Origin of the sequence: Burkholderia sp. 22PA0099 (genome assembly GCF_047497165.1) — a bacterium.
Taxonomy (GTDB): domain Bacteria; phylum Pseudomonadota; class Gammaproteobacteria; order Burkholderiales; family Burkholderiaceae; genus Burkholderia.
The window spans coordinates 1376175-1431263 of record NZ_CP163164.1 but is presented as its reverse complement, the minus strand read 5'-3'; the positions used below and the strand labels follow the sequence as shown (position 1 = coordinate 1431263).

At 66.4% G+C, this 55089-nt stretch carries 57 protein-coding genes and 1 pseudogene (2 of these 58 running past the window's edge); 26 read left to right on the top strand and 32 right to left on the bottom strand.

Annotation, left to right across the window (positions count from 1 at the left end; all coding sequences use genetic code 11):
- Positions 1–566, top strand: the 3' portion of a protein-coding gene (locus AB4851_RS06260) for a succinylglutamate desuccinylase/aspartoacylase family protein (RefSeq protein ID WP_414448891.1). 550 nt of this gene lie to the left of the window's left edge; 566 of the gene's 1116 nt are visible here — the last part of the coding sequence; its start codon lies off the left edge, out of view; it ends in the stop codon at positions 564–566.
- 99 nt (positions 567–665) lie between these two features.
- On the opposite strand, the gene AB4851_RS06255 is transcribed toward AB4851_RS06260, so the two are convergent.
- Entirely contained in the window at positions 666–1427 is a 762-nt protein-coding gene (locus AB4851_RS06255) for a MetQ/NlpA family ABC transporter substrate-binding protein (RefSeq protein WP_414449143.1), read from the bottom strand.
- Positions 1428–1807: 380 nt separating this feature from the next.
- Here AB4851_RS06255 and AB4851_RS06250 point away from each other — a divergent pair, with 380 nt between their 5' ends.
- From AB4851_RS06250 to AB4851_RS06225, 6 genes are all read left to right on the top strand, one after another.
- Positions 1808–2950 (top strand): porin, encoded by a 1143-nt coding sequence (locus AB4851_RS06250; RefSeq protein WP_414448890.1) that lies wholly within the window; start codon positions 1808–1810, stop codon positions 2948–2950.
- A gap of 202 nt (positions 2951–3152) precedes the next feature.
- The gene (locus tag AB4851_RS06245) at positions 3153–3413 is read left to right on the top strand and encodes a DUF2866 domain-containing protein (protein WP_414440391.1); all 261 of its coding nucleotides are present in this window, start codon (positions 3153–3155) and stop codon (positions 3411–3413) included.
- 125 nt (positions 3414–3538) lie between these two features.
- The gene (locus AB4851_RS06240) at positions 3539–3940 is read left to right on the top strand and encodes a DUF6232 family protein (protein WP_414448889.1); all 402 of its coding nucleotides are present in this window, start codon (positions 3539–3541) and stop codon (positions 3938–3940) included.
- A gap of 307 nt (positions 3941–4247) precedes the next feature.
- Complete coding sequence (locus tag AB4851_RS06235; RefSeq protein ID WP_414448888.1) at positions 4248–4442, top strand: hypothetical protein; 195 nt, start codon at positions 4248–4250, stop codon at positions 4440–4442.
- The gene (locus AB4851_RS06230; RefSeq protein WP_414448887.1) at positions 4442–5542 is read left to right on the top strand and encodes a FecCD family ABC transporter permease; all 1101 of its coding nucleotides are present in this window, start codon (positions 4442–4444) and stop codon (positions 5540–5542) included. The genes AB4851_RS06235 and AB4851_RS06230 overlap by 1 nt, the downstream gene beginning before the upstream one ends.
- A 22-nt stretch (positions 5543–5564) precedes the next feature.
- Positions 5565–6398 (top strand): heme ABC transporter ATP-binding protein, encoded by an 834-nt coding sequence (locus AB4851_RS06225; protein ID WP_414448886.1) that lies wholly within the window; start codon positions 5565–5567, stop codon positions 6396–6398.
- Positions 6399–6483: 85 nt separating this feature from the next.
- Here the strand turns inward: AB4851_RS06225 and ltaE are convergent, their stop codons facing one another.
- The 5 genes from ltaE to AB4851_RS06200 all read right to left on the bottom strand — a co-directional run bounded on the left by ltaE (position 6484) and on the right by AB4851_RS06200 (position 10223).
- Complete coding sequence (ltaE, locus tag AB4851_RS06220) at positions 6484–7500, bottom strand: low-specificity L-threonine aldolase (protein WP_414448885.1); 1017 nt, start codon at positions 7498–7500, stop codon at positions 6484–6486.
- 152 nt (positions 7501–7652) lie between these two features.
- Positions 7653–8141 (bottom strand): MarR family winged helix-turn-helix transcriptional regulator, encoded by a 489-nt coding sequence (locus AB4851_RS06215; protein ID WP_414448884.1) that lies wholly within the window; start codon positions 8139–8141, stop codon positions 7653–7655.
- An 815-nt stretch (positions 8142–8956) separates the two neighbouring features.
- Positions 8957–9514 (bottom strand): hypothetical protein, encoded by a 558-nt coding sequence (locus AB4851_RS06210; RefSeq protein WP_414440398.1) that lies wholly within the window; start codon positions 9512–9514, stop codon positions 8957–8959.
- A gap of 10 nt (positions 9515–9524) precedes the next feature.
- The gene (locus AB4851_RS06205; RefSeq protein ID WP_414448883.1) at positions 9525–9893 is read right to left on the bottom strand and encodes a hypothetical protein; all 369 of its coding nucleotides are present in this window, start codon (positions 9891–9893) and stop codon (positions 9525–9527) included.
- Between the two features lie 111 nt (positions 9894–10004).
- On the bottom strand, positions 10005–10223 hold the full coding sequence (locus AB4851_RS06200; protein ID WP_414440400.1) for a hypothetical protein: 219 nt from the start codon (positions 10221–10223) through the stop codon (positions 10005–10007).
- Positions 10224–10519: 296 nt separating this feature from the next.
- Between AB4851_RS06200 and AB4851_RS06195 the strand changes: the two genes are divergently transcribed.
- From AB4851_RS06195 to AB4851_RS06185, 3 genes are read left to right on the top strand one after another with little or no spacing between them, the layout of a single operon-like run.
- Positions 10520–11929, top strand: a complete 1410-nt coding sequence (locus AB4851_RS06195) for a cytochrome ubiquinol oxidase subunit I (RefSeq protein WP_414448882.1) — start codon at positions 10520–10522, stop codon at positions 11927–11929.
- A 38-nt stretch (positions 11930–11967) separates the two neighbouring features.
- Complete coding sequence (cydB, locus tag AB4851_RS06190; protein WP_414448881.1) at positions 11968–12975, top strand: cytochrome d ubiquinol oxidase subunit II; 1008 nt, start codon at positions 11968–11970, stop codon at positions 12973–12975.
- On the top strand, positions 12947–13117 hold the full coding sequence (locus AB4851_RS06185; RefSeq protein WP_414448880.1) for a hypothetical protein: 171 nt from the start codon (positions 12947–12949) through the stop codon (positions 13115–13117). Before cydB ends, AB4851_RS06185 begins: the two co-directional genes overlap by 29 nt.
- Positions 13118–13130: 13 nt before the next feature.
- Here the strand turns inward: AB4851_RS06185 and AB4851_RS06180 are convergent, their stop codons facing one another.
- The 4 genes from AB4851_RS06180 to AB4851_RS06165 all read right to left on the bottom strand — a co-directional run bounded on the left by AB4851_RS06180 (position 13131) and on the right by AB4851_RS06165 (position 16797).
- Positions 13131–14054 (bottom strand): LysR family transcriptional regulator, encoded by a 924-nt coding sequence (locus AB4851_RS06180; RefSeq protein ID WP_414448879.1) that lies wholly within the window; start codon positions 14052–14054, stop codon positions 13131–13133.
- Positions 14055–14485: 431 nt separating this feature from the next.
- A complete protein-coding gene (locus AB4851_RS06175) occupies positions 14486–15196 on the bottom strand; it encodes an SDR family oxidoreductase (protein WP_414448878.1) in 711 nt (236 codons plus the stop codon).
- Positions 15197–15239: 43 nt separating this feature from the next.
- Positions 15240–16367, bottom strand: a complete 1128-nt coding sequence (locus AB4851_RS06170) for an alkene reductase (RefSeq protein ID WP_414448877.1) — start codon at positions 16365–16367, stop codon at positions 15240–15242.
- Positions 16351–16797, bottom strand: a complete 447-nt coding sequence (locus tag AB4851_RS06165; RefSeq protein WP_414448876.1) for an extradiol dioxygenase — start codon at positions 16795–16797, stop codon at positions 16351–16353. Before AB4851_RS06165 ends, AB4851_RS06170 begins: the two co-directional genes overlap by 17 nt.
- Before the next feature lie 316 nt (positions 16798–17113).
- Here AB4851_RS06165 and AB4851_RS06160 point away from each other — a divergent pair, with 316 nt between their 5' ends.
- Positions 17114–18382 carry an IS256 family transposase gene (locus AB4851_RS06160; protein ID WP_414449142.1) on the top strand — a complete coding sequence of 423 codons (1269 nt, stop codon included), beginning with the start codon at positions 17114–17116 and terminating at the stop codon, positions 18380–18382.
- A 159-nt stretch (positions 18383–18541) separates the two neighbouring features.
- On the opposite strand, the gene AB4851_RS06155 is transcribed toward AB4851_RS06160, so the two are convergent.
- A complete protein-coding gene (locus AB4851_RS06155; protein WP_414440408.1) occupies positions 18542–19591 on the bottom strand; it encodes a phytoene/squalene synthase family protein in 1050 nt (349 codons plus the stop codon).
- A 213-nt stretch (positions 19592–19804) separates the two neighbouring features.
- Between AB4851_RS06155 and AB4851_RS06150 the strand changes: the two genes are divergently transcribed.
- Positions 19805–20092: a hypothetical protein gene (locus AB4851_RS06150; RefSeq protein WP_414442030.1), complete on the top strand. Its 288-nt coding sequence runs from the start codon at positions 19805–19807 to the stop codon at positions 20090–20092.
- A 105-nt stretch (positions 20093–20197) separates the two neighbouring features.
- Here AB4851_RS06150 and AB4851_RS06145 read toward each other — a convergent pair whose 3' ends face one another.
- From AB4851_RS06145 to AB4851_RS06130, 4 genes are all read right to left on the bottom strand, one after another.
- Positions 20198–20746 carry a carboxymuconolactone decarboxylase family protein gene (locus AB4851_RS06145; RefSeq protein WP_414448875.1) on the bottom strand — a complete coding sequence of 183 codons (549 nt, stop codon included), beginning with the start codon at positions 20744–20746 and terminating at the stop codon, positions 20198–20200.
- Between the two features lie 571 nt (positions 20747–21317).
- Positions 21318–21629 (bottom strand): H-NS family nucleoid-associated regulatory protein, encoded by a 312-nt coding sequence (locus tag AB4851_RS06140; protein ID WP_414442031.1) that lies wholly within the window; start codon positions 21627–21629, stop codon positions 21318–21320.
- A complete protein-coding gene (locus AB4851_RS06135; RefSeq protein ID WP_414448874.1) occupies positions 21605–21820 on the bottom strand; it encodes a hypothetical protein in 216 nt (71 codons plus the stop codon). Before AB4851_RS06135 ends, AB4851_RS06140 begins: the two co-directional genes overlap by 25 nt.
- 111 nt (positions 21821–21931) lie before the next feature.
- Positions 21932–22264 (bottom strand): hypothetical protein, encoded by a 333-nt coding sequence (locus AB4851_RS06130; protein ID WP_414448873.1) that lies wholly within the window; start codon positions 22262–22264, stop codon positions 21932–21934.
- 476 nt (positions 22265–22740) lie between these two features.
- On the opposite strand from AB4851_RS06130, the gene AB4851_RS06125 reads away from it, so the two are divergent.
- Entirely contained in the window at positions 22741–23142 is a 402-nt protein-coding gene (locus AB4851_RS06125; RefSeq protein WP_206125649.1) for a heme-binding protein, read from the top strand.
- A gap of 107 nt (positions 23143–23249) precedes the next feature.
- Complete coding sequence (locus AB4851_RS06120; RefSeq protein WP_414448872.1) at positions 23250–25418, top strand: malate synthase G; 2169 nt, start codon at positions 23250–23252, stop codon at positions 25416–25418.
- 110 nt (positions 25419–25528) lie between these two features.
- On the opposite strand, the gene AB4851_RS06115 is transcribed toward AB4851_RS06120, so the two are convergent.
- The 3 genes from AB4851_RS06115 to AB4851_RS06105 all read right to left on the bottom strand — a co-directional run bounded on the left by AB4851_RS06115 (position 25529) and on the right by AB4851_RS06105 (position 27999).
- Positions 25529–26362 carry a helix-turn-helix domain-containing protein gene (locus tag AB4851_RS06115; RefSeq protein WP_414448871.1) on the bottom strand — a complete coding sequence of 278 codons (834 nt, stop codon included), beginning with the start codon at positions 26360–26362 and terminating at the stop codon, positions 25529–25531.
- A gap of 40 nt (positions 26363–26402) precedes the next feature.
- Positions 26403–26957 (bottom strand): carboxymuconolactone decarboxylase family protein, encoded by a 555-nt coding sequence (locus AB4851_RS06110; protein WP_414448870.1) that lies wholly within the window; start codon positions 26955–26957, stop codon positions 26403–26405.
- 112 nt (positions 26958–27069) lie between these two features.
- Positions 27070–27999 (bottom strand): LysR substrate-binding domain-containing protein, encoded by a 930-nt coding sequence (locus AB4851_RS06105; RefSeq protein WP_414440414.1) that lies wholly within the window; start codon positions 27997–27999, stop codon positions 27070–27072.
- A 195-nt stretch (positions 28000–28194) separates the two neighbouring features.
- Here AB4851_RS06105 and AB4851_RS06100 point away from each other — a divergent pair, with 195 nt between their 5' ends.
- The 3 genes from AB4851_RS06100 (at position 28195) to AB4851_RS06090 (ending at position 31106) form a co-directional block, all read left to right on the top strand.
- Positions 28195–29406 (top strand): YbfB/YjiJ family MFS transporter, encoded by a 1212-nt coding sequence (locus AB4851_RS06100; RefSeq protein WP_414448869.1) that lies wholly within the window; start codon positions 28195–28197, stop codon positions 29404–29406.
- Between the two features lie 52 nt (positions 29407–29458).
- A complete protein-coding gene (locus AB4851_RS06095; protein WP_414448868.1) occupies positions 29459–30766 on the top strand; it encodes an MFS transporter in 1308 nt (435 codons plus the stop codon).
- Positions 30767–30881: 115 nt separating this feature from the next.
- Positions 30882–31106: a hypothetical protein gene (locus AB4851_RS06090; protein WP_414440417.1), complete on the top strand. Its 225-nt coding sequence runs from the start codon at positions 30882–30884 to the stop codon at positions 31104–31106.
- 157 nt (positions 31107–31263) lie between these two features.
- Here the strand turns inward: AB4851_RS06090 and AB4851_RS06085 are convergent, their stop codons facing one another.
- The 8 genes and pseudogenes from AB4851_RS06085 to AB4851_RS06050 all read right to left on the bottom strand — a co-directional run bounded on the left by AB4851_RS06085 (position 31264) and on the right by AB4851_RS06050 (position 41124).
- On the bottom strand, positions 31264–35109 hold the full coding sequence (locus tag AB4851_RS06085; protein ID WP_414448867.1) for a DUF748 domain-containing protein: 3846 nt from the start codon (positions 35107–35109) through the stop codon (positions 31264–31266).
- A gap of 277 nt (positions 35110–35386) precedes the next feature.
- Positions 35387–36182, bottom strand: a pseudogene (locus tag AB4851_RS06080) (IS5 family transposase).
- A gap of 51 nt (positions 36183–36233) precedes the next feature.
- A complete protein-coding gene (locus AB4851_RS06075) occupies positions 36234–36935 on the bottom strand; it encodes a hypothetical protein (protein WP_414448866.1) in 702 nt (233 codons plus the stop codon).
- 205 nt (positions 36936–37140) lie between these two features.
- On the bottom strand, positions 37141–37539 hold the full coding sequence (locus tag AB4851_RS06070) for a PIN domain-containing protein (protein WP_414440419.1): 399 nt from the start codon (positions 37537–37539) through the stop codon (positions 37141–37143).
- The gene (locus AB4851_RS06065; RefSeq protein ID WP_414448865.1) at positions 37536–37781 is read right to left on the bottom strand and encodes an AbrB/MazE/SpoVT family DNA-binding domain-containing protein; all 246 of its coding nucleotides are present in this window, start codon (positions 37779–37781) and stop codon (positions 37536–37538) included. The genes AB4851_RS06070 and AB4851_RS06065 overlap by 4 nt, the downstream gene beginning before the upstream one ends.
- 95 nt (positions 37782–37876) lie before the next feature.
- Positions 37877–38809 (bottom strand): bifunctional Delta(1)-pyrroline-2-carboxylate/Delta(1)-piperideine-2-carboxylate reductase, encoded by a 933-nt coding sequence (gene lhpI / locus AB4851_RS06060; protein ID WP_414448864.1) that lies wholly within the window; start codon positions 38807–38809, stop codon positions 37877–37879.
- Positions 38810–38873: 64 nt separating this feature from the next.
- Complete coding sequence (locus AB4851_RS06055; protein WP_414448863.1) at positions 38874–40115, bottom strand: NAD(P)/FAD-dependent oxidoreductase; 1242 nt, start codon at positions 40113–40115, stop codon at positions 38874–38876.
- 103 nt (positions 40116–40218) lie between these two features.
- Positions 40219–41124 carry a LysR substrate-binding domain-containing protein gene (locus AB4851_RS06050; protein ID WP_414448862.1) on the bottom strand — a complete coding sequence of 302 codons (906 nt, stop codon included), beginning with the start codon at positions 41122–41124 and terminating at the stop codon, positions 40219–40221.
- A 160-nt stretch (positions 41125–41284) separates the two neighbouring features.
- On the opposite strand from AB4851_RS06050, the gene AB4851_RS06045 reads away from it, so the two are divergent.
- Positions 41285–42331 carry a DUF1338 domain-containing protein gene (locus AB4851_RS06045; RefSeq protein WP_414448861.1) on the top strand — a complete coding sequence of 349 codons (1047 nt, stop codon included), beginning with the start codon at positions 41285–41287 and terminating at the stop codon, positions 42329–42331.
- 27 nt (positions 42332–42358) lie between these two features.
- Here AB4851_RS06045 and AB4851_RS06040 read toward each other — a convergent pair whose 3' ends face one another.
- The 3 genes from AB4851_RS06040 to AB4851_RS06030 all read right to left on the bottom strand — a co-directional run bounded on the left by AB4851_RS06040 (position 42359) and on the right by AB4851_RS06030 (position 44122).
- Positions 42359–43012, bottom strand: a complete 654-nt coding sequence (locus AB4851_RS06040; protein ID WP_414440425.1) for a helix-turn-helix domain-containing protein — start codon at positions 43010–43012, stop codon at positions 42359–42361.
- A 43-nt stretch (positions 43013–43055) separates the two neighbouring features.
- The gene (locus AB4851_RS06035) at positions 43056–43754 is read right to left on the bottom strand and encodes a hypothetical protein (protein ID WP_414448860.1); all 699 of its coding nucleotides are present in this window, start codon (positions 43752–43754) and stop codon (positions 43056–43058) included.
- 221 nt (positions 43755–43975) lie between these two features.
- Positions 43976–44122, bottom strand: coding sequence for a hypothetical protein (locus AB4851_RS06030; protein WP_414448859.1), 147 nt, complete (start codon positions 44120–44122; stop codon positions 43976–43978).
- Between AB4851_RS06030 and AB4851_RS06025 the strand changes: the two genes are divergently transcribed.
- The 4 genes from AB4851_RS06025 (at position 44121) to AB4851_RS06010 (ending at position 49472) form a co-directional block, all read left to right on the top strand.
- Positions 44121–45272, top strand: a complete 1152-nt coding sequence (locus AB4851_RS06025; RefSeq protein ID WP_414448858.1) for a branched-chain amino acid ABC transporter substrate-binding protein — start codon at positions 44121–44123, stop codon at positions 45270–45272. The genes AB4851_RS06030 and AB4851_RS06025 overlap by 2 nt on opposite strands.
- 147 nt (positions 45273–45419) lie before the next feature.
- Positions 45420–46919 carry an aldehyde dehydrogenase family protein gene (locus tag AB4851_RS06020; RefSeq protein ID WP_414448857.1) on the top strand — a complete coding sequence of 500 codons (1500 nt, stop codon included), beginning with the start codon at positions 45420–45422 and terminating at the stop codon, positions 46917–46919.
- Positions 46920–47065: 146 nt separating this feature from the next.
- A complete protein-coding gene (locus AB4851_RS06015) occupies positions 47066–48238 on the top strand; it encodes an NAD(P)/FAD-dependent oxidoreductase (protein WP_414440429.1) in 1173 nt (390 codons plus the stop codon).
- A gap of 31 nt (positions 48239–48269) precedes the next feature.
- Positions 48270–49472, top strand: coding sequence for a PLP-dependent aminotransferase family protein (locus AB4851_RS06010; RefSeq protein WP_414448856.1), 1203 nt, complete (start codon positions 48270–48272; stop codon positions 49470–49472).
- A 46-nt stretch (positions 49473–49518) separates the two neighbouring features.
- Here the strand turns inward: AB4851_RS06010 and AB4851_RS06005 are convergent, their stop codons facing one another.
- Entirely contained in the window at positions 49519–50442 is a 924-nt protein-coding gene (locus AB4851_RS06005; RefSeq protein WP_414448855.1) for a DMT family transporter, read from the bottom strand.
- 99 nt (positions 50443–50541) lie between these two features.
- Here AB4851_RS06005 and AB4851_RS06000 point away from each other — a divergent pair, with 99 nt between their 5' ends.
- Positions 50542–51438 carry a LysR substrate-binding domain-containing protein gene (locus AB4851_RS06000; protein ID WP_414448854.1) on the top strand — a complete coding sequence of 299 codons (897 nt, stop codon included), beginning with the start codon at positions 50542–50544 and terminating at the stop codon, positions 51436–51438.
- Positions 51439–51454: 16 nt separating this feature from the next.
- On the opposite strand, the gene AB4851_RS05995 is transcribed toward AB4851_RS06000, so the two are convergent.
- Together AB4851_RS05995 and AB4851_RS05990 are read right to left on the bottom strand one after the other, a co-directional pair.
- A complete protein-coding gene (locus AB4851_RS05995) occupies positions 51455–51781 on the bottom strand; it encodes a low molecular weight protein tyrosine phosphatase family protein (protein ID WP_414448853.1) in 327 nt (108 codons plus the stop codon).
- 244 nt (positions 51782–52025) lie between these two features.
- Complete coding sequence (locus AB4851_RS05990) at positions 52026–53459, bottom strand: DUF1254 domain-containing protein (protein ID WP_414448852.1); 1434 nt, start codon at positions 53457–53459, stop codon at positions 52026–52028.
- A gap of 344 nt (positions 53460–53803) precedes the next feature.
- On the opposite strand from AB4851_RS05990, the gene AB4851_RS05985 reads away from it, so the two are divergent.
- The 3 genes from AB4851_RS05985 to AB4851_RS05975 all read left to right on the top strand — a co-directional run.
- Positions 53804–54157, top strand: coding sequence for a DOPA 4,5-dioxygenase family protein (locus AB4851_RS05985; RefSeq protein ID WP_414448851.1), 354 nt, complete (start codon positions 53804–53806; stop codon positions 54155–54157).
- A gap of 44 nt (positions 54158–54201) precedes the next feature.
- Positions 54202–54501 (top strand): putative quinol monooxygenase, encoded by a 300-nt coding sequence (locus AB4851_RS05980; RefSeq protein WP_414448850.1) that lies wholly within the window; start codon positions 54202–54204, stop codon positions 54499–54501.
- 129 nt (positions 54502–54630) lie between these two features.
- A protein-coding gene (locus AB4851_RS05975; protein WP_414448849.1) for a heavy metal translocating P-type ATPase crosses the window boundary here: on the top strand, positions 54631–55089 show its 5' end (the start). The gene runs 3087 nt beyond the window's last position; 459 of the gene's 3546 nt are visible here — the first part of the coding sequence; the start codon lies at positions 54631–54633; its stop codon lies beyond the right edge, outside the window.

Genomic DNA, 55089 nt, shown 5'->3' with positions numbered 1-55089 from the left:
GGCCCGACGTCGAGCCGCTCGCGCGCTACCTCGGCTCGCAGGCCTCGCTGCTCGCGCTGAATTCGGTCGGCAACCCGTTCGACGAGGTGCACAGCTTCTGCTGGTCGGAACTGCGCGAACGCTTCGGCAACCGCTTCCCGATCCCGAACGGGGCGATTTCGGTGACGGTCGAGCTGCGCAGCGAGCGCGAGGTGTCGTGGGAACTGGCCGAGCGCGACGCGCAGGCCATCGTCGATTACCTGACGCAGCGCGGCACCATCGACGGCACGCCCGCGCCGCTGCCGCCGCTGGCGCATCCGGCAACGCCGCTGGCCGGCGTCGAACCGCTGGTCGCGCCGGTGTCGGGCGTGCTGGTGTTCCGCACGCCAGTGGGCATCGTGGTGGAGCCGGGCCAGGAGATCGCCGACATCGTCGATCCGCTGACCGAGCGCGTCGTCACGCTGAAGGCCAGCGTGCGCGGCGTGCTGTATGCGCGCCAGGTGGTGCGCTTCGCCACAGCCGGCATGGAAGTGGCCCGCGTGGCCGGCACCACGCCGTTCCGCACCGGATCGCTGCTGTCGGCCTGAGGCCGCGCGGTTCGAGTTCGCGTCAATGAAAACGGCCGGAAGGCGCGCGTGGCGCCTTCCGGCCGTTTTTGCATCTTGCCGCCTCGCGGCGAATGCCGTTCAGAACGCCGGCACGATCGCGCCGGCAAACTTCGCGTCGATGAACTTGCGCACGTCGTCCGACTCGTAGGCCGCCACCAGCTTCTTCACCCACGGCTTGTCGCGATCCTGAGCGCGCACGGCGATCAGGTTCGCGTACGGCCCCTTCAGATCCTCGATCGCGATCGCATCCTTGGTGGGCGTCAGCCCGGCCTTGACGGCGTAATCGGTGTTGATCGACGCCGCGTCGAGATCGGGCAGCGCGCGCGGCAGTTGCGCCGAATCGAGTTCCACCAGCTTGATGTGCTTCGGATTCGCCACCACGTCGAGCGGCGTGGCGTTCACGCCGTTGACGCCCGCGCCCGGCTTGAGCTTGATGACGCCGTACTTCTGCAACAGCAGCAGCGCGCGATTGCCGTTCGACGGATCGTTCTGGATGCCCACCTTGGCGCCGTCGGGCAGGTCCTTCAGCGATTTGAGCTTCTTCGAATAGAAGCCCATCGGCGCGGTGTAGGTCAGCCCGACACTGACGATCTTGTAGCCGCGCTGCTTGATCTGGCTGTCGAGAAACGGCTGATGCTGGAAGCCGTTGGCATCGAGATCGCCCGAATCGAGCGCCGCGTTCGGCTGCACGTAATCGTTGAATTCGATCACCTTGATCTGCAGGCCGTCGTGGCCGGCCACCTTCGCCACCTCGTTCCAGATCTGCGCATCCGGCCCGCTCATGGTGCCGATTTTCAGCGGCGCGCCGTCGGCCCAGGCCACCGATGCGGCCGCGAACATCAGCGTGCCGCCGATCGTGGCAAGCCTCGCGAACTGCGCGAATCCGTTGGTCAAACGCGGCATGGCATCCCCTTTTTCGTGTTGATTTGCATTGAATTACGCTGAATTAGCAGCGCATCGTCGCATTTGGGGGGCCGGCCTCCAACCAAGCGTTCGTCATCTGCATCGATGACGAACCGCGAAAAGCAAAAGCCAATTCGTCATATCGGTTGCAGGTGCAACGAGCCATTCGTCTGCTGTGGTGCGGGCGCTACAAAAGTGAATTATGACAATCGCTGTCACATTCCTTGCGCCGCCCGCATGTAAAGTCCGGTCCGTTCCTTCCAAACGCCTTCAAGAGCCCCGGAACCGCACACACCTAATTTCGCTCGGAGATTGTCTTGAACAAGAAACTGTTGACCACCGCCGTCCTGGCAGCCACGGCCACCGCTGCTCACGCTCAAAGCAGCGTCACGCTCTACGGCGTGATCGATGCAGGTATCAGCTACGTTAACCACAGCTCGGTTACCGGCGGCTCGGCCAAGAATTTCAAGTATGACGACGGCGTTGCACAAGGCAGCCGTTGGGGCATCCGCGGCACGGAAGACCTGGGCAGCGGCCTGAAGGCAATCTTCGTGCTCGAAAACGGCTTCAACAGCGGCAACGGCACGCTGGGCCAAGGCGGCGCGATGTTCGGCCGTCAAGCCTACGTCGGCCTGTCGAAGAACGACATGGGCACGGTCACGTTCGGCCGTCAGTACTCCTTCTCGACCGACATCCTCGGTTCGAACTACTCGACGGGTGGCAACACGGTCGTCGGTAACTACGCTTACCACGTCAACGACATCGACCAACTGACCTCGAGCCGCATCAACAACTCGGTCAAGTTCCAGAGCGCCAACTACTACGGCCTGACGTTCGGCGCGTTGTACGGCTTCTCGAACCAGGCTGGCGCCTTCGCAGGCTCGCCGACGGTCGGCACGACGACGGGTTCGTCGCGCGCATACAGCTTCGGCGCGAACTACGCGAACGGCCCGTTCTCGGTCGGCGCGGCTTACACGGACATCCGCTTCCCGGCACTGTCGACCCCGGCATTCTCGACCGCCATCGCCAACATCTCGACGGGCACGGTCAAGGATCTGCGTACGTTCGGCGTGGGTGGCCGTTACGTCTGGGGCCCGGCAACGGCATGGCTGCTGTGGACGAACACGCAATTCAGCGCGATCAACTCGAACGGCACGAAGTACAACGCCTACGAAGCTGGCGCAAAGTACGCTCTGACGCCGGCTCTGTCGGGCGCAGTGGGCTACACGTACACCAGCGCGTCGCAAGGCAACGCTTCGTACCACTGGAACCAAGTGAACGGTACGGTCGACTACGCACTGTCGAAGCGTACGGACGTCTACGCACTGGCCGTGTACCAACAAGCTTCGGGCCGTGGCGTGCAAGCGCAGATCGGTTCGTCGACGAGCTACTTCGGTACGTCGGGCACGGGTTCGAAGAACCAGATCGCTGCTCGCGTCGGTATCCGCCACAAGTTCTAAGCATTCGCTTTACCCGCGAAGTACTACGGCAGAAACGTCCCGCTCCGGCGGGACGTTTTTTTTGGCCGCTTTTAAGTTTCATTTAATTCTGGATTGAGAGGATCCTCTCACCCCCCTGTTGGCCGCCTGAGCATCGGCGGCTTTTTTTTGCCCGCGTGCCCGGCGACCGTCGCCAACGGGGAAGACAGGACCGGAGGAAACGATGATCGAAGATATTGTTTTCAGCAATCTGCCCACGATACTGACGCGCGAACACGCGTTTCCGGTTCAGAGCTGCCGTGTTTCGGTAACCATGCAGCGCCCATGGGGCCGGCCGTACCGGCTCGTCGAATGGACCATGCACCTCGACGCGCCGGCTCGCCGCCGCATCGTCCCCGCCGAAAGTACCGATGTGCAGATCGCCGAGGCGGTCGCTTCGCACATTCCGGGGCGCCTGTTCGAAGATGGCGCCTCGCTGATCTGAACGCCGTTCGGCTCGTTCTCGTCGGTCAGGTTCTCTGATCGTCGTCATCCCGTCGCGCCCCGAATTCGGGCAAGCGCGACGGGAATTCTGCTACGCTCCCCGTTTTCCGCTCGGTATTTCACACTATGGAAAACCCATTCAACGAACGCGGTGTCACCGTCACGCGCAACGGGCTGTCGAGTGCGGGGCTGGTCTTTGCGCTGCGCGACATCCGCGACGTCAGCGTCGTGACCGTCAACAAGGATCGCATCGTGCCGATCGGCATTTCGCTGATCGGCGTGGCTGGCGTGATTGCCGGGGCGCTGTATGGATCGAGCGCCGGGCTGGTGATCGGCGTGATGCTGGCCGTGGTCGGCTACCTGGCCTGGATCTCCCAGGACGTCACCTACCGGTTGATCGTCGATACGGCCGAGGGCAAGCGCGAGGCCGTGGTCAGCGTCGAGCGCGCGTTCATCGAGCGCGTCGCGCAGGTCGTGCAGCAGGCGAAAGCGGCGCAGGTCGCGGCCGCGGCGGTCGCTGCGAAGTAGGCACTCACCTTTTCGCGTTCTGGCGACTGGCTTGAATGTCGCTGGATAGCTTGATGATGTGGCCCGGTGTTCCGGGCCACATGCCGTTTACGCGGCGGTTTGCCGGGAGTTCGTTCGAAGCGATTTGTCGGGTTTGACCGTTAGTTGCGATAAGGATTTGTCGTTGATGTTGTACTGATAATCATTCTCATTTAATATTTCGGCTTTCATGACTGTCTTTCGCCGGTTCCGACACCGGCGACACGCAAGCCAGGTGGGTCCGCCACCGAGCCAGCCACGCTCGACGCCTCGACCGGAGATCCCCCTCATGCCTCGCCATCCGCTATTCCGCCGGCTGCGCCGCACCGCGCCCGCCGGCGCATTCGATCTTCAGCCCAGCGCCGATCCCCATCGCGACCCGCAGGACGGCAGCGCCGATTCAGCCGCGACCTCGGCCACCGCCGCGCATCGCGACGATGCCGCCTCGCCCGCCCATCTCCCCGCCGCCAAGCCGGCCGCCTGATGCCGCCCGGCTCGACCACCTTGACGAGCGCCGGCACCGGCCCGCGCGCCGAAGCGGGCGCCTCCGACGCGATCGCGCGCCGCCGTACCACCGCGCGGCTCGTGCTGGCCGGCGCGTTCGCCGCGCTGCTGCTCGCGATGCTGGCCGCCTGCTGCATCGGCGCATACCAGTTAACACCCGCCCAGTTCGCCGCCGCGCTGTTCGCGCCGGACGCCGCGTCGCAACAGGCGCGCGCCGTCCTGCTGGAGATTCGCGCGCCGCGCGTGGTGCTCGCGGCGCTGGTCGGCATCGGCTTCGGCGCGTCGGGCGCGGCAATGCAGGCGCTGTTCCGCAACCCGCTGGCCGATCCGGGGCTGGTGGGCGTGTCGAGCGGCGCGGCGCTCGGCGCGGCCGCGCTGATCGTGCTCGGCCCGATGCTTGCGTCCGCAACCGTTCCGGCCGCGTGGCTGCCGGTCGCCGCGTTCGCCGGGGCGCTCGCGGTGGCCGCACTGGTCTACCGGCTCGCCGCCACGCAGGGCCGCCTCGCGCTGCCGTTGCTGCTGCTCGCCGGCATCGCGATCAACGCGCTGGCGGGCGCGGCGATCGGCCTGCTGACCTATGTGGCCAGCGACGCGCAACTGCGCTCGCTGACGTTCTGGAGCCTCGGCAGCGTGGGCGGTGCGCAATGGTCGACGATCGCCGTGGTCGCCCCGTTCGCGCTCGCGGGCACGGCCTGGCTGATGCGCGAACGCGATGCGCTGAACGCGCTGCAGCTCGGCGAGGCGGAAGCGCTGCATCTCGGCGTGCCGGTGCAGCGCGTCAAGCGCGGCGTGCTGATCGCCACGGCGCTCGGCATTGGCGCGCTGGTGTCGTGCACGGGCGTGATCGGTTTCATCGGCCTGGTCGCGCCGCATTGCGTGCGGCTCGTGTGCGGCCCGGACCAGCGCGTCGTGATGCCGGGCGCGGCCCTGCTCGGCGCCTTGCTGGTAGTGGCCGCCGACCTGGCCGCGCGCACCGTGGTGGCGCCGGTCGAGATCCCGCTCGGCATCCTGACCGCGCTGATCGGCGCGCCGTTCTTTCTCGCGTTGCTGCGCAACAGTCGCGGCGCGCTCGGCGGCTGATGCCGCGCCCTCGCCTTCCCTCATGCTGATCGCCGAACGACTTTCCCTCGCCCGCGGCCGCCGCGACATTCTGCGCGGGCTCTCGCTGCGCATCGCACCCGGCTCGGTCACCGCGCTGCTGGGTCGCAACGGTGCGGGCAAAAGCACGCTGCTGAAAGCGCTGGCGGGCGATTTCCACACAAGCGGCAGCGGCCTCGGCCGACAGGTTCGCATCGACGGCCACGTCACGCTCAATGGCACACCGCTCGATCGGCTCGGCGCGGTGCAGCTCGCACGGCTACGCGCCGTGCTGCCGCAAGCGGCGCAGCCCGCGTTTCCGTTTCTGGCAGAGGAACTGGTGCTGCTCGGCCGTTACCCGCACGCGAAGCAAACGGGCGCGCTCGGCACGCGCGATCATGCGATCGCGAGGCAAGCGCTCACCCTGGCCGATGCGGGCACGCTGACCGGCCGCGACGTGACGACGCTGTCGGGCGGCGAGCTGGCGCGCGTGCAGTTCGCGCGCGTGCTCGCGCAGCTTTGGCCCGACGACGACACGCGCCATCCCGCCGACGCCCCGCGCTATCTGCTGCTCGACGAGCCGACCGCCGCGCTCGACCTCGCGCACCAGCATCATCTGCTGGCCACGGTGCGCCAACTGGCGCGCGACTGGCGGCTCGGCGTGCTGACGATCGTTCACGACCCGAACCTGGCCGCGCGTCATGCCGACCGCATCGCGTTGCTCGCCGACGGCGACGTGTTTGCCGAAGGCCCGCCGGCCGAACTGATGCGGCCCGAAGCGATCGAGCGCTGCTACGGCTTCGCGGTGAAAATGCTCGATGCCGGCGACGACGCGCCGCCGGTGATGGTGCCGGCCTGAACGGCGCGGCGGAAAGAAAAAGCGGCCGCGCGTCCGGCGGCCGCCGTGCAGCCAACTCGCCACTACATACGACGACGGTGCACGCTCAAGCGCGGCGCGCCTGCGCGAAGAACGCGCCCACCGCCGCCACGAACGTATCGATGTCCTCGCCCGACACGTCGCGATGCGTGACGAAGCGCGACGCGTACAGCATCTGCGTCAGAATCCCGCGCGCCTTCAGCCAGGCTTCGAGCGCCACGCAATCGGCTTCGGGGAACTGCGCGAACACCATATTGGTAGCCTGCGACAGCACCTTGACCTCGCCGATCTGCGCGAGACCCGCGGCCAGCCGCTCGGCGTTGGCGTGATCGTCGGCGAGGCGCTCGACGTGATGATCGAGCGCGTAGAGGCACGCGGCCGCGAGCACGCCCGACTGGCGCATCCCGCCGCCGAGCACCTTGCGCCAGCGGCTCGCCGTGTCGATCAGCTCGCGGCTGCCGACCAGCACCGAGCCGACCGGCGCGCCCAGGCCCTTCGAGAAGCAGATCGACACGCTGTCGAACGGCGCGCACAGCGCTTCGAGCGGCGCGCCGCTCGCCACCGCCGCGTTGCACACGCGCGCGCCGTCGAGATGCGTCGCCAGCCCACGGCTGCGCGCGAGCGCCGTCGCTTCGTCAACATAGCCGGCCGGCAGCACCTTGCCGCCGATCGTGTTTTCGAGCGCGAGCAGGCGCGTGCGCGCGAAGTGGTGATCGATGGGCTTGATCGCGGCGGCGATCCGCTCGAGCGGCAGCGAGCCGTCGGGCGCGTTGTCGAGCGGCTGCGGCTGGATGCTGCCGAGCACGGCCGCGCCGCCGCCTTCGTATTTGTAGGTGTGCGCCTGCTGACCGACCAGGTATTCGTCGCCGCGCCCGCAATGGGCCATCAACGCCGCCAGGTTGCTCTGCGTCCCGCTCGGGAAGAACAGGCCGGCTGCCTTGCCGGCGCGCTCGGCCGTGACGGCCTGCAGCCGCGCGACCGTCGGATCGTCACCCCAGACATCGTCGCCCACTTCGGCGGCAGTCATGGCGGCCAGCATCGGCTGGCTCGGGCGCGTCACGGTATCGCTGCGTAAATCGATCATCAGGGGCGTCCTCGGAATGGCGCCGGCGAGCCCGGCGCAATGGATAGGAAGAATCCGAGTGTACGCACTTCGCTGCCCGGTTGGCGGGGTTCGTCCCGGTCAACGAGCAGCGAAGCGAGAGAAAGGGGCGGAACCGCCCCTTCGAACCCGCATCAGATCGCGCCTTCGACCTCGCAACACAGGTTCAGCTCGCGCGGCAGGCCATCGCCGTGCGTGGCGCGTTCGAGGTTGGCGTTGACGCGGCCCAACAGGCTGGCGAGCTGACGGCATTCCTCGTCGCTCAAGCCGTCGAGCCCGACGCGGCCGGCCTCTTCGAGCACCGCACGGCCGTCCGGCAGCTTCCGGGCAGCATCGTCGGTCAGGGAAATGAGGCGGCTGCGCTTGTCTTCCGGATCAGGCACGCGGCAGACGAGGCCGTCGCGCTCCATCCGGTTCAGCAGTTGCGCCATGCTGGGCTGCTCGACCTGCATGCGACGCGCAAGCTCGGCTTGCGACAGCGCGCCTGCTGCTTTCAGCAGGCCGAGAACGGGAACCTGGCTCAGCGCGAAACCGAGGTCGCGCAGGGGCCTGTCGACGACACGCGTAAACAGCCGCGTGGTCAGGCCAGCCAGCTTCAATGGATGTATTGATGAATCTTCCATTTAGCGAAGGATCTCTCGGAAAAATTTCAATTAAAAAATAGTAATCGATCGTTCAAGATTTTCCCATACCTGATTGCGAATAACGTGCAGCGCAATTGCGAAGGAACCTGAAAGTCGATTTCCCCCCGTATCCAAAAAATGGCGAGCGAAATAAGTCAGGCCGTCGGGATTCTTCATATCTATCGCTCGCCACCCACAGCGTGAAATTCTGATTTCCGGAATGAAGCCGGACGCCGGGAGTGACTTCGACGCGGTACGAACTCAAGTCGCCGCACGTGATGTGCCTGCGCGCGGATACCCTCAATATCGACGCCCGCGTGGCGCGTTATAGCGCACTATTCGTTCACAATTTGAGCATGATCAAGGTCTGTGTTCAGACAACAAGAAGGGGGCTGAGCAAATACCTAGTTTTGGTGAGCAATTTTTCGCTTGTCGGAAAAATTTCCCGATGTCTGTCCGCGGGCGCAGATGCCGCTCGAGCGAGTGGCGACTAGTTGCACATACATTTATTTTCGAGTTGCGCCGGGAATTTGAAAAAAGACATGATCCATACAAAATGTTCTCGCGAAGCAATGCCGACTTGATACTGTATATCGCTTGCATTGCTTGAAATTTATTCTCCTGCCTCGCACTGCACAAAATTCCGTAATGAGAAAAGAATTACGTGAAACGATTGCGCACATCCGGAAGGGTCGAAACCGGTCCGTAGTCGCTGCTTAATTTCATAACTATCGGCTCGAACAAAAACGGCGCAATGCCCGTTTCAGGTGCATTGCGCCGTTCTGGATGGGTTGCGCCCGGGCGGTCAGTCCGGGTCAGTCCGGTGGCGGCATGTCGGGCGGCGGCGGCGGCGTGTAGCCGCGATTGGCGCCGTACGCGCCGCCGTAACCGCCATTGCCGTAACCATCGGGCGGCGGGGCGCCGCGCACCCGGCCCGGCACCGGCACGCGGTCGCCGGCCGCGTACATGCACTGCATGTAGGCGTAGTCGTAGCGGCGCTGCACGTCGTAGGCCGAGCCTTGCGCCGCACCCGCGCCCACCGCGCTGCCGGCCAGCAGCCCGACGCCCGCGCCAACCGCCGCACCGGCCCCGCCATTGAATGCCGCCCCGGCGGCGGCGCCGAGCGCGGTGCCGATCGCCGCGCTGCCCACCGCGCTGGCGGTGGCGGCCTGATTGGCCGACACGCCGCCCACCTGGTTCATCGCGTACTGGCGGCAGTTGCCGTCGTCCACCTGGAACTGGTTGAAGGTCTTGCCCGTGCCGGGCAGCGCCATCACGCTCGGCCCGGGGGGCACCACCGCGCAGGCGCTCAACAGGCCCGCGCCTGCCGCCACGAGCGCCCAGCGCCCGCAAGTTCGAATCTCGAATGTCATGGGGGCCTCGTCAGGGTTGCGGCGGGCGGGCCGGCACTTCACGCCAGCCGGACGCGCAGGTCTTGGCATACGGGTAGTAATGCTTCGACGCGGTGCAGTAGTACCAATAGCCGGGTTGCAGCGGCGGCGCGCCGGCATCCTGCTCGGGCTGCACCGGGCCGGCCGGCTGGCCCTGCTCGACGTATTCGGGCGGCGGCCCCGGGTCCATCGGCACCGCCACCAGCGGCGGCGCGTAATAGACGGGCGGTGGATACCAGTAAGGCCCCGGCCCCCAGCCCGGGCCGCCGATATACACCCCCACCCGCGCCGCATGCGCGGCACTCGTGGCGGTCACGGCGGCAAGCGCCGCGACGCCGAGCACGATTTTCAATTTGCTCACTTCACGCTCCGGAAAACGCGGGCCGTACCGCCCGCGGTTGTCGATGTCCGAGACGCTACTCGTGCGCACCACCGCTTCAATTACGAGTGTGCGCAGGGTTCTTGCCGGTCGTTACATTCGTGACCGGCCGATGGCAAAACCGTGTCGCGCGGTCCGGCCTCGATTACCCGGTAACGCGAAGAAATATTCGGACAGCCGGCGAAGGAAAAGCGCGCGCCGGACGTGAAGGGCAATTGCAAAAGGCGCGTCGGCCAATCGAAACGCCATGGCCAGTTCGATGCCGCGCCATTCCGGTTTCCCGTGCCGACCATCGTCGACATGCGCAGCCATGAACGCGAAGCGGACGCCACGCGCTTCTCAGCGGTCGATTGCCGCAGGTGCGACGCACTACCGCATCTCGATCACGCCGCCTGCGATTTCAAAAATTTGATGCTTATCAATGCTTTATCTAAATGTTGATCAATAACAAGAATTTGGCGCGATCAAAGTGCGACTAGTTGGCACATTTCACAGCCCAGGCGCGATCACGATACTGCGTCCATCCCCGGCGTCGCAGCGTATCGCGCGACGACGGGAGGGCCGCCCGGCACCCGCCCGCGGCCGTCGCACGCATCGGTCATACGCTCATGGAAACCGCTCTTTCTGCACTGGATCTGGCCCGCCTGCAGTTCGCCTTCACCGTCTCGTTCCACATCGTCTTTCCCGCGCTGAGCATCGGCCTCGCGAGCTTCATCGCCGTGCTCGAATACCGCTGGCTCAGAACCGGCCAGGCGCACTACAAAACCCTCTGTCACTACTGGTCGAAGATCTTCGCCGTCGCGTTCGGCATGGGCGTCGTGTCCGGCGTCGTGATGAGCTACGAGTTCGGCACCAACTGGGGCGGCTTCTCCAGCTTCGCCGGCTCGGTCACCGGCCCGCTGCTGATGTACGAGGTCATGACCGCGTTCTTCCTCGAAGCGGGCTTCCTCGGCATCATGCTGTTCGGCTGGAACCGCGTCAGCCCGCGCGCGCACTTCGGCGCGACGCTGATGGTGGCGGTCGGCACGCTGATCTCCACGTTCTGGATCCTCGCCTCCAACAGCTGGATGCAAACGCCGCAGGGCTTCGCGATCGAAGGCGGCCGCATCGTGCCGACCGACTGGTTCAAGATCATCTTCAACCCGTCGTTCCCGTACCGCCTCGCGCACATGGCGATCGCCGCGTTCATCGTGGCCGCGCTGGTGGTGGCCGCCACGGGCGCCTGGCATCTGCTCAAGGGCCGCCGCGACAAGACCGTCACGACGATGTTCTCGATGGCGCTCGGCCTGCTGCTGATCCTCGCGCCGATCCAGGCGGTGGTGGGCGACCAGCACGGCATCAACACGCTCAAGTACCAACCGGCCAAGATCGCCGCGATCGAAGGACTGTGGGACACCGAGAAAGGCGGCACCGCGCTGAACCTGTTCGGCATCCCCGACATGCAGGCCGAAACCACGCACTACGCGCTGAAGGTGCCGCACCTCGGCAGCCTGATCCTCACGCACACCTGGGACGGCGAGATTCGCGGCCTCAAGAGCTTCGCGCCCGAGGATCGTCCGAATTCCACGCTGATCTTCTGGACCTTCCGCATCATGGTGGGCCTCGGCTTCGCGATGATCGGCCTGGCGCTCGCGGGCTGGGTGCTGCGCCGCCGCGGCCGGCTCTATGAGGCGCGCTGGTTCCACAAGCTCGCGCTGGTGATGGGACCGACCGGCTTCATCACGCTGCTGGCAGGCTGGATCACGACCGAAGCCGGCCGCCAGCCGTGGGTGGTGTACGGCGTGATGCGCACCGCGAACGCGGTTTCGCCGCTGACCACGCAGCAGGTCGGGCTGTCGCTGCTGACCTTCGTGTGCGTCTACTTCCTGGTGTTCGGCACCGGCATCTACTACCTGCTGAAGCTGATCAACGCCGGACCGGCGCTGCCCGACGCGCCGCACGGCGGCCACGACGGACATGGCGATCACTCCGGCCGCCGCCCGCTGTCCGCGCCGGATCAGTTGATCGACGCGGCCTGAGCCGCGCCGCCCCGACAGAACACGCACAAGGAACCATCATGGACGTCACCGTCATCTGGGCTGCGATCATCGCGCTCGGCCTTTTCATGTATGTGGTGCTCGACGGCTTCGACCTCGGCATCGGCATCGTCTTCCCGTTCTTCCCCGACGAGAAGGAACGCGACCTGATGATGAACACCGTCGCGCCCGTCTGGGACGGCAACGAAACCTGGCTCGTGCTCGGCGGCGCGGGGCTGTTCGCGGCATTCCCGATGGTCTATTCGACGGTGCTCTCGGGGCTCTACCTGCCGCTGATCTTCATGCTGGTGTGCCTGATCTTCCGCGGCGTGTCGTTCGAGCTGCGCGCCAAGGCGCGCCGCACCAAGCACCTGTGGGATCTCGCGTTCATCGGCGGCTCGACCGGCGCGACGTTTTTCCAGGGCATCGCGCTCGGCGCCTACCTGCAGGGCATTCCGGTGCAGAACGGCCAGTTCGCCGGCGACCCGTTCGGCTGGCTCACGCCGTTCTCGGTGCTGACCGGGCTCGGCCTGATCGCCACCTACGCGCTGCTCGGCTGCTGCTGGCTGGTCGCGAAGACGGAAGGCGACCTGCAACGCCGCCTGCATCGCGTGGTGTTGCCGCTGACGATCGTGCTGCTCGGCATGATCGGCGTGGTCAGCATCTGGACGCCGCTGCAGGAGCCGGCCGTCGCGCAGCGCTGGTTCGGTTCGGGGCTGTTCGTGTACCTGATGCCGGTGCCGTTCCTGGTGGTGGCCTGCGGCGTGTGGATGGTTCGGGCGATCCGTGCGCGCCGTGATACGCTGCCCTTCGTGCTCGCGCTCGCACTCGTCGCACTCGGCTACATCGGCCTGCTGGTCAGCCTGTTCCCGTATGCGATCCCGCGCAGCGTCACGATCTGGGAAGCGGCCGCGCCGCATTCGAGCCAGATGTTCACGCTGGTGGGCGCGGCGGTGATCATCCCGATCATCATCGCCTACACGACGCTCGGCTACTGGGTATTCCGGGGCAAGATCCGCCATGAAGACAACCACTACTACCACCACTGAAACCGGCGCGGGCCGACCGCGCCGCCTGCCGGGCTGGGTGTGGTTCATCCTGCTCTGGGCGGGCGGCGTGAGCGGCGCGGTCGCGCTCGGCTACGCGTTCAAGATCTTCATGAACCTGACGCTGTTCGCCGTCACGAAGTAGGCGGCGTTCGCGTTCAGCGCAGGAACGGCGCGATCTCGCCGGCCGCCTCGTCGAAGCGCTGCGTCAGGAAATCGAGCAGCGCACGCACGCGCGGCGCCATGTACTGGCTGCGCTGGAACAGCGCGTGCACCGGCAGGTCCGGGCAGCGCCACTCGGGCAGCAGCAGCACGAGCCGCCCGGCGCGCAGGTCGGCGCCCACGTCCCAGATCGACTTCATCACCGCGCCGCGCCCCTCCACGGCCCATTCGCGGGCCAGCGCGCCGTCGTTGGTCTGGCGCGCGCGCTCGGGCGGCGCCGTGAACGACACCGTCTCGCCGTCGCGCGAGAACGTCCACTGGTTGGCCAGGCCGGCCGACGAACCCAACAGGATGAAATCGTGCGCCGCCAGCGCGTCGGGATGCTCGGGCGTGCCGCGCGCGGCGAGATAGGCCGGCGACGCGCACAGCACGCGGCGGTTGTCGGCCAGCCGGCGCGCGATCATCGCGCTGTCGGCCGGCACGCCGAAGCGGATCGCCAGATCGATGTCGTCGTGCAGCAGGTTCGACAGCGAATCGGCCAGCACCAGCGTGAGCGCCACTTGCGGGTGACGATCGTTGAATTCGTCGAGCCAGCGGCGCAGCACCACGCGCCCGAAATCGGAGGTGGCGGACACGCGCAGCGCGCCGCCGATCGAGGCGCGGCCCAGTTGCAGGGCGGCGCGTGCGTCGTCGAGCGTCTGCAACGCGTGCCGGCAGTGCGTGAGGTAGAGCCGCCCCTCGTCGGTCAGGCGCAGCTTGCGCGTCGAGCGCTCGAACAACTGCGTGCTCAGCGTGCCTTCGAGTTTCAGGAGCCGTGCGCTGGCCGCGGCCGGCGACAGGCCGAGCTTGCGGCCAGCCGCCGACAGGCTGCCGAGATGCGCGGCTTCCACGAAGAGACGGATGTCGCCGAGGTTGTCCATGAGGGTGGCGGTGAGGGTCGGGAATGGGGTGGCGTGGGCGTGCGCTGCTTGCGCACGACGCGCGCGCGGCCGGTGCCGCTGATGCCGCGAGCGGCGATGCGGATCGCGTGGCACCCGGCATGGTAACGCGGTGAGGTGCGGCTTGGCGCGGCGCGGCGCGGCTTGGCTTGGCTTGGCTTGGTGCGGCTCGGCTCAGCTCGGCTCAGCTCGGCTCGGCTCGGCTCGGTGCGGCTCGGTGCGGCTCGGTGCGGCTCGGTGCGGCTCGGCTCGGAGCGGTGCGGTACAGCTCGGCACGACGGCGAACGACGCGTGCCCGGTTCATCGGACACGGCCGACGCGCAGCGCGCCGCCGATCGAGGCGCGGCCCGGTTGCAGGGCGGCGCGCGCGTCGTCGACGGCGAGCGCCAACGGTTCGCCGCGCCCCCTTTCGCTCAGGCGATCGCGCCGCCGCCGTCGATCAGCACGGTGGAGCCGGTCGCATACGGCGTGGACGCCAGATAGACGATCGCATTCGCGACGTCCTCCGGCTGGCCGACGCGCCGCGCCGGCAGCCGTCCGGCCGCGCCCTGATAGAGCTTCTCGCGCGCTGCCTCGTCGAACTTCGACCACAGCGGCGTGGCGATCAGCCCCGGCGACACGGTGTTCACGCGCACCGGCGCGAGTTCGAGCGCCAGCCCGCGCGCCAGCGCTTCGAGCGCGGCGTTGATCGCGCCTTGCAGCACCGACGCGCCGCTCGGCCGCACGCTCAGGAAACCCGACACGAACGTCAGCGAGCCGCCCTCGCGAATCTGCACGGCGCGCGCGACGCGGTAGGCGCCCCAGAACTTGCTGTCCATCGCCGCCTGCGCGTCCTTCAGGTCGAGCCCGCGCACCGGGCCGGTGGCCGTCTGCGCGGCCGACACCACCACGTGATCGAACGCGCCCGCCGCGTCGAGCCAGGCGCGCACGCCGTCGTCGTCGGTGATGTCGAGCGCGGCGGTGCGCACGCCGTGGCCGATGCGCGACGCGCTCTCGGCCAGCTTCTGCGCGTTGCGCGAGACGATCGTCACGGTCGCGCCGCGCTCTGCGAACGCGCGTGCCGCCGCCTCGCCGATGCCGGAGCTGCCGCCCACCACGAGTACCTGCTTGCCGTCGAATGTCATCGGAAATGCCTCCATCAAGGTTGGTTCACGGGAATGCGGGCGCTTACCGCGCCGCTTCGGCCTCGCGCGCGAGCGCGGGGTAATCGGTGTAGCCGCGCGCATCGCCGCCGAACAGCGTGGCGCCGTCCGGCTCGGCCAGCGGCAGGCCGTGTTCGAGCCGGTACGGCAGATCGGGGTTCGCGATGAACGGCCGACCAAACGCGACGAAATCGGCGTAGCCGTGCCCGAGCACCCAGTTCGCGCGCTCGACGTCGTAGTTGCCGGCCACGATGATCGGTTGTACGAAACGTTCGCGGATCTCGCGGCGGAACGTCTCGGTGAATTGCGGCGCGTCGTCCCAATCGGCCTCGACCAGATGCAGATAGGCAATGCCGCGCGCCTGCAGGAACACGGCCGCCTCCAGAATGGTCGGCAAAATGTCGGGGCAGGCCATGCCGCGTGCGGTCAGGAACGGCGCGAGGCGGATTGCGGTGCGTTCGGCGCCGATCTCGTCGGCGATCGCGTCCACCACTTCCTTCAGGAAGCGCAGACGGTTCTCGCGCGAACCGCCGTATTCGTCGGTGCGCTGGTTCGACAACGTGCGCAGGAACTGATCGACCAGATAACCATTCGCGCCATGCACCTCGACGCCATCGAAGCCGGCTTCGATCGCATTGCGCGCCGCTTGCCGGTAGTCCTGAACGATTTGTCGGATCTCGTCGATATGCAACGCGCGTGGCGTGGGGCAATCGACCATCGCGCCCTGGCCGGTGGCCGGATCGACCTTCCAGATCTGCGCGTCGAACGGCACCGCCGACGGCGCCACCGGCAGCGCGCCGTCGTGGAAATCCGGGTGCGACATGCGCCCGACGTGCCACAGCTGCAGGAACACGCGGCCACCCTCGGCATGGATCGCATCGGTCACGCCACGCCAGCCCGCGATCTGCGCGTCGCTATGGATGCCGGGCGTAAACGAATAGCCCTTGCCCTGCGGCGAGATCTGCGTGGCCTCGGTCACGATCAGCGCCGCCGAGGCGCGCTGCGCGTAGTAGCACGCGTTCGTCGCGTTCGGCACGTCGCCGGGCTGCGTGCTGCGGGCGCGCGTCATCGGCGCCATCACGATGCGATGGGCGGTATCGCGGCCCGCCAGCGTGGCGGGGCTGAAAAGATCTGGATTACTGATGATCGTCATGGTCGATGTCACTCGTTGCGGATGAAGGAGGTGTGATGGCGCACGGGGCCGGTTCTTCCTGCATCGCCATGACGAACTCGATCGTCACGCCGGGGGCGAGCGGCACGAACAATTGCAGTTCGCCCGACAGCGGCACGCGGTTCACCTGATGGCGCAGCCCGTGCTGCTGCACGCGCGCGATCAGGGCGGCCCATGCATCGCTGTCGTCGACGCGCAGCGCCACGTGATCGATGCGCGGCACGCCGCGGCCGGCCATCGCCGGCTGCGTCGCGCGCACCACGTGGATCACCGCACGGCCGTCAGCGTAGAACCAGCCGCCGTCCACCGCGAACGGCGGGCGCGGGCCGCGTGTCAGGGCGGCCACCTCGGCGAAGAAGCGGCATACGCCGTCGAGGTCATCGGTGACGATCGTCGCGTGATCGAGTCGCATGAGTCAGCCTGGGCAAGAAGAACTGAAGCCCATTCTGAAACCGGCGCTCAATATTGAGAATTGGGCCGACTATTGAAGGATTTTCAAATAAAACGGAAAGATGTGAAGGCGGGGCGTGGGTGGGGAAGTTGGGTTGCGTTTGGCGGGGGGGTGGCTTCGGCGACCACGGGCGCGGTGGGCGCGGTGGGCGCGGTGGGCGCGGTGGGCGCAGTAGCTCCGGTGGTCGAGCGGTGGCCGAGGCTGGCCAACCAATGCCCGTGGGACCTATCCGCGATTTCGTGGGCGGGGCATATCATGAGGAGTCGATTTCATGGATATGTCGATGAAAAAGAAGCGGACGGCGGCGTCTCAGGCAGCGGCCCGTGGGCCGCTGCCTGAACTGCCTGATGAGTTGATGGACCAACTGGTCAAAGGGCCGATGTCGCCTGGCGAAGTTCAGGACCTGATGCTGGCGTTCAATAAGGCCATCATCGAACGGGCGATGGGTGCCGAGATGAATCTGCATCTGGGCTACCCGTCAGGCCAGCTCAAGCCGCTCGGTCAGGCCAACGAGCGCAACGGCGCCAGTGGCAAGACCGTCATCACCGACCGCGGCCCGGTTCGTGTCGAGATTCCACGCGACCGGGACGGCAGCTTCGAGCCGATCCTTATTCCCAAGCACGAGCGCCGTTTTACCGGCTTCGACGAGCGCATCATCGCAATGTACGCGCGTGGCATGAGTGTGCGCGAGATCAAGGCGTTTCTGGCCGAAAGCTACGGAACCGAGGTCTCCCCCGATTTCATCAGCTCGGTGACCGACGAAGTCATGGCCGAAGCCTTCGCCTGGCAAAGTCGTCCGCTGGAGACGATGTATCCGGTGGTGTTCTTCGATGCGCTGCGGATCAAGATTCGCGACGACGGCATGGTCAGCAACAAGGCCGTCTACTTGGCGTTGGGCGTCCAGGCTGACGGCCAGCGCGACGTGCTGGGCTTGTGGATCGAGCAGACTGAAGGCGCCAAGTTCTGGCTCAAGGTATTCAACGAACTCAAGACGCGCGGCTGTCAGGACATCCTGATCGCCGTGGTGGACGGTCTGAAGGGCCTGCCCGAGGCGATCGCTGCGGTTTATCCCCGCACCACCGTGCAGACCTGCATCGTGCATCTGATCCGCAATAGCCTGGAATTTGCGAGCTATGCGGACCGCAAAAAGCTCGCCCAGGCGTTGAGGCCGATCTATGCTGCCGCCAGCGCGGAGGCCGCAGAGCAAGCGTTACGGGACTTTGCCGAAGGGCCGTGGGGCGCCAAATACCCGATGATCGTCCAATGCTGGCAGCGGGCCTGGGAGCACGTCACACCGTTCTTTGTGTTTCCGCCGGACATTCGACGGGTGGTTTATACGACCAACGCCATTGAGAGCTTGAACATGCAACTGCGCAAGATCATCAAGACGCGAGGCCATTTCCCGAACAACGAGGCGGCCGTCAAACTGCTCTGGCTCGCACTGCGCAACGTCCTGGCGAAATCGGTACGGAACACTTTCGATTGGAAATCTGCGATGAACCAGTTTGCTATTCTGTTCGGTGAACGATTTACGCAGGCCCGTTGAGCACGAGGGTTTTTAACCGCCTCGCCCACAAAAATGCGGACAGGTCCTGCCCATGCGGTGGTCAAACGGCAGCCCAGTGGCAGCCGACCGGTATCAAGCCACAGCCGAGCAGTGCTCAAGCGCCAAACCCAACCACCACCGCCGTCAGTGCGCAGCCCGTTACGCGTCGAGCGCTCGCTCGATATCGCCGAGCAACCCGTCGAACCAGCGGCGCAGGCTGCGGTTCGACAGCGAACGCGGAATCGACCACGCAATCAGCTTGTAAACATCGTTGCGGCGCACCTTCGAGGCGCGGCCCGGCGCGAGCCATGCGTCGTTCTCCACCAGCAAGCGCATCGTCTGCAGGCCGATCACGATCGGCCAGATGCAGGCGAGGCGCAGCCGCATCGCCGTGGGCGGAATCGCGAACGTGTAATCGACGGCCGCGCGGAAATGGCCGAGCGACACGCGCACCAGATCGAGCATCACCGGCCGCGCAAGCTGCGAAGCGTCCTCGCGAAGCAGATCGGCCGGCGCAATGCCCGCGCGCGACAGCCGGTCGAGCGGCAGATAGCAGCGGCCGATCCGCACGTCCTTGGCTGCGTCGCGCAGCACATTGGTCAGTTGCAGCGCCTTGCCGAAACGAATGCCGAGCGCCTTCATCTCGTCGCCGTCGCGCAACAGCTTGCCGGGCTGATGAACCAGCGTCATGGTCGTCCAGAATTCCCCGACGCAGCCGGCCACCATATAGGTATAGCGATCGAGCGCCGCGTCGTCGGGGAGCGCGGCGAGCTGCCCCGAGGTTTCGTCGGGGAACGTGACGAGGTCGAACTCCATGCCCTGGCTCAACGTCGTGACGATACCGCGCACGGCCGCGCGATCCGTATCGTCGAGCTGCGCGAGGATCGCGAGCGCCGGCCCGAGCGATTCGAGCAGCACCTTCTCGTCGGATGCGGTTTGCTGGCTCGCCACCTCGGCCGCAATGGTGCGCAACGCCGCCTCGTCGGGCCGGCCATTGGTCTGCTCGCGCAGCGACAGCAGCCATTCGAGACGCCGCGCGGGCGGCAGCAGCGAGGTATCGGCGATCGTGTCCGCCGCTCGCGCAAGCAGGTAAGCGAGGCCGATCGGATCGCGCATGCCGGCGGGCAGCACGGCGAGCGTCAGGTAGAACGAGCGCGACACCCCTTTCAGCAAGGGGCCGAGCAAGTACGCGCGGGAGGCTTGGGTCATGCGGTGTTCGTGTGGGTCGTGGTTCCGGGCTGCCGCATTGTAGCCGCCATCCCCTGGCCGCCGCGCCATGCGCGCCGGAATCGCACCACCCCGCACGGTTTATGCGCAAAAAGATTTATTTTTTTGAATTGCCCCGCGCCATCAAGAGCGCCCGCAGCGCCCCGCCGATGCGTACAATCGCACCCATTTGAACGAAAGAGTGTGGTGCCGACGATGGCAATGAAGAAGACGGATCTAGAAAAGAACAAGGCATTGAAGCTGACCAACCCGCTGAAGCAGACGGGTTCCTCGCCCTTCGGCAAGAGTGCGGTCGATTCGGCAGCGCTCGACCGGCGCGAACGCCGCCGCATCGAACAGGCGCAGGGCCTCGTGCCGTTCGCCTGCAAGCTCAACGTGGAACTGGTGGCGGACCTGCAAAAACGCGCAGCCGAGCATCCGGAAGGCATGACGGGCCTGCTGACCGAACTGATCCAGGCCGGCCTCGCGCAACGCGGGCAGTAAGCCGCCGGCCGATCGACAAACCGAAAAGTAAGCGGTCACTAACGGGCCGGAGCACGGTGGACAAGACGTCCACGTGCCCCGGCCCGTTTCATTTGCTGCGCGGCATCAAGCTTCGATCGGTGCGGCGGCCGGGTAATCGAGCGTCGTGTCGTTGCTGCGGTTCACGAGGTTCGTGAACGTGATCGCGGCGATCGCCAGGCTCACCTCGATCACCTGCCGCTCGGTGAAGCCGGCCGCGATGAAGGCGTCGAACGCGTCGGCGGGCACCGTGCCGCGCGTCGTCACGAGCGTGCGCACGAAGCGAACCAGCGCGTCGCGGCGGTCGTCACCGGTTGGTTGGCCGGCGCGCACCTGCCGCATCGTGTCGGGCGACAAGCCCGCGTACTTGCCGGCCAGCGTGTGCGCGGCGAGACAGTAATCACAGCCGGCGTTTTCGCTGACGGCCAGCTTGACTGCTTCGATCTCGGCCTTCGTCAGCGTGCCGCCCGCGAGGAGCGCGTCAATACCCAGCATGGCGGACAGCGCTTCCGGGTGATGGGTACCGATCGTCGCGTAGGCGTTCGGCACCTTGCCGACAGCCTTGCGGATCTTCGTGAACACTTCGGCGGTGGTGCCGGTGGCATCGGCGGGGGCGATCGTGGACAGACGGGACATGGTGGCTTCTCCTGCTTCGGGTTTCGGTTTGAGCGGTTCGTCACGGCTGTGACGGTGAAGCCAGTTTAGGCGCCCAGACAGAGTTATTTAATACTCAATTTTCGCTTAATCATGCTCATTCGTCTCACCACAACACCCCCTCTGCAACAGCGTCGTCAACGCCCGGTCGCGCCAAGCCACGCGCATGCCAGGCCGGCACGTGCAAACGACGCGATCGATCTCCAGACTTAAATTCAGTACATCTGAACATTACGGCGCCACATGAAATCGACGTCGTCTCGACTCGACATCACAGCGCCATTAAAGCCGATGTATATGCATCGACCATCTTTCCGGCGAACGCGGCCGGGCCGCCTGATTCGACAGAAAGACATCGGCATCAAACGACTAAGAAACAACGAAGGAACGATGAAGAAAGCTTAAAGCGGTACAACGACGAGGGAATGGAACACCGACGCGAACGGCCAGTGCAAGGAACGCAGCGAAGGCGTTCCGGCTTCCCGCCGCGCCAAGCGGCGCGGGGAAGCCTCGCGCATCGTTCAATGATGCGCAGGCCATGCTTTTAAACGGCTTATTTCGCGATCAGGAAGCGGTCGCGATTCTTTGCATCGCGAATCCACAGCGGTGCGCGGCCACGGCCCGACCAGGTTTCACCGGTCTTCGGATTATGGTATTTCGCTTCAACCGTGCTGGCCGGCTTGGCGGCCTTGTTCGATTTCGACGCGCGCTTGCGGCCGTAAATCTGATCTTCGGTAATGCCGAACTCGGCAACCAGGCCACGGATTTGCGCGATCACGGCGTCCAGTTCGGTAACGCGTGCGGCTTCGGTGCGCTCCTGGAGTGCGTCGAGTTGCGCTTTCAGTGCCTTGTAATTTTCTGCCATTTTATGACTCCCATTTTTTCGTGCAATTGATACGATTGAGCAATCCCGTCATCGCTCGTCGGCAGTATAACCCTTGATAAACGCCATACGCCAACATCCGGTGCATTGGTGCGGTGCGCGATGCGCCACATTGGCTCGTGATCCTTGGCATGAATCGCCCGGCAATCGAATCCGGCATCGCCAATTTTCATTCGGATTCGGATGAAAATTGGCGATGCCGGCGCAATGTTTTCGAGGTAGAAAGCGTTTTAAAGGAATCCGTAACACCGGATCAACCACATTGAATCGCCGTTCAATCAATCCTATGCAGAAAAGACCACGGCAGCCATGCCGTCCATCTGGGTAAAGCTGCGAACGAAGCGGTAAGGCTGATCGCCAATTCGAATGTCATTGCCGCCCGACGAAGTCAAACCGAGCATATCGTCGGCAAGTGAGACGGCAATCGTGCCGATCTTTTTCAATTCTTCACGCGGTTCGGCGGGATCGCCCAGATACACGGTGCAGACGTCCGGCGCGTGACGCATCATCACGACGCTGGTGGCCTTGTCGAGCGCGCGCTCCAGGTATTCGGCCAGCGCCTGCAATGATTCGGGTGCGCCGGTGCGGCCGCCATAGGCAGCCTGATCGTTTTCCATGATGTTGACCTCCCGGTGGGAATCGGTTGCCGAATTTGAATACGGCTCAACGCGACAAGCCGGTGCACATAGTATGGCCTGTGTTTGTCGCCGCGAAGGCAAGGCGGGAAACGATCGGTGATGACGACCGGTGCGGTAGGGGAAAAAGCAGCGGAATACGGCCGATACGGAGCGGCGGCCGCTAGAACTCAGCTTGCCATGGATATCGATTCCATAACAAAAAGTAAAAAGTCCTTGTACCTGACATTGGATAACATCCATCACAGACATGAATCGTCGCGCGATAGAATCGTCCATCACGCAGAAACGCATACGTTTCCTCCGCCCCGTTGCAGAGCGTGGGTCGATTCCGACCTGCTGTCTTGACCGTGGCAAGCGGGTCGCCGCGCAGCCAGAACCGCCGCGCCCAACCCGTTCGCAGTCCGCAGTATGCCGAATGCGCCGACACCATACATATCCAGACAGGAATCCTTAATATGCAGACCAAGCCGTTCATCGCCCTTGAAGACGCGACCCGGGTTCTCGCCGCCGCCCGCGCGGAAGCCGAAGCCAACAAGTGGGCCGTGTCGATCGCCGTCGTCGATGACGGCGGCCACCTGCTCGGCATGGTGCGCCTCGACGGCTGCGCGCCGATCGGCGCGGAAATCTCGATCGGCAAGGCGCGCACCTCGGCGCTGGGCCGCCGCGAATCGAAGGGCTACGAAGACATGGTCAACGGTGGCCGCACGGCATTCGTCACCGCGCCGATCCTGACCACGCTCGAAGGCGGCGTGCCGCTGATCGTGGACGGCCACGTGGTGGGCGCCGTCGGCGTGTCGGGCGTGAAGCCGGCCGAAGATTCGCAGATCGCAAAGGCCGGCGCCGCCGCCCTCGCCTGAGCGGGCCCCGCCCCAAGCCCTGGCCCGACTCGCCCCGAGACGCATCGCCGCCGCTTCCCACCGACCGACCGCGGCGCCCCAACCGATTTTTCTTTCAGGAGCAGACCATGACGGACATGACCCAGCGCGACAGCCTTCGCGTTGCCGAGAATCTCGCGCAATTCATCGAAACCGAAGCCCTGCCCGGCACCGGTATCGCGGCGGATAATTTCTGGCGCGGCTTTGCGGCCCTCGTGCATGAACTGGCGCCGAAAAACCGCGCACTGCTCGCCGAGCGCGACCGCCTCCAGGTGGAACTCGATACGTGGCACCGCGAGCATCCCGGCCCGGTGTCGGACCTGAACGCCTACCGCAGCTTCCTCGAAAGCATCGGCTACATCGTGCCGGCGCCGGCCAGCTCGAAGGCCACCACGGCGAACGTGGATATCGAGATCGCCGAACAGGCCGGCCCGCAACTCGTGGTGCCGCTGTCGAACCAGCGCTATGCGCTGAACGCCGCCAACGCACGCTGGGGCAGCCTGTACGACGCACTGTACGGCACCGACGCGATCCCCGATTCCAACGGCGCCGAGCGCTCCGCCCAATACAACCCGAAGCGCGGCGCGCAGGTCATCGCCTTCGCTCGCCGCTTCCTCGATCAGGCCGCGCCGCTCGCGCACGGCACGCACGCCGATTCCACCAGCTATCGCATCGAGAACGGCAAACTGTTCGTTGAACTGAACGGCAGCACCACCGGCCTGAAAGACCCGGCCCAGTTGATCGGCTTCCAGGGCGACGCCGCCGCGCCGTCGGCCATCCTGCTCAAGCACCACGGCCTGCATTTCGAAATCCAGATCGACGCCAACGATTCGATCGGCAAGACCGATTCCGCCCACGTGAAGGACGTGCTGATGGAAGCGGCCGTCAGCACCATCATCGACTGCGAGGATTCGGTCGCGGCGGTGGACGCCGACGACAAGGTCCAGCTCTATCGCAACTGGCTCGGCCTGATGGCGGGCAATCTCACGGAAGAAGTGTCGAAGGGCGGCAAGACGTTCACGCGCCGCCTCAACGCCGACCGGCAGTACACCGGAACGAACGGCGACACCGTCACGCTGCATGGCCGCTCGCTGCTGTTCATCCGCAACGTCGGCCACCTGATGACGAACCCGGCCGTGGTCGATCAGGAAGGCCACGAGATCCCGGAAGGCATTCTCGACGGCGTCGTCACCACGCTGTGCGCGCTGCATGACCGCACCCACAAGCTCAACTCGCGCACCGGCTCGATCTACATCGTCAAGCCGAAGATGCACGGCCCGGCCGAAGTGGCGTTCGCCAGCGAGCTGTTCGGGCGCATCGAGAGCCTGCTCGGCCTGCCGCGCAACACCATCAAGATGGGCATCATGGACGAGGAGCGCCGCACCAGCGTGAACCTCGAAGCGTGTATCGCGCAGGCGTCGGAACGCGTTGCGTTCATCAACACGGGCTTCCTCGATCGCACCGGCGACGAAATGCACACCTCGATGGAAGCCGGCCCGATGATGCGCAAGGGCGACATCAAGTCGAGCAAGTGGATTGCCGCCTACGAGCGCAGCAACGTGCTGGCAGGCCTCGCGGCCGGGCTGCGTGGCCGCGCGCAGATCGGCAAGGGCATGTGGGCGATGCCGGACCTGATGCACGCGATGCTCGAACAGAAGATCGCCCATCCGAAGGCCGGCGCGAACACCGCCTGGGTGCCGTCGCCGACCGCCGCCACGCTGCACGCACTGCACTATCACGAGATCGACGTGCAGGCGGTGCAGAAGGAACTGGAAAAGACCGACCTTGCAAGCCTGCGCGACGAACTGCTGAGCGGCCTGCTGACGATTCCGGTCGTCGCGAAGGCCGAATGGAGCGAGGACGAAATCCGCAGCGAAGTCGAGAACAACGCGCAGGGCATTCTCGGTTACGTGGTGCGCTGGGTCGATCAGGGCATCGGCTGCTCGAAGGTGCCCGACATCCATAACGTCGGCCTGATGGAAGACCGCGCGACGTTGCGCATTTCGAGCCAGCACATCGCGAACTGGCTGCGCCACGGCGTGGTGTCGCCGGAGATGGTGCGCGAAACGCTGGAGCGCATGGCAAGCGTGGTCGACAAGCAGAACGCCGGCGACCCGAGCTATCAGCCGATGGCGCCCGACTTCGACAAGTCGCTCGCGTTCAAGGCCGCCACCGCGCTCGTGTTCGAAGGCCGCGAGCAGCCGAGCGGTTATACCGAGCCGCTGCTGCACGCGTTCCGCCTGCAAAAGAAAGCCTGAGCGCGCGGCGCCGATAAGCGGCTGAATCGCGGCCGCTGATGTCATCTGCACCCCGAAGCGTCGGACGCGAGTCCGGCCTTCGGGGTGTTGTCATTGGTGGCGCGCGGCGATCACCCCGCCATCTGCGCGAGATGCCATGCCTCCGTTTCATCGTTCGCCGGAAACATGCTCTCGATGCGCAACTCCTGCGCGGCGATGCTCTGCGGCGTGCCGACGGTGGCCACCATCGAGAAGTATTCGACCACGCGGCCATCGACCTCGAAACCGATCGGAATCACCGGCACGGCCGCCGACTGCGCGGGCGCGCTGCGCAGCCGCCAATCTGCAGGCACGCCGGGATACGCGAGCAAGGCATCGAGCAATTGCCGCGTGCCGTCGTCGACGACGTTCCCTACCGCCTCGCGCTGCACGCGTTGCAGCATCGCGCAGGCCACCTGCGGCCAGTCGTGCACGAAGGGCCGCAAGCCCTGCGGATCGAACAGCAGATGCAACAGGTTGCGCGGGCTCGGGCGCGCCGCCAGATCGACGAAGCGCCCGAACAGGCGCGGCGCGGCGGCGTTGGTGCTCAATACGTTCCAGTAGCGGTCCATCGCGATGGCGGGAAACGGCTCGTGCTGCCGCAGCATCCGGTCGACGGCGCGCGCGACGGCCTGCATCTCCTGCGCATTCCACGCCGTCTCGGGAAACAGCGGCGCATAGCCGGCCGCCAGCAGCAGGCCGTTGCGCTCGCGCAGCGGCACGTCCAGCGTTTGCGCGAGATCGAGCAGCGTCTGCCGCCCCGGCACGCTGCGGCCGCTCTCGATGAAGCTGATCTGCCGCTGCGACACGCCGGCCTCGTACGACAGATCGAGCTGGCTCACGCCGCGCACGTCGCGCCAATGGCGCAGCAAGTCGCCGAGCTCGGTCGGCGGGCGTTTCTTGGGTGCGGAGGCGATGAAATCCATATCGATCAGTCCTGCGAAGCGATGCCCGCACGATACCGGCTTACGCCGGGGCGTGCCAGCGATGGGCGTCGAACGGCGCATCGAGCGGCGGCTGCGCGACGCTGCCCGTGTAGTTGGTGACGGTCGAGGCGGCCACCACGGCGATCGTTTCGAGCACTTGGGCTGGCGCGAAACCGGCGTCGAGAAAGCGTTGCAGCTCGGCGTGCTCGATGCGGCCGCGCGTCTCGATCAGCCGCCGCGCAAACGTCGAGAGCGCGTGAGCCCGTGCATCGCCGGATGCGCCGCCCGCGCGGATCGCATCGACATCGACCTGCGGCACGCCCTGTTGCAGCGCCAGCGCGCTATGGAACGCCACCGCCCATTCGCAACGGTTGGCGACGGCGTTGGTCAGCAGCAGCGTCTGGATTTCGGCTTCCGAAAAGCTGCCCGCATGCACGCTGGCGAACAGGCCGACGAAGCCGTTGAGCAACACGGGCGAGCCCGCCATTGCGCCAGCGATCGCGGGAATCGTGCCGAACGCGGCATGCAGTTGTTCGAGGGCGGCCACCGAAGCGGGCGGCGCCGAGGCAAGCGTATGAACGGGAAAGTGGGACATGGTGACTCCTGGGTTCGCCGCGCGGCGGGCTGCCGCGCGATGAACCCAGCTTAGGGTCGCGGGCACGGCCGGCCAATTACATGCGAGGTAATCGGCAGGCCGCGCCGGGCGCCTAGGCGGCCGTGGTGTGCGGCTCGGCCGCGCGCCGCACCCGGCCCGGCGGCAGCGTCGATTGCCGGTAGATGCGCTTGGCCATCTCCAGGAACGCCGTCATCGCACTCGATACATAGGTATCCTCACGGCGCACGAACATGGTTTCGACGTGCGCCAGCTCGCGCGGCAAGCGGTGGAGCGCCACGTCGCCCGAGGTGGCCGCGTCGGCCACCACGCCCTTCGGCAGCAGCGTGATGCCCACGCCGGCCGACACGCAGTTGACGATCGCGTCGAGCGAGCCGAATTCGAGCGGCTTCGCCACCACCACGCCGATCCCGGTCAGGAACGCGTCGAGCCGCTGCCGGTACGAGCAACCGGCCTGGAACACCACCGTCTTCAGGTCGCGCTGGCCGGCCAGTTCCTTCAGCGAACGGATCGCGGGGCTGGTGACGAGCACCAGCTCTTCCGCGAACACCGGCTCGACATACAGCGCCGGATGCTTGACCGGGCCGGCCACGAACGCGCCGTCGAGCCGGTAGTCGATCACGTCCTGCATGAGCCCTGCGGTGGTGCCCGAACTGACGACCAGCCGCACATCGGGCCAGGTGCGTGCGAATTCGGTCAGCAGCGGCGAAAGGCGCAGCGCCATGGTGGTTTCGAGCGTGCCGAGCGTGAGCGTGCCGGACGGCTCGCCGGTGTCGGTGGCCGCCGAGCGCGCCTCGGACACCAACTGCGCGATCTTGCCGACGAACGGCAGCATCCGCTGCGCGGCCGGTGTGACGGTCACGCCGCGCGCATGGCGCTGGAACAGCGTCACGCCGAGTTCGTCTTCCAGCGAGCGGATGCGCGCGGTGACGTTCGACTGCACGGTGTGCAGTTCGGCCGCCGCCTTGTTCATGCTGCCGTGGCGGGCAACGGCTTCGAGAGTCTTGAGATCGGCCAGGTCCATGATCGATGACGGCCATGCCGCCGCAAAGGATGATCGACGCCACGATTGTAGCGACGCGCCCGGCGCGCCGGGAAACGAGAATTCAGCATAACAGCTATCTGAATTGAAGATAGCGCCTATCTCGACAATTCAGTTCTGTGGATTGGTGATGGCGCGTAACCTCCCGCTATCGAATCGAGTGAAGGAACCCCTGCCATGCATCGCGCCGCCGACTCCTCCGCTCACGCCACGCGCGCGGCGCGCGGCGTGAGCGTCGCCCGGGCCACCCTGTCCGGCTTTTGCGCCAGCCTGATCGGCATCGGGCTGGCGCGCTTCGCGTACACGCCGCTGCTGCCGGCGATCGTCGATGCGCACTGGTTCGCGCCCGCGCTCGCCGCCTATCTGGGCGCCGCCAACCTGGCCGGTTATCTGGCCGGCGCATTGGCGGGCCGCCAGGCCGCCGCGAAATTCGGCGTGACCACCACGCTGCGCGCGATGATGCTGCTGGCGACGCTCGCGTTCGCGGCCTGCGCGTTTCCGGTGTCGTTCGGCTGGTTCTTCGCGTGGCGCTTCCTGGCCGGGGTGGCCGGCGGCGCGCTGATGGTGCTGGCCGCGCCCACCGTGCTCCAGCATGTGCCGGCGGCGCGACGCGGGCTGGCGGGCGGCGTGATCTTCATGGGCGTGGGCGTCGGCGTGATCGCCTCGGGCACCGTGGTGCCGCTGCTGCTGCAACGCAGCCTGCAGGATGCGTGGCTCGGCCTCGGCGTGCTGTCGCTGGCGCTGACCGCGATCGGCTGGACCGGCTGGCCGCGCGACGCCGCGCAGCACGCCAGGCCGGTGCAGCATCGCCCGGTCAAGGCCACGCGCACGCTGCGCGCGCTCTACGCCGAATACGCGCTGAACGCGGCCGGCTGGGTGCCGCACATGATCTTCCTGGTCGATTACGTGACGCGCGGGCTCGGCCAGAGCCTGCAGGTCGGCGCGCAATATTGGGTGCTGTTCGGCATCGGCGCGACGCTCGGGCCGGTGCTGGCCGGCGCGCTCGCCGACCGGATCGGCTTCGGCAACGCGCTGCGGCTCGCCTTCGTGCTCGAAATCGGCGGCGTGGCAATCCCGGCGCTCGGCCTGGGCGCCGTATGGCTGATGCTGTCGAGCGTGGTGGTGGGGGCGTTCGTGACCGGCACCGTGCCGCTGATGCTCGGCCGCCTGCACGAGCTGCTCGCCCATCATCCCGCGCAGCAGGACCCGGCATGGCGCACCGCCACGGTCGGCTTCGCGCTGTGCCAGGCGCTGGCCGCCTACGGCTTGTCGTTCGTGTTCTCGCACAGCGGCGGCGACTACCGCGTGCTGTTCGTGATCGGTGCCGCCGCAATGATCCTGGCGCTGGCGATCGATATCGTCGCCGCCGCCACCGCGCGCCGCGACTGATTCGCCGCCTACCGTCATTCCATCGTCCGACCGGCCCTGGAGATCCGCCCCCATGTCCCGCCCCGCCGCCACGCCCGCACCTCGCCCCGAACCGACCGCCGCGCCCGCCGGCGCGAGCGCGGGCGGCTATGCCGAGCGCAACGCGCGCTACTGGAAACGCAATCTCGCCGTCTGCGTGTTCGGCTCGTTCACCACGCTGGTCAGCCTCAGCATGTTGCTGCCGTTCCTGCCGCTGTACGTCGAGCAGCTCGGCGTGGCGTCGCCGGCCGCCGTGGTGCAATGGTCGGGCGTGGCGTTCGGCGCGACCTTCTTCGGCACGGCGATCACCGCGCCGCTGTGGGGCCGGCTCGCCGACCGCTACGGCCGCAAGCCGATGCTGATCCGCGCCGCGATCGGCATGGCGGTGGTGATGTCGCTGATCGGCGTGGCCCACAGCATCACGCAGCTCGTGGCGCTGCGGCTCGCGGCCGGGCTGATCGGCGGTTATGCATCGGCGTCGATCGTGATGGTCGGCACCCAGGCACCGCGCGAGCGCGCCGGCTGGGCGCTCGGCGTGCTGTCCACCGGTGCGCTGGCCGGCAACCTGATCGGGCCACTGGTGGGCGGCTTCCTGCCGGCGCTGGTCGGCATTCGCGGCACGTTCTTCGTGGGCGGCGCGGTGATCGCGGTGGCCGCCGCCGCGACGATCCTGCTGGTGCGCGAGGATTTCGACCGCAGCCGCGACGTGCGCCCCAAGGCGTCGCGCGGCGCAAATGCGGGCGCCCAGGCCGACACCGGCCGCCGCGCCGCGCTCGGCGTGCTGCTGCTCACGGCGATGATGGTGTTGCTGGCGAACATGTCGATCGAGCCGATCATCACCGTGTATATCGGCCAGCTCGGCGTGCCGCACGGCGAGCTGGCGCGTACCGCCGGCATCGTGATGGCCGCCTCGGCGTTCGGCAGCATGCTGACCGCGCCACGGCTCGGCGGGCTGGCCGACCGGGTGGGCGGCTGGCCGGTCATCATCGGCTGCCTGCTCGTGACCGGCCTCGTGATGCTGCCGCAGGCGTTCGTCACGCACTGGTGGCAACTGGCGCTGTTGCGCGGCGCGATGGGCATGTCGCTGGCGGGGCTGCTGCCGTCGATCGCCAAGCTGGTGCGGCACGCCGTGGACGAGCATGCGTCGGGCAGCGTGCTCGGCTACCTGCAATCGGCGCAATTTTCGGGTCAGGTCGTCGGGCCGCTGCTCGGTGGCCAGATCGGCGCGCACGTGGGCCTGCACACGGTGTTTTTCGTGACCAGTGCGCTGCTGGTGCTGTGCGCCGGGCTGAACGGCTGGGTCCTCGCGCGCGGCAAGGCGGCCGGCAAGCTGTTGCGCTGAGGCACGCTGCGGCACGCATTCGCCCCCCTATGCCTCAGACAATTTTTTTTCGGCTTGGCGAACGACTATTGACGTGCGATAACAGGGTTATCCCTGACTTCACCGGAGCCCGACGATGGCCACGCTAGAGGCGTTCCGCTCCGTGCTCGACGACACGCGCACGCCGGAAATCATCCGCAATCACATCATCGATTCGCTGCAATACACGCTGCGCAATCACGGCCAGATCTTCACCGCGAAGGAGATCGAATGGCTGAGTACCTGGGACGACCCGCGCATTCCGCTCGCCGCGCGCAAGGAACTCGCCAAGCGCGAGCCGGCCTCGGCCGACGCGCATTGAACGGTGTTCGTGCCACGGTAGCGGCAGTTGCCGCCGCCGAGCCGCCGCAATAGACAACGCCCGCGCATGCGCGGGCGTTTTTCATGGCGAGCCGGTTTTTCTTCCGGCCCCGTATCAACCGGCCGGCCGCCCGCGCTCGCGATGCAGGCCGCCGTGCTTACTGCAGGCCGAAATCCACACGTGTGGTCGCGCCTTTGTCTTCGATGCCCTTCGCATCGAGCTTCGGCGCGACGATGAACATGCGGCCCGGATCGACCTTGCCATCCAGATACTGCCGCACGGCCTGGGCGCGCTGCTGGGCGAGGGCGCGCAAGCCGGCGTCGTCGGCCGGCGCGTGCGCTTCGAGCGCCTGCTTCATGTCGGCCTCGGGCAGCGTCTTCTGCATGCCGATCAGGTTGCGCGGCTTCTTGAAATCGGCCGCCTTGTAGGCTTCGGTCAGGTATTTGAGGTATTCGTCCGGCGCGACCTTGACTGTCATCGGATCGACGCTCTCGCCCTGCCCCACTACACCCTTCAGCTTCTGCTGACGCACCAGCCGTTCGACATAGGCCTCGCGCAGGCCCGGCAGGTCGCGCGCGGGATCGACGCGGCCGGTCAGATCGAGCCGGACCGACTGCTTCTGGGCCAGCAGTTTGGAGATCGTGTCGAGCTTCTGCTTCGAGGCATCCGTCAGCGTGGCAAGGCCCGGCGCGAATTCGACGTAGCCGAGTTCCTCGCCGTTGCCGCCAAACGCGCTGGCCAGCAGCGAGAACGGCGAGGTGATGGCCTTCTTCAGCAGGTTCAGCACCGCATGCCAGATCAGCCCGCTCACGCTGAACTCGGGGCTCGACAGCGACCCCGACACCGGAATGTTCACATCGATCTCGCCGCGCGAATTCTTCAGCAGCGAAATCGCGAGCCGCACCGGCAAGCGCGTGGCCGTGTCGTTGTCGATGTGATCGCCGAACGTAAGCTGGTCGATGAAGATGTGGTTGTTCGCGCTCAGTTGGTCGTTCGCCAGTTGGTAATGCAGATCGACGTTGAGCTTGCCCTTCGTGATCGGATAACCCGCGTACTTGGTCGAATACGGCGTGAGGTTGGTCAGCTCGATGCCGTGCGCCGAGGCCGTCAGGTCCAGCGCCGGCTTCGCGATCAATGGATTCACCGAGCCCTTGATCGAGATCGGGCCGTTGCCCTCAAGACCGGCCGCGATGTCCACCGGCGCGCTGTCGCGCGATTCGGTGCCGAACGCCCCCACCGTGCCCTGAATGTCGACCAGATCGGCCGTGTAGTTCGGCTTGATGAAGTTGTCGGTGTAGGTCACCCGGCCGCCTTGCAGCACCAGCTCGCCGAAGCGCATCCGCACCGGCTGGCTCGGCGGCTCGGCCGCCTTGACCACGACCGGCACCGAGGCGGGCAGCGGCGCGCTGGCGGCGTTCGCTGCGGCGGCGGTAACCGCCGCTTTCGACGCAGCCCCCGACGCCGGCTGCGCGCTCGCCGCCGCGACGGCCGATGCCGTAGCTGACGCCGCACTCGCTGCCCCGGGCGACAGCGGCACCGGCTCCGCGCCGCTCGCGTCGCGGGTCAGCGATTGCGCCGGGCCGGTTTGCTTGGCCACCACGTCGCTGAGATTCAGGCGCCCCTGCGCATCGAGCAGCACGCGGCCGTAGAAGTTTGCGAACGTCACCCGCGCGGCATCGACATCCACGCCCTGCGCGCTGTCGTAGTTCGCCTTCAGGTTCGACAACCCCAGCAAGCGCCAGCCCGCGAACGGATCGGAGGTGGCCTTGTCGAGCATCCGCACATCGACCAGCGCCACGTCGCCGCGATACGCCGCCTTCGTCGCCGCCTTGTTTTGCGACACCGCCAGGTTGCCCTTCGCATTGAGCAGCGCGCTCGCGACCGTGGCATTCAGCGCGCCGCCGAAATACGGTTCGAAGGCCGCCGCGTCGAGCCGGTTGCCGTCGATGCGCAGATGCGCGTCGAGCGGTGTGGCCGTGATGTCGCCCGTGACCGCGAACGTGCCCTTGCGATTCAGCGTGGTGCGCAGCGAGAGCGGCAGCGGCTTCGACAGGTCGTCGGTGATCGGCCCGATCTTCGCCTGCAGCGGCGCGAGCGCCAGCTTGACCGGGCGCGGCGTGGACAGATCGGTAAAGCCGGCCTTCGAATCGGTCAGGTTCAGTTCGCCGATGCGGTAATGCCACGGCTCGGAGGCGGTGGCATTACCGCCCTTGGCGTTCGCGGCCGACCGTGCGGGCTTGGCGGGAGCGGCCAGTGAGGCCAGGTCGATATCGCCGTTCTTGAGCCGCGCCGCATCCACGGCGAGGCCGTTCACGTCGACGCTGGCGATGTCAGCATTGCGCGCCGCGACGTCGATGCGCTGCACGTTCACCGTCGCCTTCTGCAACGTCAGCACCGGGGCCTTCGCATACGGCGCGCCGACCTTCAGCGCGCTCAGCGTCAGCGTGCTCGGTCCGACATTCGCCGCGAACGGCGCCTTCGACCAATCGGCGAACGCATCGACCGACGCACCGAGCTTGCCGTCGATCAATTTGGCCGAGGTCGCGCCCGACAGATACGGCACGAGCGCCGGCAGCGCCAGCGCGTCGAGCGTCAGATGGCCGCCCGCCTGCTGCTGCGCGAGGCTGAAGGCACCGGCCGCGCTGAACGCGCCGCCCTGTGCCAGCGTGGTCGACACCCAGAACTTCGCCGGCTGACGGCCCTGCAGCGTGAAACCGGACAACGTGGTCTTGAGGTTCGCCAGCGTGAGCGCGGCGGCGGGCGCGACCGACGCATCGCTGACGCGGATCGTGCCGTCGTCGATCGCGAGGCGCGCCACCGTGAGGTCGAGCGGCTGGGGTTTGGCCGCCTGTTTCGTCGCGGCGGCTGCGCTGGCCGCACCGGCCGACGCCGCCACCGGCTTGTCGGCCACGCTGCCCGGCTGCGACGCCGCCAGCTTCTGCACGTTCAACACGCCCGCCGCATCACGCGACAACGTGACGACCGGCTTCACGACACGGATGTCGCTGAAATGCAGCACGTTGCGCAGCGGTTCGAGCGACGCGGCGTCCAGATGCAATTGCTGCGCCGCGAACAACGGCCGGCCAGCCGGATCGCTCACGTTCGCATCGGCCAGATCGACGGTGCCCGACACGCGCAGCGCGGGCGCCTCGCCGTCGATCGAGAAGCGCACGGCCAGATCGCTCGACAGCCGGCCCGACGTCACCTCCACCGGCAGCTTCGCCGGCGCGTAGGACAGCAGCTTCGGCACATCGAGGCCGTCGAACTTCAGGTTGATTTCCGACTCGCGCGACTGCGCGAACGGCTTGGTCTTCCCGTCGATCGCGATCGGGCTGCCATCGAGGCGCAACTTCAGCGTGGGCTGCACGAAGATGTTCGTCTTGGACGGCAGCGTGGCGATGAACGGCACGCCGAGCGACCATTGATCGATCGTGTGCGCGGCGCCGAGCAGACGGTCGTCGAAATCGATGCGCCCGTTCGTCACCTGGATATTCGACACCGAGAAGCGCGCCGGCCCCGACGACGACGGCGTGGAGGAGGGCTTCGAGAACTTGTCGACGATATCGCTGAAATTGAAGCGTTGCGCGTCGTAGCGAACGATATGGAAGCGCGGGGAATCGATGCGCACTTCGTCGACGATCGGCGCGCCGCGCAGCAGCGACGACCACGCCGCGCGCACGGTGAGCTTGCCGATCTCGACGAACGAACCCTGGCCGCTGCGCTCGCCGAGGTGCACGCCGTCGGCCTCGAGCCGCAGCGTGTAGGGGTTCAGCGAGATGCGCGCGATGCTGGCCGGGCGGTCGAGCTGGCGGCTCAGTTGCTGTTCGGCGAGATGGCGGATCAGCGGCGGCGCGGCGAAGAAACCGAGCAGGCCGAACACGGCCAGGAACGCGACGATACCGAGCGCCACACGCTTCGTGCGACGCGAGCGGGCCACGCCGCCGAGCCGCTGCGCGACGGAGGAACGGGATGTTTCAGGCGGGTTTTTCCGAATGCTGGACATGCTGAGTACCGTTGTGACGACGGCAGAATGCCGTCTGCAAAATCGGGACGGGAAGCCCGGCTTCCGGAAGTATAGGCGGTCGGCGGGGCGCGGCGGTGTCGAGGGGGAACGGAGGTGGAGGGAGATCAAGGGGCGGGAGCGGGGGCGCATCTACTCCTACTGGCTGTCTGCCCCACCGATTAGCCAAGCGCGTCGCGCTGGAGTTCGTGGGTCCGGCACTCGGCGCATTAAGCGCGTAGCGGTTGGCTTGCATCACTTAGATGCCTGTTATGCACATTCAAAAATACTGGGCAGCGCGAGCGAGCATCAGCGAGACAAAGACGACGAAGTGCAAACCAGCCAGAGTTTCAGGCAGACGCTCGCAGTCACGCGCCAGCCTGCGAAAGCAATTGAGCCAGCCGAAGCTACGTTCGACCACCCAGCGTCGCGGCAAAAGCACAAAGCCTTTCTTCGCCTCGGGTAGTTTGACCACCTGCAACTCGATGCCTTCGACTCTCGCGGCCGCTGCCGCATCCTTGCCGGTGTAGCCCTGATCTGCGAAAGCGAGTTTCACCGTTTTTCCCGTGGCTTGCTGGACTTGTTGCGCTAGTTCCTGGACCTGAGCGCGCTCTTGCTCGTCGGCTGGCGTGATGTACACGGCCAACAAATGTCCCAATGTGTCGACAGCAATATGCGTTTTGCTGCCATGCTTGCGTTTGCAACAGTCGTATCCTGCGCGCGGACCGCTCTTGCATGTGGATTGAAGCGTGCGCCCATCGAGAATGACAGCGCTGGGTTGGCCCTGGCGCGCCTGCGCGACGCGAATGATCGAGCGTAGATCGTCGGTCATCGGTCATCGCTTCAAAACACCCGGCGCGAAGCCATCGTTGTGTCTGCTGATAAACAGCTTCCCACGGTGGAAAATTGGTCGGCAGTAATCGCCACGGCGCTCCCGCGCGCGCCAGCCAGCGCAATGCGTTGTACAGCTCTCGCAGTTCATATTGTCGCTGCGGTGCGTCCTCTTTCATCAAGGTCAGATAGGGCGCCACGAAGTCCCATTCTTCATCCGTTACATCGCTTGGGTAGCGTGGCATTTTTTCCATCCCTCCTCGACCGATATAAGCTAGAAAAGTGCATAACACGCTCTAACCAATGGCACTTTTCCTGCCGCCTAGTTCACCTATCGCGCTGTTGAGCGTCAGTTGCCTCAAGATACCGAATTGCTCTATACCCAGTGTTTCTTTTAGGAGACTCATCATCGTCGCCACGGCAATTTCTTTGTTAGCCTCTTCGCCGTTCCAATTCCCCATCGCCAACAAATCTGAAAAAGCTTTGTACATGCGATTGATAAGTTCCGCTCGATTCGGAACGCTCGCCGCTAGCTCCGAAGCCGATAGCTGCGCATCGGCTCCCATCTGCCTTAGTACTTTCTCGAATTTTTCTAGAAGAGCATTAATGTCGTCCGGAACCCAGAGCGACCAGCGCGTACGAAGGCGCAAAAGTTCGGCCGAATAGGTGAGCGCATTCTTGTGTGGACCTGTTTGAATTATTCCCGCTAACACCTCACGGAATTGTGTTGTGTACTCTTCGCAAAATTGCATGTACCTGTCAAATGCCACAATTGCCATATGTGATCCCGCTGTATCGAACGCACGACTGATAGCATCCCTACGCGTTGCGTCAGCGCGATTCCTATGAGCGATCACCAATGCGACACCTTGGGCAATTGCCGCACCTAAAACAGTCCCGATAAACCCAATCAGGGCCACGTAAATACCACCAGTTGCTATCGTCGAAACACCGCTGACAGCCACGGCACTCGAAGCGACAACCGCCGAAGCCGACATTCCTATCCCCTCCTCATTTTCAGTTGCGTGGATGCTGTGCGAATTCGCGCCGTCAGAGTCATTAATCGACAAACCCTCAGCCGAGGTTCATAAGCTATGCACCGCCGGCTGTCGGGAGTCTTTGCAGGTTCCCTACCCTCACGAGAAGATGCCTCATCAAGGTCCGCCTAGCTGGCATTTCCCATTTACCCATTCGCGCCACGATTCACTTGATCAACCGCATCCCCGCGACCTTCGAGGCCGTCACGTCAAACGTAGCCGTGTACTCACACGCCGCAACATGCCCCGACCGCTCGATCAGGCAGTCCGCGAAATCCGCCTTCTGCGACGCGACGAAAACGCGAAGTGCCTTTCGCACCGTGTCCGCACCTTCGACCACCAGTTCTTTGGTGGCGATCATCGAGTCGATGATATTTTTCATCTGTTCGCGCTCGACGCCGTAGCAACGCCCCAGGACCCACACGACCTCGACCAGCGCGATTTGCGAAATGTACCCCGGCCGCTCGGCCGACAGCGACTCCATCAGCATGGTCGCCTTCTTCGACTGCGCGGCATCGTCCTGGGCGAAGTAGCGGACCAGCACGTTCGTATCCAGTCCGATCATCGCGCAGATGCTCCCTGCTGCGCGACGGCCATGTTCATGTCCTCGATCGACACCGGTTTTGCGGGCTTCTTCACGATACCCTTGAGCGACGCCAGCGATTGCGTGGCGGGATAGACCTCATACCGGCCGGTCGCCTCGTTGAAGCTGAATTCGATCCGGTCGCCGGACTCCAGACCAAGCTGATTGCGCACGTCCACCGGGATCGTGACCTGGCCCTTTGAAGTCATCGTTGCTGTTGTCATGGCGACACCTCCTTTACTCCTTACTTTATGGTAAGGAATTTGGAAAAGCAAGCGTGTCCCAAGCGCGCCGCACCACTAAAAACACCCATGTTGACTCACGTCACTCGCCGAGCCCCTCGCGCCACCCGCCCCGCCGCCAAGTCCCACGCCCCGCTCCCCACCGTCTTCAACACCACCGCCCCGCCCTTTTCCACACCGTCGCGCACCGCCGCGCCGATCGTGCGCACCTGCGACCAATCCGCGCCGGACTGAATCAGGTCACCGGCCTCGGCGCGCGCCGCCTGCCGGTCGTCGACGAACACGCGGCTCGCGCGAATCGTCTGCGCCCCGATCTCCGCCGCATCGGGCGTGAACGTGCCCACGCCGATCACGAGCCGGTTCTCCCTGGCAGCCTCGGTATACACAGGCACTTTGCTGGTCGTCGCCATGACGACCGTATCGACCTCGTCCGGTATCGCGCCACCGCCCGCCGCCGCGCCAGCCAACCCCGCCACGATCACGCCCTGCTGCGCGAGCCGCGCGCAAAACGCCGCCTCCGTTTCCGCACTGCGCCCCCGCACCCAAAGCCGCGCCGCCGGATACAGGCTGTGCATCGCCAGCGCGTGCGCGTGCGCCTGCTGCCCGGTGCCGACGATCAACATCGCCTTTGGCTGCGACGCATGCAGCACGCGCACGCCGAGCATCGACAACGCCGCCGTGCGACGCGCGGTGACGGTCGGCCCATCGAGGATGAACTCGGGGCGGCCCGTCTCGCCGTCGCACACGGTCACGGCGCCGAAGATCGTCGGCAGGCCGCGCTGCGCGTTGCCGGGCGCGACGCTCACCAGCTTGTGGATCGCCACGTCGCGCGCGCTGGCCGGCATCGACAGCAGCACGCCATCCGCGCCGAGCGGCACGCCGACGCGCACGGGCGAATGAATCTCGCCGGCCTCGTGCTGCACGCTGGCTTCGGCCAGCGCATCCACGAGCGTCTTGAAATCGAGCAGCGCCGCCGTCGCCGCGGCGTCGAACACGGGAATCGAACTCATCGAGGTTGCCTTGATCGCGTGGAAGAAGAAGAAGAAGAACGGCTCGCGCCGGCGATGACCGCCATCAGAAGCGGCCGGCGCGGAACGGCGTCAGATCGACGGCAGGCGTTTCGCCGGCCATCCGCTGCGCGATCAGCTCGCCGGTCAGCGGGCCGAGCGTCAGGCCCAGATGCTGGTGCCCGGTGGCGACGAACACGTTCCGCACCACCGGCAATGCGTCGATCATCGGCAGATAATCGGGCAGCGTCGGGCGGTCGCCGAACCAGCGCGTCGCGATCTCGGGCCGCGGCTCGGACGGGAACAGCGCGCCGAACTGCCTCGCGAGCATCTCCGCGCGGCGCCAGTCCGGCGCCTCGGGCGGCCCAAGCTCGACGGTGCCGGCCAGCCGGATGCCGTCCTGCATCGGATTGCATGTAAAACCGCGCTCGACGAAGCTGACCGGCACCGAAATCGCCGCGCCCGACGGTTGCGCAAGCTGGACGTGATAACCGCGCTCTCGCGTGATCGGAATCCGGAAGCCGAGTGTTTGCGCGAGCACCGCGCTGCTTGCGCCCGCCGCAATCAGCAGCTTGCCGAACTGCCGCGTGTCGCCGCCGATGCGTACGCTGACGCGACCATCGCCCAACGGGCGAATCTCGCTGACGGGCGCCTGCACGAACCGCGCGCCGGCCGCGATGGCGGCATCGACAATCCGCATCACGGCCAGCCTCGGGTTCGTGATCGACGCCATGCCGGGGAAATACCGCGCGTGGCTGATCCGCTCGGTCAGCGTCGGCAGGTAGTCGCGGCGAACCTGCGCCGCGTCGAGGTTGCGATAGGCCACGCCATGGCGATCGAGCAGGCGCAGATGCCGGCGCTCCTGCCCGGCGTCGGCCGGCCTCTCGAACACGTAGAGCGAACCGATGTCGCGATACAGGTCGTTCAGGATCGGCTGCGCGAGCAAACGCCGCCAGGCGGCGGCGGCCATCGTCACGATGCTGGCCAGCGATTCGGTATTGCGTCGGAAATTCGCCGGCAGCGATTGCCGGGCGAACGCGGCCATCCACGGCGCCATCTTCGGGATGCCACGCTTGTGCAGCTTCAGCGGGCTGTCGGCCTGCAGCAGCATGCGCGGCATGCCCGCGAGCGTGTCGGGGCTCGCCAGCGGCGCGACGTGATCGACGGCGATGATGCCGGCATTGCCGAACGAACACCCGCGCCCCGGCTCGCCGGCGTCCGCGAGGTGAACGCGAAAGCCCCTTGCCGTCAGGTTCAGCGCAGCGTTCGCGCCGATGATCCCTGCGCCCACCACCAGAATGTCTTCCATGGCCTGCCGCGACGAGTCATAACGATTCGCCCGATCCTAGCCGAACAATTTCCGATAAGAAACAAAATATCCGATCGGGACATCCCGAATCTCGCAGGCCCGGTCAGCCGCTCACGGCGTTGTACGCGCCGGCCTGCTCCAGCAGCCAGCCCCGGAACGTCTCCAGCGGCCGGCCGTGGCTCAACTCGGTCGGATAGACGAGGTAGTAGGAAAACTGCACGGGAAACGTCGCATCGAACGGAATCACCACGCCGAGCTGCTCCAGCTTGCCCTCGACGAAGAACTTCGGCACCAGCGCCACGCCCAGCCCGGCCGCCGCGCCCGCGATCAGCATGGTGTGCAACTCGTAGCGCACGCCCTGCATCGTCAAGGAATCCTTGATATCGAAGTTCTCGAACCAGCGCGGCCACGCATCGGGGCGCGTGGTGGAATGCAGCAGCGGGTAGTTGAACAACTCGTGCGGCTTCCTGACGGGCTTGCTCAACAGCGCGGGCGAGCACACCGGCACCACTTCCTCGCCGAACAGGTAATCGGACGTGGTGCCCGGCCAGCTCGGCTTGCCGTAATGGATCGCCGCCTCGAAGTGGGTTTCCTCGAACGGAAACATCTCGGTGCGCACGCCCATGTTGACGCGCACGTCGGGCGCGCGATCGTTGAAATCCTTCATGCGCGGAATCAGCCATTGCGACGCGAAGGTGGGCAGCACGGCCAGTTCGAGATACCCGCCGCCGCTGCCGTGCGCGATGATCGACAGCGTGTCGCGGTCGAGCGTCTCCAGCGAACGCCGCACCTGCGTGGCGTACAGCCGCCCGGCCCGCGTCAGCACCACGCGCTGCTTCGAGCGCACGAACAGGCGCACGCCGATCTGCGATTCGAGCGTGGCCACCTGGCGCGAGATGGCGCTTTCCGTCAGGAACAGCTCCTTCGCCGCATAGGTGAAGCTCTCATGCCGCGCCGCCGCTTCGAAGGCCATCAACGCGCTGAGGTTGGGGATCTTGAATTTGCGCATGGTTGTTCATAAAAGTCATCAACTGGCAATTTAATCTCGCTTTACGAGGCATGCAAGCGCCTCAATAATGCTGATCACGCAAGATTCGGCCTGCATCGGCGGGCCGCCCCTTCCCCTCGATCCCCTCGCCGAAAGGCGGAACGGCACTGTGAGATACGCGATGCGCAATGCGAATGTAGAGCGGCTTCTGGCCCGGCTGCTCGGCCAGGACAAGACCGACGCCCTGTTCTCCACCCTCAACGCCCCGGCGCTGCTGGCCGATTGGGAAGACGGCACGGTCACGCGCGCGGAGCTGGCGCAGGCCATGAACATGGCGCTGTTCGAGGATCTGCTGCAACGCTCGGAAAACGGCCGCATCTACACGCGCGAAACGATCGCCAACGGCGGCTCGGTGTTCTTCGATCACGGCGCGCTGCGCACGGTGCGCTGGGCGCAAAACGGCGCGCTGCCGCCGGGCGAGGCGGCGTTCACGCGCATCCTGCGCCCGCTCGGCTTCAAGCTGAACGGCCGCTACCCGCTCGACAAGCTCAAGATGACGGGCCGCGCCTACGCGCACGAAGATGCACCGGACGAAATCGCGCAGTTCTTCGTCAGCGAATTGCATCCGGAGCGCTTCTCGGCCGAATTCCAGCAGGCGGTCACCCGCATCGTCAGTACCTCGAAAGATCCGCTGACGCCGCTCGCGGTGTCGCAACTGTCGGAACTGGAGCGCGACGGCGCGCTGCCGATCGAGGCGGCCGAAGCGCTGCTGCCGGTGATCGTCGGCGCGTTCGCGCGCCAGCACGACGTGCCGTCAGAATCGGACTACGAAACGATCCTGCTCGAATCGGCCGAAATGGCCTGGATCTCCACTGAAGGCAACGCCTTCAATCACGCGACCGACCGCGTGGCCGACGTGTTCCGGCTGTCCGACGACGAGAAGGCCAAAGGCCGGCCGATGAAGCCCGAGGTGGAACGCTCGCGCTCGGGCCGCGTGTTCCAGACGGCCTACCGCGCCGACACCGTGGAGCGCCCGTTCCGTGCCGCCAACGGCGAGCTGGTCACGCGCAAGGTGCCGGGCTCGTTCTACGAATTCATCACGCGCAAGCGCAGCTTCGAGCGCGAGACGCGCCGCTGGGAAACGGACCTGCGCTTCGATGCGGGCAATGCCACCGGCATCTTCAAGATGACGGCGAACGCTGCGCAGGAAGCGGCCGGCGGGAGGTAAGGAAAGAAGGTGCGCGGCCGGCGTCGCTCAGGCGCGCGGCTTGCCACGCGAGGCCGGCGATTTGACTTCCGCGCTGTACGGCGCGGTGTCGCCGCCTTCGTTGATCAGCCACAGCACTTCGGCGTCCTGCTTGCTGGTGGACACGGCGGCGTGGCCGGTGCGGCTGTCGAAATAGATGCTGTCTCCCGCTTCGAGCACGGTCGGCGAATACAGTTCGGAATACAGACAAACCTGCCCGCTCAACACGAACAGGAATTCCTCGCCTTCATGCCGGCCCCATTCGGCGAACGCGTCGAGCGAGTGCGCCGTGATGCGGATCCGGAACGGATACATCGACTTCTGCGCCAATTCGGTGGCCAGCAACTCCATCTCGTAGCAACCGGCCGAATGCGGCTGGCCCTCGCCCTTGCGCGTGACCGCGCGGCGGCCGCTCGCGCGCGGCTTCGGCGTCGAGCCGAACAGTTCGCCGAGATCGATTTGCAAGCCGTGGACGATCTTCTGCAACACGTCGAAGGTGGGCGACATCGCGCCGTTCTCGATCTTCGACAACGTGGAGCGCGACACGCCGCACACGCGGCTGGCGGCTTCGAGCGTGTAGTCGAGATGCTGGCGGGCGGCCTTGACGCGCTTGCCCAGTGCGGAGGACGCGCTCTCTACGGGCTTCAGGGCAGGGGTGTCCATGCGGGGAAACGAAGATAGGTGAAATTCGGGGCTGTTTCCAATACTACCATTGCGCCAGCACCGTCTTGCCTGACCGAGCCCGCCCCGTTTCCCATCCGAAACAGCGGCCCGTGAACGCGCGGCTCGTCGCGATCGTCGACAGGCTGGCCTGGTACTGCGCATCGAACATCGCGTCGAGCCGACGCCGGTTCGACGGCATGCGCGGGTCCGTCGCCAGGACCACCGAGATATCGTGCGCCAGCGTTTGCAGCAGCAGGCGCAGCATTCGGCAGCGCCGCAACGTCGAGGCGAAGCTGTAGGCCTCGCGAAACAGGCGCATGCGCACGGCGCGGCTTTCCACGCCAAGCTCGCGCGATACCTCGCTCAAGGCCCACGCGTGGCCGGGCCACAGAAACATCTGCTGCGCGAGCGTCCTGCCGAACGGAATGCAGGACGCGTTGCGGGATGCGCTGTCCGCTGCCGCGAACGCCTCGCGCAATGCACCCCAATCGGGGCCACCGAGCAGCGCGCCGGCCGGGCAGGATTCCAGAGTTAATGTGCCAGACGCACAACCGTCCTCGCCCGGCGTCAACGAAACCGTGAACAGCGTCTCGGCCGGAATGCGCCAGCCCGGCCCGTGCGCGCGCTTCGCGAGTACCGCTTCGGCCTCCACTGCGTGCACCCCGGCGTGCTGCGCCCAGTCGATCGGGAACGGGCAGCGCAGGTGATGCAGGCGCAGCGGTCTCGCTAGCGAAAAGCTCAATTTCATGGGGTCGGGCGGCGGATTGAGTGCGCGCGGCGCAGCGAAGAACGAACCGGCGAGGCAGCGGAATCGTACCGGAGATCGGTGCGCGAAAACATTGATTTGAACGCCGAGGCTGCTCGCACGACAGGCCCCGCATGCGGGTATGTCCCGAACCCGCAAAATCGCGGCGAACGTGCCCCGCTCAGGCCCGATATACCAGGGTTGATGATCAAACCGCATCATGTATCGAATAGATATCGTTTGATCGCACGGTTTTGGTTTTGGAGAATCGCCTCAACTTCTTCGCCGGGGAACGGGCTGGCGCAGCGGAAAGCCCGGGAGCGGCGCTCCCGATCATCGACTCTCAGCATCAGGAACGCTTCCATGCCCTTCTGTTTTTGCACTCGTCGCCGCGCGCTCGCCATTGCCCTGTCCGGTCTGTTCGTCGCGGCCGCGGCCCAGGCGCAGGAAGCCGTCATCAAGATCGGCGTGGCGGCGCCGCTCACCGGCGGCGCGGCGGCGTACGGCAAGGACATCGAGAACGGCGTGCGGCTCGCGGTGGACGAGGCCAACGCCCGCCACCCGCAGGTCGCCGGCAAGCCCGTGAAATACGTGGTGGCCCCGCAGGACGACCAGGGCGACCCGCGCATCGGCGTGCAGGCCGCGCAGCAACTGGTGGACGACAACGTGGCGGTGGTCATCGGCCACTTCAATTCCGGCACGACGCTGCCGGCCTCGCGCATCTACGCCAAGGCCGGCATTCCGATGATCACGCCGGCCGCCACCAATCCCGCCATCACGCAGAGCGGCCTGAACTCGGTGTATCGCGTGATCGCCACCGACACGCAGAACGCCGGAAACGCCGGCCACTACGCGGCCACGGTCACCCAGGCCAAACGCATCGCGATCATCGACGACCGCACCGCGTTCGGCCAGGGCGAAGCCGACGAGTTCGAGAAGGCCGTGAAGGCCGCGGGCGGCACGATCGTCGCGCGCGATTTCACCAACGACAAGGCCGTGGATTTCAGCGCGCAACTGACCAAGATGAAGGGCGCGAACGCCGACCTGGTGTTCTTCGGCGGCCTCGACACGCAGGCCGCGATGCTCGTCAAGCGCATGCGCCAGCTCGGCATGAAGGCGCAGTTCCTGGCTGGCGGCGGCGTGATGGACGCGAACTTCCTGAAGATCGCCGGCGACGCGGCCGAAGGCGCGGCCGTGTGGGAATACGGCCAGCCGCTCGCCACGCGCCCGAAAGGCAAGGCGTTCGAAACAAAGTTCAGGCAGAAATTCGGCATGGACATGCTGGCCTACGCGCCGTTCGCCTACGACGCCACCTACATCGCGATCGCGTCGATCGAGAAGGCGAACTCGGCCAAGCCGGCCGACCTGAACGCCGCGCTGAAATCGACCGATTTCAACGGCATCACCGGCACCATTGGCTTCACGGCCGGCGGCGACCTCAAGAACCCCAGCTCGACGCTCTATCAGGTCAAGAACGGCGCCTGGGCGCCCGTGACCACCCGAGCGGCGAACTGATGCACGGCACCTGCATTTTTTTGTTACCGATGCGAAGCAATCGGGTGTGCGAAGCCGCGTTTTATGGCGCGTTGTCGCGCCCGGAACGCGCGTGTATAGTTTCCAAGCTTACTCATTTCTCCTATCGGAAACACAAGGATTGATACCGTGACGCCTTCGACCATTCTTTCCAAGCTGGACATTGCCCATCTCGCGGAAGCGGGCGACATCGCCGTGCATTCGCCGATCAACGGCGAACTCGTCGGCCGCGTCGCGAGCCAATCGGTGGCCGACGTGGACGCCGCGCTCGCCAAGGCGCACGAAGCGTTCAAGGCCTGGCGCGAGGTGCCGGCCCCGCGCCGCGGCGAACTGGTGCGCATCCTCGGCAACAAGCTGCGCGAGCAGAAGCAGGCGCTCGGCAGCATCATCACGCTCGAAACCGGCAAGATCCTGCAGGAAGGCCTGGGCGAAGTGCAGGAAATGATCGATATCTGCGATTTCGCGGTGGGCCTGTCGCGCCAGCTCTACGGCCTGACCATCTCGTCGGAGCGCCCGGGCCACCGCATGGCGGAAACCTGGCACCCGATCGGCGTCTGCACGGTCATCTCGGCGTTCAACTTCCCGGCCGCCGTGTGGTCGTGGAACGCCGCGCTCGCGCTGGTGTGCGGCAACGCGGTGCTCTGGAAGCCGTCGGAAAAGGCCCCGCTGACCGCGCTGGCCGTCGACCGCATCCTGCAGGATGCGCTCAAGGAATTCGGCGACGCGCCGGCCGGCCTCACCGCCGTCATCAACGGCGGCCGCGACGTCGGCGCGAAGCTGGTGTCCGACCCGCGTTCGAGCATCGTCAGCGCCACCGGCAGCACCGAAATGGGCCGCGCGGTGGGCGTGGAAGTGGCGCGCCGCTTCGGCCGCTCGATCCTCGAACTGGGCGGCAACAACGCCGGCATCGTCACCGGCACGGCCGATCTCGAACTCGCGCTGCGCGGCATCGTGTTCTCGGCGGTCGGCACCGCCGGCCAGCGCTGCACCTCGCTGCGCCGCCTGTTCGTGCACGAGAGCGTGTACGACACGGCGGTCGAGCGCCTCAAGACGTTCTACGGCAAGGTCGTGATCGGCAACCCGCTCGAACAGGGCGTGCTGATGGGGCCGCTGATCGACGAAGCCTCGTTCAACCGCATGCAGGCCGCCCTCGAAAAAGCCAAGAGCCAGGGCGGCAAGGTGTTCGGCGGCGAACGTCACACGGTGGCCGGCAACGAGAAGGGCTTCTACGTGCGCCCGGCGATCGTCGAAATGCCGTCGCAAACCGATATCGTGCTGACCGAAACCTTCGCGCCGATCCTCTACGTGCTGAAGTACAGCACGTTCAACGACGCCATCGACGCGAACAACGCCGCGCACCACGGCCTGTCGTCGTGCGTGTTCACCACCGACCTGCGCGAAAGCGAGCGCTTCCTGTCCGATTCGGGCAGCGATTGCGGCATCGCCAACGTCAACATCGGCCCGAGCGGCGCGGAAATCGGCGGTGCGTTCGGCGGCGAGAAGGAAACCGGCGGCGGCCGCGAATCGGGTTCGGATGCGTGGAAGGGCTACATGCGCCGCGCGACCAACACGGTCAACTATTCGTCGGCGCTGCCGCTCGCGCAAGGCATCGACTTCAACCTCGACTAAACAGCCGCGCCGGGTCGACAGCCCGGCTGGAGGGGGACGCCGCACGCCCCCTCCAACCCCATCCGCTCCATCGCCATTCAGCATTTTGATCGATCGATCCGGATGCAATCATCAGTCATCCTGAATTCTCCAATGTGGAGCCAGACGTGAGTTCTCAAGTCGTTATCGTTGGCGGCGGCGTGATCGGCAGTTCCATCGCTTATTTCCTGCGTGCGTCGGACCCGACGGTGTCCGTTACCGTGATCGAGCGCGACCCGAGCTATGCGCGCTCGTCGTCGGCGCTGTCGGCCGCGTCGATCCGGCAGCAGTTCTCCACGCCGCTGTCGATCCAGATGTCGCTGTACGGCATCGCGTTCCTGCGCGAGATCGGCGGGCTGCTCGAAGTGGACGGCCACCGCCCGCAGATCGAACTGCACGAAGGCGGCTACCTGTTCCTCGCCACGCCGGCCGGCGAAGCCATCCTGCGCGAGAACCACGCGCTCCAGCAAAGCCTCGGCGCGGACATCGACCTGATGCACGCCGACGCGCTGAAGGCCAAATTCCCCTGGCTCAACGTGGACGACCTCGCCGCCGGCGCCTACGGCCGCAGCGGCGAAGGCTGGTTCGACGGCTACGGGCTGGTGCAGGCGCTGCGCAAGAAGGCGCAGGCGCTCGGCGCGCGCTACGTGGCCACCGACGTGACGGGCCTCGTGCTCGACGGCCGCAAGGTCACGCACGTGGTGGACGCCAAGGGCGAACGCTACGCGTGCGACACGCTGGTCAACGCGGCCGGCGCCTGGGCGCGCAAGATCGCCACCCTGATGGGCATCGAGATTCCCGTGCATGCGCGCCGCCGCAGCATCTTCAACGTGTCGTCGCCGGCGCGCCTGGCGCACAGCCCGCTGCTGATCGACCCGACTGGCGTGTACTTCCGCCCCGAGGGCAACACCTACATCACCGGCACCTCGCCGTCGCCGGACAACGATCCGGACGACCTGCCGCTCGACGAGGTCGATCACGCGCTGTTCGACGACGTGATCTGGCCGACGCTCGCGCATCGCGTGCCGGAATTCGAGGCGCTGCGCGTGGAGAATTGCTGGTCCGGCTACTACGAATACAACGTGTTCGATCACAACGCGATCATCGGCTACCACCCCGACATCGACAACTGCGTGTTCGCCAACGGCTACAGCGGGCACGGCCTGCAGCAGGGGCCGGCCACCGGGCGCGGCGTCAGCGAGCTGATCCTGTCGGGCCGCTACGGCTCGCTCGACCTGTCGTCGCTCAGTTGGGCGCGCGTGCTCGAAAACCGCCCGATCGTGGAGCGCAACGTCGTCTAGCCTTCCCCACCCGCCTTCCTGATCGACCGACATGTACGCATTCACCGCGCCGTTCCAACACCCCACGGGCTCGCCGATCCGGGAGCTGTTCAAATACCTGAGCGTGCCCGGCATGATTTCCTTCGCGGGCGGCTACCCGGCCAGCGACCTGTTCGACGTGGAGGGACTCGGCGAGGCGTCGGCGCGCGCGTTTCGCACACCGGTGCGCTGCCTGCAATACGGCCCGACCGACGGCCTGCCCGAGTTGAAGCAGCAGTTGCTCAAGCTGATGGCACAGCGCGGCGCGGCCTGCGCGCCCGAGGAATTGCTCGTCACCACCGGCTCGCAGCAGGGCCTCGACCTGCTGCTGCGCGTGCTGGTCAGCCCCGGCGACGTGGTACTCACCGAGCAGCCGGCCTATCCGGCCACGCTGCAGGCGCTGCGCTTGCAGCAGGCGCGAATCGTGACCGTGCCGGTGGACGGCGACGGCCTCGACGTGGCTGCGCTGGCCACCCTGCTCGATTCGGGCGCGGTAGCGGCGCCGCGCCTGCTCTATACGGTGCCGACCTTCGCCAACCCGACCGGCGCCACGCTGTCGCGCGCGCGTCGCATCGCACTCCTGAAGCTTGCCGCGCAACACCGCTTCGTGATCGTCGAGGACGACCCCTACGGCGACCTGCGTTTTTCGGGCGAGGCGTTGCCGTCGATGCTTGCGCTCAGTGCCGAGGTGCCCGGCTCGCGCGACTGGATCGTGCATTTCGCGAGCCTTTCGAAGATCGTCGCGCCGGGCTTGCGGGTGGGCTGGAGCGTCGCGCCGGCCGAGATCACGCGCCGCTGCGTGGTGGCCAAGCAGACGGTGGACCTGTGCAGCGCGCCGTGGCCGCAGGCCACCGCCGCCGAATATCTGGCCGACGGCGCGCTCGATCGCCACCTGCCGCGCATCACGGCCGCCTATCGGCGCAAGAGCGAGGCGCTGTGCGGCGCGTTGCGCGCGCAGCTCGGCGAGGCCGTGGCGTTCCACGAACCGCAGGGTGGCATGTTCGTGTGGGCGCGCATGGCCGACGTGGCCGCCGACGCGCTGCTGGCCCGCGCGATCGAGAACAAGGTGCTGTTCGTGCCGGGCAAGGCGTTCTATGCGGACCAGGTCGATCCGCATGCGCTGCGCTTCTCGTTCGCCGCGCCAGGGGTGGAGGAAATTCAGGAAGGAGCGGGCCGGCTCAGGCGGGCTTACGAGGAAGCGCGTTCGGCCGGTTGAGCTTTGCAAGCCGAGAGCGACCGCGATCGGCACGTGCTTCGTCGTTCTATCGCACTTGTGCGCGATGCCCCGTAGCGCCGTTTTGCGCCGCCGCGCGCGGCTTGCCGCGCTGAAGCAGATAGACCCCCGCGAAGATCCCCACCATCGCCGCCAGATCGAGCACCTGCGCCGTCTCGTGCCCGATCGACACGCCCAGCACCAGCGCCACGACTGGCGGGATGTAGGTCACGCCCGACGCGGCCACCGCGCCGAGCCGCCCGACGATGAAGTAATACAGGATGTAGGCCACGCCCGTGCCGGTCAGCCCGAGGCCCAGCACCAGCCCGAGCGCGGCGCGCGTGTCGTGCTCGATGGCCGAGATGCCGTGGAAATCGGTCACGCCGCTCAGTACCGCCAGCGCGAAGCCGATCTGCCAGGTCGACAGCGCCAGCGGCGACAGGTCGAGGCCCGACAAATACCGGCGCGCATAAACGAACGAACAGCCCACGCTGAACGAGCCGGCCACCATATACGCCACGCCGGCCAGGTTCACGCCCGCACCGTGCGCCCGCCACGGCTGCGCGATCATCAGGACCCCTGCGAAACCGCAGGCGATGCCGATCAACATCCGCGCCGTGGGGCGTTCCTGCCGCAGCAACGCCCACGCGGCGATGAACGCGAACACCGGAATCGCCCCGCTCAACATGCCGGCCACGCTCGAAGGCAACAGCGCCGCGCCCTTCGCGAACGCATAGTAGTAGATCACCGTGGCCAGCAGCGACATCACGAGGAAATGATGCGCGTGGCGCAGGTGTCGCCATTTCAGATCGCCCCGGATCAGTGCCGCGACCAGGATCGGCAGGAATCCGAACAATGTGCGGAGGAACACGATCTGCATGGTGGAGATATCCACGCTCGCCCACTTCATGAACAGGAAGTTGGTGCCCCAGATGAGGCCGAGCGCGACGAAGGCGAGATAAGCGGGATTCATGGCGGCGGGTTCGAAGGATTGTCGTGCTCCGGATTGTCGGGATTGCGCCGATGCGGTACAAACCATATAAATTCCGCCATGACATAGAAAAACTTCATCATGAAACCCGTTCCGCCGATGAAAGCCTTGGTAGCCATGGAAGCCGCGATGCGCCTGGGCAGTTTTACTCTTGCCGCGCAGGAGTTGAGCGTGACGCCGGGGGCGGTCGGCCAGCAGATCCAGAAGCTGGAGGACTGGCTCGGCATCGCGCTGTTCGTGCGGCAGATCCGCCAGGTCACGCCCACCGCCGAGGGGCGCGCCTATTTCGCGCGCATCCAGCCCGCGCTCGCGGAAATCGTCCAGGCGAGCCGGCGCGTGCGCGAGCGACGCAACCACAGCCTGCGGATTTCCATGCCGCCGAGCTTCGCCGCCAAGTGGTTCGCGCCGCGCATGGCCGACCTGTTGCAGGCGCATCCAGGCATCGCATTGAGCCTGTCCACGTCGGTCGCGATCGTCGATTTCGAACTCGATGGCGTCGATCTGGCCGTGCGTCACTTCGATGGCATCGACGCCAATCTGGCGGTCGAGCGGCTCTGCGCCGATGCGGCGCACGCCTATTGCAGCCCCGCCTATGCGAAGCGCCTGAAGCTCAAGCGCCCCGGCGACCTCGTTACCGCCACGTTGCTGCACAACACGCTGCATCCGCACTGGCACGCGTGGCTGGCGCGCTTCGGCCCGCTCGACGACGCTGGAATCGACGCCATCGCCGGCATCCAGTTCGATCAATCGCTGATGGCGATCGAGGCGGCCGTGCGCGCGCAAGGCGTGGTGCTGACGAGCCCGGTGCTGGTGGAAGCGGAGTTGGCGGCAGGCACGCTGGTCGAGCCGTTCGACGCCGCGCTGCCGTTGCCGAACGGCTATTACCTCGTGCATCCGCGCACGGAAGCGCTGCCGCCGAGCGCGGCGGCGCTGAAGGCGTGGATGATCGCGAGCATGGCGGCGGGCGCGGGCAATTAATGCGCGGCCATCGAGATCACGGCCGCAGCAAGGGCCCGGCCTTGCGCTCCAGCAGCGCGATCAGCTCGGGCTGCATGTACGCGTAGTTGTCCGGAATATCGAGGCAGACCACACGCTTGCCGCGCAAGTGCGCGGCGAACGCCTTCGACAACTTTGCCTTGTGCGAACGTTCCATCACGAACACGATCTCGGCCCACGCGAGATGCTCGGGCGACACGGGTGTGTCGGCATCGGGCGCCAGGCCGGCCGAATCGGTTTCGACGCCGGGCCATCCGGCGAACACGGCTTCGGCGGTGGGGCTGCGCAGCCGGTTGCGGCTGCAGATGAAGAGGGCGCGGGTCAAGATGCGGGGCTTGGGCTGGCGTGCGGCGCGTCGCTCGCCCGCAGGCTGGCGGTTGCCTTCGGTTGCAGCAGGACACGCCCGAGCATCGTGGCGCCGCCCTGCCTGCCCCGCAGCGTATGGACATAGCGATGGTCTCCAGCGAGACCATGCAGTCGATCCACGCACGACGGACCGGGCAACATCCGGCGAGCCCTTCGCGGCCTCGAGGCGAATTGATTTCTCCTCGTGCGCGGAACGGCACCCCTCAACGCTTGATCACCGCCGGCGGCTGCCACGTTCCATCGGTCGCTTCCGGCTTCGGCGCATACAGCCGCAACGCGAGCCGGAAATCGGCGCGCGGCGCGGGCAGCCAGTTCGCCGCATGCGCGCGGCCCGGCGAAGCGGCCGACACGACGATGTCGACCGAGCCGTCACGGTTGCGCTGCAGCCGGTCGTAACCGCCGATCGAGCGGCGCGCCTTGCCGACGTCGGGCAACGCGCCCTCGGCCGTGTACGGCGTCAGCGACCAGAACGCGCGCACCGGCGGCAGGTCGCGCGACGCGAAATGCAGCACGTAGCGGTTCGCGCCGTTCAGCGTGTTGCCGTCGTTGTCGGCGGCTACCACCGCCACCGTTTCGTCGTCGCGCGTGCCCGTGCCGAAGCCGGTGGCCGCCGCGTAGGCGCGCAACGCGTAATCCTGGCCGTAATGGCCGGCGTCGCCGCCGAGCCAGTGCCAGCCGTCGGCCGACAGCACGTTCGCCGGCGGCGCGGTCAACCGCGTGCGCGCATCCTCCACGCCGCGCGTGGCCGCCGCCAGCTTTTCGCCGCTCCAGTCCACCGGCGTGCCGGGCTGCAAGCCGATCTCGTCGAGCACCTGCGCGACGTGCGGGTCCGCTTGCGGCGGCGGATTGTCGTGCAGCGCGGCCGCGAAGCGCGAGAAGAACGCCTTCGCGTCGAGCGCGGCGACGCGATCGGCCGCGGTAGCCGCCGTGGCGGCATCGGCCGGCGTATCCGCAAGCTTGGCGGCATCCTTCGCGGCCTTCGCCTCGGCGCGCGACGGCCGCGCCGAATAGGCCGACAGCGGCGTCACGCGCACCGCGTGCTGGCGCCGCCGCGCTTCGGCCAGATCGCGGCCACCACCGGTGCGCACCTGCACGCCGATCCACGCGTACTGCGACGGCAGGTCCACGCGCCGCACGTTGGCCGGCAGCGTGCCGTGGAAATCGGGGCCGACGAAGGCAATCGTTTGCCCTCGCCCGACCGTATCCGCGCCCGACGACCACGCCACGTTGGTCCACATGTCGAGCACGCGCACGTCGAGATAACGGCCGCGCGCGTCGGGCAGCGACACGATCGCCGGCTCGGCGCTCACGTCGAGCCAGCCGCTCGCATCGAGCGTATCGACGCCCGGCAGCGGCGGATTGATCGCGCCGGGCGCGGGCAGCGCGGCGTCGTAGCGCAGCGTGTTGTAGGGCGTCGCGCCCCCGCCGGACGTGGCGGCCTCCCGCGCGACATCCATCATCACGAGCGGGTAGGCATACACATAGGAATCGGCGACTTCGCTGCGCATCCAGCCCGTCTTGCTGGCGACGACGTCAGGCTGTTGCTGCCGCTGCGAAGCGCAGCCGGCCAGCAACACGAGAACGGCAGCCGCGCCGGCGCTGAGCCGGGCGGCAAAAATTTGGCGAGAGATTGTCATTGGTTTGGGCGCACGGCGCAGCCTGTTCCGGCTGCACATGTTGACCGGCAGCCGATACGCGCGGGTCTTCCTCGTAGCGTGTGGCGGGCTGCATTCGACGCGTCGAACGGCGTGCATCGTACCGCGCGCATTGCAACAAAAACAGTGTGAATGCACACCTTATCCGGGGTCGAAGCGCATTGCATCCTAAAAACACGACAATCCGATGAAAACGATACCGATTGATGAAATAAGCACACGCATGCTCGAAGCAGCGCGCGACGGCCGCGGCCGCTGGGCGCCGGAAGGAAGCCATCGGCGAAATCGCGCACAATGAGCGTTCGCTTCCTTCTCCCAATCCGCTCATGACTCTTCTCGATCCCGCCGGCATCACGAGCTGGCACGCGCATATCTACTTCGACGCCGCGAGCCGCGACGCCGCCTGGGCCTTGCGCGAGACGATCGGCGAACAACTCGGCCAGCGCGTGCAGATCGGCCGCTTTCACGAGCGCCCGGTCGGCCCGCATCCGATGTGGTCGTATCAACTGGCGTTCGAAGGCGCCGAGCTGACGCCCGTACTCGGCTGGCTGGCGCTGAACCACGGCGCGCTCGACGTGTTCGTCCACCCGAACACCGGCGACGCGCTGCGCGACCATCGCGATTCGGCCGTCTGGATCGGCCGTTCGCACAGCTTGCGGCTCGAGGCCTTGTTAGGCTGAATCGAGCTTGTCGGCATTTCCATCCCTTGTCAGGAGTTCACACGATGTCATCCGAAATTCAATTGGTCGCCGTTCTGCAGGGTGCCCCGGGCACCGGCGATGCGCTCGCCGAAGCCGCCCAACGCGTCGCCGGCCCGAGCCGCGAGGAAGCCGGCTGCCTCGCCTACATCCCCTACCGCGACACCGATCGCGCCGACCGGATCGTCTTCATCGAACGCTGGCGCGACCGCGACGCGATCGCCCAGCACGAGCGCACGCCGCATTTCCAGGCGTTCGCGGCAACCGTGAAACCGCTGCTGGCGGAGCCGCTGCATATCTCGCTCCTCAGCGAACTGGGCGACTGAGGGGCGTCGGCCCCGGTTTGTCGATTCGTCGGTTTGCCGATTCGTCGATAAAACGCTTGACCTTCCCATCATGGGAAGCTTGATACTTCGGTCATTGTCGGCTTCGGCCGCGCTTGACCGGATTTCACGATGAACGATCTGTCCCATCCCGCTGCCTTCGACACCACCGAGCTGGGCGTCGAAGGCATGACCTGCGGCGGCTGCGCGCGCCGCGTCGAAAAAGCGCTGGCCGAGGTGCCGGGCGTGCATGCCGCGCAAGTCGATCTGGCGGGCCATTCCGCCACGGTCAGCGCGTCCCCGGATGTCGATGCGGGGCAGTTGGTCGAGGCGGTGGCGGCGGCCGGATATCGGGCGGAGGTGCGGGAGCGGGTGGCGGCTGCGACGCCCGCTGCGCCTGTGACACCTCCGGTCACGCTCAACGTGAGCGGCATGACCTGTGGCGGCTGTGCCCGCCGTGTCGAGAAGGCACTCGCGCAAGTACCGGGTGTGGCTCAGGCGACAGTCGATCTGGCCGCCTCGCAAGCCACGGTCGAACTGGCTCCCGGTGCTGAAACCGATATCCAAGCGCTGATCGATGCTGCAACCACG

Bases quoted from the DNA above. Each gene is read 5' to 3' on its own strand.
- AB4851_RS06110 (WP_414448870.1), bottom strand. From the start codon at position 26,957: ATGTCCCACTTTCCCGTTCATACGCTTGCCTCGGCGCCGCCCGCTTCG.
- AB4851_RS06140 (WP_414442031.1), bottom strand. From the start codon at position 21,629: ATGGCAGAAAATTACAAGGCACTGAAAGCGCAACTCGACGCACTCCAG.
- AB4851_RS06125 (WP_206125649.1), top strand. From the start codon at position 22,741: ATGCAGACCAAGCCGTTCATCGCCCTTGAAGACGCGACCCGGGTTCTC.
- AB4851_RS06055 (WP_414448863.1), bottom strand. From the start codon at position 40,115: ATGGAAGACATTCTGGTGGTGGGCGCAGGGATCATCGGCGCGAACGCT.
- AB4851_RS06090 (WP_414440417.1), top strand. From the start codon at position 30,882: ATGGCCACGCTAGAGGCGTTCCGCTCCGTGCTCGACGACACGCGCACG.
- AB4851_RS06245 (WP_414440391.1), top strand. From the start codon at position 3,153: ATGATCGAAGATATTGTTTTCAGCAATCTGCCCACGATACTGACGCGC.
- AB4851_RS06105 (WP_414440414.1), bottom strand. From the start codon at position 27,999: ATGGACCTGGCCGATCTCAAGACTCTCGAAGCCGTTGCCCGCCACGGC.
- AB4851_RS06050 (WP_414448862.1), bottom strand. From the start codon at position 41,124: ATGCGCAAATTCAAGATCCCCAACCTCAGCGCGTTGATGGCCTTCGAA.
- AB4851_RS06130 (WP_414448873.1), bottom strand. From the start codon at position 22,264: ATGGAAAACGATCAGGCTGCCTATGGCGGCCGCACCGGCGCACCCGAA.
- AB4851_RS06005 (WP_414448855.1), bottom strand. From the start codon at position 50,442: ATGAATCCCGCTTATCTCGCCTTCGTCGCGCTCGGCCTCATCTGGGGC.
- AB4851_RS06175 (WP_414448878.1), bottom strand. From the start codon at position 15,196: ATGACATTCGACGGCAAGCAGGTACTCGTGGTGGGCGGCAGCTCCGGC.
- AB4851_RS06025 (WP_414448858.1), top strand. From the start codon at position 44,121: ATGCCCTTCTGTTTTTGCACTCGTCGCCGCGCGCTCGCCATTGCCCTG.
- AB4851_RS05980 (WP_414448850.1), top strand. From the start codon at position 54,202: ATGTCATCCGAAATTCAATTGGTCGCCGTTCTGCAGGGTGCCCCGGGC.
- AB4851_RS06065 (WP_414448865.1), bottom strand. From the start codon at position 37,781: ATGACAACAGCAACGATGACTTCAAAGGGCCAGGTCACGATCCCGGTG.
- AB4851_RS06160 (WP_414449142.1), top strand. From the start codon at position 17,114: ATGTCGATGAAAAAGAAGCGGACGGCGGCGTCTCAGGCAGCGGCCCGT.
- AB4851_RS06210 (WP_414440398.1), bottom strand. From the start codon at position 9,514: ATGACATTCGAGATTCGAACTTGCGGGCGCTGGGCGCTCGTGGCGGCA.
- AB4851_RS06230 (WP_414448887.1), top strand. From the start codon at position 4,442: ATGCCGCCCGGCTCGACCACCTTGACGAGCGCCGGCACCGGCCCGCGC.
- AB4851_RS06235 (WP_414448888.1), top strand. From the start codon at position 4,248: ATGCCTCGCCATCCGCTATTCCGCCGGCTGCGCCGCACCGCGCCCGCC.
- AB4851_RS06155 (WP_414440408.1), bottom strand. From the start codon at position 19,591: ATGACCCAAGCCTCCCGCGCGTACTTGCTCGGCCCCTTGCTGAAAGGG.
- AB4851_RS06200 (WP_414440400.1), bottom strand. From the start codon at position 10,223: ATGGCTGCGCATGTCGACGATGGTCGGCACGGGAAACCGGAATGGCGC.
- ltaE (WP_414448885.1), bottom strand. From the start codon at position 7,500: ATGATCGATTTACGCAGCGATACCGTGACGCGCCCGAGCCAGCCGATG.
- cydB (WP_414448881.1), top strand. From the start codon at position 11,968: ATGGACGTCACCGTCATCTGGGCTGCGATCATCGCGCTCGGCCTTTTC.
- AB4851_RS06045 (WP_414448861.1), top strand. From the start codon at position 41,285: ATGCGCAATGCGAATGTAGAGCGGCTTCTGGCCCGGCTGCTCGGCCAG.
- AB4851_RS06150 (WP_414442030.1), top strand. From the start codon at position 19,805: ATGGCAATGAAGAAGACGGATCTAGAAAAGAACAAGGCATTGAAGCTG.
- AB4851_RS06115 (WP_414448871.1), bottom strand. From the start codon at position 26,362: ATGGATTTCATCGCCTCCGCACCCAAGAAACGCCCGCCGACCGAGCTC.
- AB4851_RS06120 (WP_414448872.1), top strand. From the start codon at position 23,250: ATGACGGACATGACCCAGCGCGACAGCCTTCGCGTTGCCGAGAATCTC.
- AB4851_RS06215 (WP_414448884.1), bottom strand. From the start codon at position 8,141: ATGGAAGATTCATCAATACATCCATTGAAGCTGGCTGGCCTGACCACG.
- AB4851_RS06100 (WP_414448869.1), top strand. From the start codon at position 28,195: ATGCATCGCGCCGCCGACTCCTCCGCTCACGCCACGCGCGCGGCGCGC.
- AB4851_RS06195 (WP_414448882.1), top strand. From the start codon at position 10,520: ATGGAAACCGCTCTTTCTGCACTGGATCTGGCCCGCCTGCAGTTCGCC.
- AB4851_RS06040 (WP_414440425.1), bottom strand. From the start codon at position 43,012: ATGGACACCCCTGCCCTGAAGCCCGTAGAGAGCGCGTCCTCCGCACTG.
- AB4851_RS06255 (WP_414449143.1), bottom strand. From the start codon at position 1,427: ATGTTCGCGGCCGCATCGGTGGCCTGGGCCGACGGCGCGCCGCTGAAA.
- AB4851_RS06225 (WP_414448886.1), top strand. From the start codon at position 5,565: ATGCTGATCGCCGAACGACTTTCCCTCGCCCGCGGCCGCCGCGACATT.
- AB4851_RS06145 (WP_414448875.1), bottom strand. From the start codon at position 20,746: ATGTCCCGTCTGTCCACGATCGCCCCCGCCGATGCCACCGGCACCACC.
- AB4851_RS06070 (WP_414440419.1), bottom strand. From the start codon at position 37,539: ATGATCGGACTGGATACGAACGTGCTGGTCCGCTACTTCGCCCAGGAC.
- AB4851_RS06180 (WP_414448879.1), bottom strand. From the start codon at position 14,054: ATGGACAACCTCGGCGACATCCGTCTCTTCGTGGAAGCCGCGCATCTC.
- AB4851_RS06000 (WP_414448854.1), top strand. From the start codon at position 50,542: ATGAAACCCGTTCCGCCGATGAAAGCCTTGGTAGCCATGGAAGCCGCG.
- AB4851_RS06095 (WP_414448868.1), top strand. From the start codon at position 29,459: ATGTCCCGCCCCGCCGCCACGCCCGCACCTCGCCCCGAACCGACCGCC.
- AB4851_RS06075 (WP_414448866.1), bottom strand. From the start codon at position 36,935: ATGTCGGCTTCGGCGGTTGTCGCTTCGAGTGCCGTGGCTGTCAGCGGT.
- AB4851_RS06135 (WP_414448874.1), bottom strand. From the start codon at position 21,820: ATGAAAATTGGCGATGCCGGATTCGATTGCCGGGCGATTCATGCCAAG.
- AB4851_RS06165 (WP_414448876.1), bottom strand. From the start codon at position 16,797: ATGCGACTCGATCACGCGACGATCGTCACCGATGACCTCGACGGCGTA.
- AB4851_RS06010 (WP_414448856.1), top strand. From the start codon at position 48,270: ATGTACGCATTCACCGCGCCGTTCCAACACCCCACGGGCTCGCCGATC.
- AB4851_RS06240 (WP_414448889.1), top strand. From the start codon at position 3,539: ATGGAAAACCCATTCAACGAACGCGGTGTCACCGTCACGCGCAACGGG.
- AB4851_RS06170 (WP_414448877.1), bottom strand. From the start codon at position 16,367: ATGACGATCATCAGTAATCCAGATCTTTTCAGCCCCGCCACGCTGGCG.
- AB4851_RS05990 (WP_414448852.1), bottom strand. From the start codon at position 53,459: ATGACAATCTCTCGCCAAATTTTTGCCGCCCGGCTCAGCGCCGGCGCG.
- AB4851_RS06030 (WP_414448859.1), bottom strand. From the start codon at position 44,122: ATGGAAGCGTTCCTGATGCTGAGAGTCGATGATCGGGAGCGCCGCTCC.
- AB4851_RS05985 (WP_414448851.1), top strand. From the start codon at position 53,804: ATGACTCTTCTCGATCCCGCCGGCATCACGAGCTGGCACGCGCATATC.
- AB4851_RS06185 (WP_414448880.1), top strand. From the start codon at position 12,947: ATGAAGACAACCACTACTACCACCACTGAAACCGGCGCGGGCCGACCG.
- lhpI (WP_414448864.1), bottom strand. From the start codon at position 38,809: ATGAGTTCGATTCCCGTGTTCGACGCCGCGGCGACGGCGGCGCTGCTC.
- AB4851_RS06085 (WP_414448867.1), bottom strand. From the start codon at position 35,109: ATGTCCAGCATTCGGAAAAACCCGCCTGAAACATCCCGTTCCTCCGTC.